62 protein-coding genes, 2 tRNA genes and 1 pseudogene (1 of these 65 cut by a window edge) are annotated in these 50,209 nt (G+C 67.0%); 29 read left to right on the forward strand and 36 right to left on the reverse strand.

The genetic code is table 11. The features are described from left to right. The 3 genes from ABZ801_RS00795 to ABZ801_RS00805 form a co-directional block, all read left to right on the forward strand. On the forward strand, nt 1-123 hold the end of the coding sequence (locus ABZ801_RS00795; protein WP_360690892.1) for a winged helix-turn-helix domain-containing protein. Its footprint begins 444 nt before the window's first position; only the last 123 of its 567 coding nucleotides appear in the window; the start codon falls outside the window, past its left edge; its stop codon occupies nt 121-123. 718 nt (nt 124-841) lie between these two features. Beyond that, the gene (locus tag ABZ801_RS00800; RefSeq protein WP_360690895.1) at nt 842-1,747 is read left to right on the forward strand and encodes an NADP-dependent oxidoreductase; all 906 of its coding nucleotides are present in this window, start codon (nt 842-844) and stop codon (nt 1,745-1,747) included. A gap of 290 nt (nt 1,748-2,037) precedes the next feature. Then, a complete protein-coding gene (locus ABZ801_RS00805; protein WP_360690898.1) occupies nt 2,038-2,325 on the forward strand; it encodes a hypothetical protein in 288 nt (95 codons plus the stop codon). A 506-nt stretch (nt 2,326-2,831) separates the two neighbouring features. Here the strand turns inward: ABZ801_RS00805 and ABZ801_RS00810 are convergent. Further along, nucleotides 2,832-2,904, reverse strand: a tRNA-Arg gene (locus tag ABZ801_RS00810). Between the two features lie 180 nt (nt 2,905-3,084). On the opposite strand from ABZ801_RS00810, the gene ABZ801_RS00815 reads away from it, so the two are divergent. Then, a complete protein-coding gene (locus ABZ801_RS00815) occupies nt 3,085-3,507 on the forward strand; it encodes a hypothetical protein (protein WP_360690901.1) in 423 nt (140 codons plus the stop codon). A gap of 133 nt (nt 3,508-3,640) precedes the next feature. Continuing rightward, nucleotides 3,641-3,730, forward strand: a tRNA-Ser gene (locus ABZ801_RS00820). A 106-nt stretch (nt 3,731-3,836) separates the two neighbouring features. On the opposite strand, the gene ABZ801_RS00825 is transcribed toward ABZ801_RS00820, so the two are convergent. After that, nucleotides 3,837-5,306 (reverse strand): tyrosine-type recombinase/integrase, encoded by a 1,470-nt coding sequence (locus tag ABZ801_RS00825; RefSeq protein ID WP_360690904.1) that lies wholly within the window; start codon nt 5,304-5,306, stop codon nt 3,837-3,839. 36 nt (nt 5,307-5,342) lie between these two features. Continuing rightward, a complete protein-coding gene (locus ABZ801_RS00830; RefSeq protein WP_360690907.1) occupies nt 5,343-6,023 on the reverse strand; it encodes a helix-turn-helix transcriptional regulator in 681 nt (226 codons plus the stop codon). Between the two features lie 113 nt (nt 6,024-6,136). Between ABZ801_RS00830 and ABZ801_RS00835 the strand changes: the two genes are divergently transcribed. Continuing rightward, a complete protein-coding gene (locus ABZ801_RS00835) occupies nt 6,137-6,376 on the forward strand; it encodes a hypothetical protein (RefSeq protein ID WP_360690910.1) in 240 nt (79 codons plus the stop codon). A 294-nt stretch (nt 6,377-6,670) separates the two neighbouring features. Beyond that, on the forward strand, nt 6,671-7,027 hold the full coding sequence (locus ABZ801_RS00840) for an STAS domain-containing protein (RefSeq protein WP_360690913.1): 357 nt from the start codon (nt 6,671-6,673) through the stop codon (nt 7,025-7,027). On the opposite strand, the gene ABZ801_RS00845 is transcribed toward ABZ801_RS00840, so the two are convergent. Beyond that, nucleotides 7,024-7,980, reverse strand: a complete 957-nt coding sequence (locus ABZ801_RS00845; protein ID WP_360690916.1) for a hypothetical protein — start codon at nt 7,978-7,980, stop codon at nt 7,024-7,026. The two genes, ABZ801_RS00840 and ABZ801_RS00845, sit on opposite strands and share 4 nt — an antisense overlap. 203 nt (nt 7,981-8,183) lie before the next feature. On the opposite strand from ABZ801_RS00845, the gene ABZ801_RS00850 reads away from it, so the two are divergent. The 3 genes from ABZ801_RS00850 to ABZ801_RS00860 all read left to right on the forward strand — a co-directional run bounded on the left by ABZ801_RS00850 (nt 8,184) and on the right by ABZ801_RS00860 (nt 9,781). Further along, on the forward strand, nt 8,184-8,510 hold the full coding sequence (locus tag ABZ801_RS00850; protein ID WP_360690919.1) for a hypothetical protein: 327 nt from the start codon (nt 8,184-8,186) through the stop codon (nt 8,508-8,510). A 64-nt stretch (nt 8,511-8,574) separates the two neighbouring features. After that, nucleotides 8,575-9,096 (forward strand): hypothetical protein, encoded by a 522-nt coding sequence (locus tag ABZ801_RS00855; protein ID WP_360690922.1) that lies wholly within the window; start codon nt 8,575-8,577, stop codon nt 9,094-9,096. A gap of 151 nt (nt 9,097-9,247) precedes the next feature. After that, nucleotides 9,248-9,781, forward strand: a complete 534-nt coding sequence (locus ABZ801_RS00860; RefSeq protein WP_360690925.1) for a hypothetical protein — start codon at nt 9,248-9,250, stop codon at nt 9,779-9,781. A gap of 204 nt (nt 9,782-9,985) precedes the next feature. Here the strand turns inward: ABZ801_RS00860 and ABZ801_RS00865 are convergent, their stop codons facing one another. Next, a complete protein-coding gene (locus ABZ801_RS00865; RefSeq protein ID WP_360690928.1) occupies nt 9,986-10,180 on the reverse strand; it encodes a DUF397 domain-containing protein in 195 nt (64 codons plus the stop codon). Next, nucleotides 10,177-10,992, reverse strand: a complete 816-nt coding sequence (locus ABZ801_RS00870; RefSeq protein ID WP_360690931.1) for a helix-turn-helix transcriptional regulator — start codon at nt 10,990-10,992, stop codon at nt 10,177-10,179. The genes ABZ801_RS00865 and ABZ801_RS00870 overlap by 4 nt, the downstream gene beginning before the upstream one ends. A 122-nt stretch (nt 10,993-11,114) precedes the next feature. On the opposite strand from ABZ801_RS00870, the gene ABZ801_RS00875 reads away from it, so the two are divergent. Further along, a complete protein-coding gene (locus ABZ801_RS00875; RefSeq protein ID WP_360690933.1) occupies nt 11,115-11,606 on the forward strand; it encodes an ATP-binding protein in 492 nt (163 codons plus the stop codon). A gap of 171 nt (nt 11,607-11,777) precedes the next feature. Here the strand turns inward: ABZ801_RS00875 and ABZ801_RS00880 are convergent, their stop codons facing one another. Next, complete coding sequence (locus ABZ801_RS00880; RefSeq protein WP_360690936.1) at nt 11,778-12,341, reverse strand: HNH endonuclease family protein; 564 nt, start codon at nt 12,339-12,341, stop codon at nt 11,778-11,780. A 394-nt stretch (nt 12,342-12,735) separates the two neighbouring features. On the opposite strand from ABZ801_RS00880, the gene ABZ801_RS00885 reads away from it, so the two are divergent. The 10 genes from ABZ801_RS00885 to ABZ801_RS00930 all read left to right on the forward strand — a co-directional run bounded on the left by ABZ801_RS00885 (nt 12,736) and on the right by ABZ801_RS00930 (nt 20,828). Continuing rightward, nucleotides 12,736-13,962: a helix-turn-helix domain-containing protein gene (locus tag ABZ801_RS00885; protein WP_360690939.1), complete on the forward strand. Its 1,227-nt coding sequence runs from the start codon at nt 12,736-12,738 to the stop codon at nt 13,960-13,962. A 263-nt stretch (nt 13,963-14,225) separates the two neighbouring features. Further along, nucleotides 14,226-14,465 (forward strand): hypothetical protein, encoded by a 240-nt coding sequence (locus ABZ801_RS00890; protein ID WP_360690942.1) that lies wholly within the window; start codon nt 14,226-14,228, stop codon nt 14,463-14,465. Beyond that, the gene (locus ABZ801_RS00895) at nt 14,465-14,902 is read left to right on the forward strand and encodes a hypothetical protein (RefSeq protein ID WP_360690945.1); all 438 of its coding nucleotides are present in this window, start codon (nt 14,465-14,467) and stop codon (nt 14,900-14,902) included. The genes ABZ801_RS00890 and ABZ801_RS00895 overlap by 1 nt, the downstream gene beginning before the upstream one ends. Then, a complete protein-coding gene (locus tag ABZ801_RS00900; protein ID WP_360690948.1) occupies nt 14,899-15,690 on the forward strand; it encodes an SAM-dependent methyltransferase in 792 nt (263 codons plus the stop codon). The genes ABZ801_RS00895 and ABZ801_RS00900 overlap by 4 nt, the downstream gene beginning before the upstream one ends. Nucleotides 15,691-16,183: 493 nt before the next feature. Then, nucleotides 16,184-16,918 carry a CPBP family intramembrane glutamic endopeptidase gene (locus ABZ801_RS00905; protein ID WP_360692665.1) on the forward strand — a complete coding sequence of 245 codons (735 nt, stop codon included), beginning with the start codon at nt 16,184-16,186 and terminating at the stop codon, nt 16,916-16,918. A gap of 374 nt (nt 16,919-17,292) precedes the next feature. Further along, nucleotides 17,293-17,487 (forward strand): hypothetical protein, encoded by a 195-nt coding sequence (locus tag ABZ801_RS00910; protein ID WP_360690951.1) that lies wholly within the window; start codon nt 17,293-17,295, stop codon nt 17,485-17,487. Nucleotides 17,488-17,489: 2 nt separating this feature from the next. Beyond that, complete coding sequence (locus ABZ801_RS00915) at nt 17,490-18,035, forward strand: HAD family hydrolase (protein ID WP_360690954.1); 546 nt, start codon at nt 17,490-17,492, stop codon at nt 18,033-18,035. Next, nucleotides 18,032-18,838: an endonuclease/exonuclease/phosphatase family protein gene (locus ABZ801_RS00920; protein ID WP_360690957.1), complete on the forward strand. Its 807-nt coding sequence runs from the start codon at nt 18,032-18,034 to the stop codon at nt 18,836-18,838. Before ABZ801_RS00915 ends, ABZ801_RS00920 begins: the two co-directional genes overlap by 4 nt. Nucleotides 18,839-18,842: 4 nt before the next feature. After that, nucleotides 18,843-19,055: a hypothetical protein gene (locus tag ABZ801_RS00925; RefSeq protein WP_360690960.1), complete on the forward strand. Its 213-nt coding sequence runs from the start codon at nt 18,843-18,845 to the stop codon at nt 19,053-19,055. Between the two features lie 228 nt (nt 19,056-19,283). Then, nucleotides 19,284-20,828: a tetratricopeptide repeat protein gene (locus ABZ801_RS00930; RefSeq protein WP_360690963.1), complete on the forward strand. Its 1,545-nt coding sequence runs from the start codon at nt 19,284-19,286 to the stop codon at nt 20,826-20,828. 23 nt (nt 20,829-20,851) lie between these two features. On the opposite strand, the gene ABZ801_RS00935 is transcribed toward ABZ801_RS00930, so the two are convergent. Beyond that, on the reverse strand, nt 20,852-21,388 hold the full coding sequence (locus ABZ801_RS00935) for a hypothetical protein (RefSeq protein ID WP_360690966.1): 537 nt from the start codon (nt 21,386-21,388) through the stop codon (nt 20,852-20,854). Nucleotides 21,389-22,862: 1,474 nt separating this feature from the next. On the opposite strand from ABZ801_RS00935, the gene ABZ801_RS00940 reads away from it, so the two are divergent. After that, nucleotides 22,863-23,201: a hypothetical protein gene (locus ABZ801_RS00940; RefSeq protein ID WP_360690969.1), complete on the forward strand. Its 339-nt coding sequence runs from the start codon at nt 22,863-22,865 to the stop codon at nt 23,199-23,201. Nucleotides 23,202-23,288: 87 nt separating this feature from the next. Here ABZ801_RS00940 and ABZ801_RS00945 read toward each other — a convergent pair whose 3' ends face one another. After that, complete coding sequence (locus ABZ801_RS00945) at nt 23,289-23,654, reverse strand: hypothetical protein (protein ID WP_360690971.1); 366 nt, start codon at nt 23,652-23,654, stop codon at nt 23,289-23,291. 144 nt (nt 23,655-23,798) lie between these two features. Here ABZ801_RS00945 and ABZ801_RS00950 point away from each other — a divergent pair, with 144 nt between their 5' ends. From ABZ801_RS00950 to ABZ801_RS00975, 6 genes are all read left to right on the forward strand, one after another. After that, complete coding sequence (locus ABZ801_RS00950) at nt 23,799-24,206, forward strand: hypothetical protein (RefSeq protein ID WP_360690974.1); 408 nt, start codon at nt 23,799-23,801, stop codon at nt 24,204-24,206. A gap of 20 nt (nt 24,207-24,226) precedes the next feature. Then, the gene (locus ABZ801_RS00955) at nt 24,227-24,436 is read left to right on the forward strand and encodes a hypothetical protein (protein ID WP_360690977.1); all 210 of its coding nucleotides are present in this window, start codon (nt 24,227-24,229) and stop codon (nt 24,434-24,436) included. A gap of 328 nt (nt 24,437-24,764) precedes the next feature. Next, nucleotides 24,765-24,995: a hypothetical protein gene (locus ABZ801_RS00960; protein WP_360690980.1), complete on the forward strand. Its 231-nt coding sequence runs from the start codon at nt 24,765-24,767 to the stop codon at nt 24,993-24,995. A gap of 247 nt (nt 24,996-25,242) precedes the next feature. After that, nucleotides 25,243-25,926, forward strand: a complete 684-nt coding sequence (locus tag ABZ801_RS00965; RefSeq protein WP_360690983.1) for a hypothetical protein — start codon at nt 25,243-25,245, stop codon at nt 25,924-25,926. Nucleotides 25,927-26,052: 126 nt separating this feature from the next. Continuing rightward, a complete protein-coding gene (locus ABZ801_RS00970; protein WP_360690986.1) occupies nt 26,053-26,523 on the forward strand; it encodes a hypothetical protein in 471 nt (156 codons plus the stop codon). Between the two features lie 40 nt (nt 26,524-26,563). Next, nucleotides 26,564-27,106 (forward strand): hypothetical protein, encoded by a 543-nt coding sequence (locus tag ABZ801_RS00975; protein ID WP_360690989.1) that lies wholly within the window; start codon nt 26,564-26,566, stop codon nt 27,104-27,106. Between the two features lie 105 nt (nt 27,107-27,211). On the opposite strand, the gene ABZ801_RS00980 is transcribed toward ABZ801_RS00975, so the two are convergent. From ABZ801_RS00980 to ABZ801_RS01110, 27 genes and pseudogenes are all read right to left on the reverse strand, one after another. Next, on the reverse strand, nt 27,212-27,487 hold the full coding sequence (locus ABZ801_RS00980) for a hypothetical protein (protein ID WP_360690992.1): 276 nt from the start codon (nt 27,485-27,487) through the stop codon (nt 27,212-27,214). Between the two features lie 103 nt (nt 27,488-27,590). After that, complete coding sequence (locus ABZ801_RS00985) at nt 27,591-29,078, reverse strand: hypothetical protein (RefSeq protein ID WP_360690995.1); 1,488 nt, start codon at nt 29,076-29,078, stop codon at nt 27,591-27,593. Nucleotides 29,079-29,111: 33 nt separating this feature from the next. Further along, nucleotides 29,112-29,858, reverse strand: coding sequence for a CHAP domain-containing protein (locus ABZ801_RS00990; protein WP_360690998.1), 747 nt, complete (start codon nt 29,856-29,858; stop codon nt 29,112-29,114). Next, the gene (locus tag ABZ801_RS00995) at nt 29,845-30,030 is read right to left on the reverse strand and encodes a hypothetical protein (protein WP_360691001.1); all 186 of its coding nucleotides are present in this window, start codon (nt 30,028-30,030) and stop codon (nt 29,845-29,847) included. Before ABZ801_RS00995 ends, ABZ801_RS00990 begins: the two co-directional genes overlap by 14 nt. 65 nt (nt 30,031-30,095) lie before the next feature. Further along, a complete protein-coding gene (locus ABZ801_RS01000; protein WP_360691004.1) occupies nt 30,096-30,422 on the reverse strand; it encodes a hypothetical protein in 327 nt (108 codons plus the stop codon). 70 nt (nt 30,423-30,492) lie between these two features. Further along, nucleotides 30,493-31,416 (reverse strand): hypothetical protein, encoded by a 924-nt coding sequence (locus ABZ801_RS01005; protein WP_360691007.1) that lies wholly within the window; start codon nt 31,414-31,416, stop codon nt 30,493-30,495. A gap of 65 nt (nt 31,417-31,481) precedes the next feature. Next, a complete protein-coding gene (locus ABZ801_RS01010; RefSeq protein WP_360691010.1) occupies nt 31,482-32,693 on the reverse strand; it encodes a hypothetical protein in 1,212 nt (403 codons plus the stop codon). An 8-nt stretch (nt 32,694-32,701) separates the two neighbouring features. After that, on the reverse strand, nt 32,702-33,658 hold the full coding sequence (locus ABZ801_RS01015) for a hypothetical protein (protein WP_360691013.1): 957 nt from the start codon (nt 33,656-33,658) through the stop codon (nt 32,702-32,704). 267 nt (nt 33,659-33,925) lie between these two features. Continuing rightward, nucleotides 33,926-34,153 (reverse strand): annotated as a pseudogene (locus ABZ801_RS01020) (transglycosylase SLT domain-containing protein); the annotation flags it as partial. Between the two features lie 3,993 nt (nt 34,154-38,146). Continuing rightward, nucleotides 38,147-38,524, reverse strand: coding sequence for a hypothetical protein (locus ABZ801_RS01025; RefSeq protein WP_360691016.1), 378 nt, complete (start codon nt 38,522-38,524; stop codon nt 38,147-38,149). A gap of 68 nt (nt 38,525-38,592) precedes the next feature. Then, on the reverse strand, nt 38,593-38,865 hold the full coding sequence (locus ABZ801_RS01030; protein ID WP_360691019.1) for a hypothetical protein: 273 nt from the start codon (nt 38,863-38,865) through the stop codon (nt 38,593-38,595). 26 nt (nt 38,866-38,891) lie between these two features. Next, on the reverse strand, nt 38,892-39,134 hold the full coding sequence (locus ABZ801_RS01035) for a hypothetical protein (protein WP_360691022.1): 243 nt from the start codon (nt 39,132-39,134) through the stop codon (nt 38,892-38,894). After that, the gene (locus tag ABZ801_RS01040) at nt 39,134-39,787 is read right to left on the reverse strand and encodes a hypothetical protein (protein WP_360691025.1); all 654 of its coding nucleotides are present in this window, start codon (nt 39,785-39,787) and stop codon (nt 39,134-39,136) included. The genes ABZ801_RS01035 and ABZ801_RS01040 overlap by 1 nt, the downstream gene beginning before the upstream one ends. 20 nt (nt 39,788-39,807) lie before the next feature. Next, nucleotides 39,808-40,194 (reverse strand): hypothetical protein, encoded by a 387-nt coding sequence (locus tag ABZ801_RS01045; protein ID WP_360691028.1) that lies wholly within the window; start codon nt 40,192-40,194, stop codon nt 39,808-39,810. 79 nt (nt 40,195-40,273) lie between these two features. Next, nucleotides 40,274-40,561, reverse strand: a complete 288-nt coding sequence (locus tag ABZ801_RS01050) for a hypothetical protein (RefSeq protein ID WP_360691031.1) — start codon at nt 40,559-40,561, stop codon at nt 40,274-40,276. Between the two features lie 15 nt (nt 40,562-40,576). After that, nucleotides 40,577-40,912, reverse strand: a complete 336-nt coding sequence (locus ABZ801_RS01055) for a hypothetical protein (RefSeq protein WP_360691033.1) — start codon at nt 40,910-40,912, stop codon at nt 40,577-40,579. Next, on the reverse strand, nt 40,912-41,328 hold the full coding sequence (locus ABZ801_RS01060) for a hypothetical protein (protein WP_360691036.1): 417 nt from the start codon (nt 41,326-41,328) through the stop codon (nt 40,912-40,914). Before ABZ801_RS01060 ends, ABZ801_RS01055 begins: the two co-directional genes overlap by 1 nt. 7 nt (nt 41,329-41,335) lie before the next feature. Continuing rightward, entirely contained in the window at nt 41,336-41,731 is a 396-nt protein-coding gene (locus tag ABZ801_RS01065; protein ID WP_360691040.1) for a hypothetical protein, read from the reverse strand. Continuing rightward, nucleotides 41,728-42,102, reverse strand: coding sequence for a hypothetical protein (locus tag ABZ801_RS01070; protein WP_360691043.1), 375 nt, complete (start codon nt 42,100-42,102; stop codon nt 41,728-41,730). Before ABZ801_RS01070 ends, ABZ801_RS01065 begins: the two co-directional genes overlap by 4 nt. A 28-nt stretch (nt 42,103-42,130) precedes the next feature. Further along, on the reverse strand, nt 42,131-42,967 hold the full coding sequence (locus tag ABZ801_RS01075) for a P22 phage major capsid protein family protein (RefSeq protein WP_360691046.1): 837 nt from the start codon (nt 42,965-42,967) through the stop codon (nt 42,131-42,133). A 79-nt stretch (nt 42,968-43,046) separates the two neighbouring features. After that, nucleotides 43,047-43,838 (reverse strand): hypothetical protein, encoded by a 792-nt coding sequence (locus tag ABZ801_RS01080; protein WP_360691049.1) that lies wholly within the window; start codon nt 43,836-43,838, stop codon nt 43,047-43,049. Nucleotides 43,839-43,842: 4 nt separating this feature from the next. Next, nucleotides 43,843-45,339: a hypothetical protein gene (locus ABZ801_RS01085; RefSeq protein ID WP_360691052.1), complete on the reverse strand. Its 1,497-nt coding sequence runs from the start codon at nt 45,337-45,339 to the stop codon at nt 43,843-43,845. A 37-nt stretch (nt 45,340-45,376) separates the two neighbouring features. After that, the gene (locus ABZ801_RS01090) at nt 45,377-46,624 is read right to left on the reverse strand and encodes a PBSX family phage terminase large subunit (protein WP_360691055.1); all 1,248 of its coding nucleotides are present in this window, start codon (nt 46,622-46,624) and stop codon (nt 45,377-45,379) included. Then, nucleotides 46,621-47,193 (reverse strand): hypothetical protein, encoded by a 573-nt coding sequence (locus tag ABZ801_RS01095; protein WP_360691058.1) that lies wholly within the window; start codon nt 47,191-47,193, stop codon nt 46,621-46,623. Before ABZ801_RS01095 ends, ABZ801_RS01090 begins: the two co-directional genes overlap by 4 nt. 30 nt (nt 47,194-47,223) lie before the next feature. Then, nucleotides 47,224-47,607, reverse strand: coding sequence for a P27 family phage terminase small subunit (locus tag ABZ801_RS01100; RefSeq protein ID WP_360691061.1), 384 nt, complete (start codon nt 47,605-47,607; stop codon nt 47,224-47,226). Nucleotides 47,608-47,727: 120 nt separating this feature from the next. Then, nucleotides 47,728-48,408: a hypothetical protein gene (locus tag ABZ801_RS01105; RefSeq protein WP_360691064.1), complete on the reverse strand. Its 681-nt coding sequence runs from the start codon at nt 48,406-48,408 to the stop codon at nt 47,728-47,730. Next, nucleotides 48,395-49,096, reverse strand: a complete 702-nt coding sequence (locus ABZ801_RS01110) for a hypothetical protein (protein ID WP_360691067.1) — start codon at nt 49,094-49,096, stop codon at nt 48,395-48,397. Before ABZ801_RS01110 ends, ABZ801_RS01105 begins: the two co-directional genes overlap by 14 nt. Nucleotides 49,097-49,404: 308 nt before the next feature. Here ABZ801_RS01110 and ABZ801_RS01115 point away from each other — a divergent pair, with 308 nt between their 5' ends. Further along, nucleotides 49,405-50,145, forward strand: coding sequence for a DUF2786 domain-containing protein (locus tag ABZ801_RS01115; protein WP_360691070.1), 741 nt, complete (start codon nt 49,405-49,407; stop codon nt 50,143-50,145). The last annotated feature ends 64 nt before the right edge of the window (nt 50,146-50,209 follow it).

The raw sequence follows: 50,209 nt of genomic DNA on the forward strand, positions 1-50,209 counted from the left end.
GCCGCCTTCTTCGAGGACTACATCCGCCTCCTGCACCAGTACTGCCGCCGCGGCGAAGACGCACCCCCAGACGCCCGTCCGGTCCACATCCGCCTCTTCACACTCCCCGCCGACGAAGACTGACCCGCCAATACAGCTTCCCGACACCAACGCCCCCGAACGCGCCGACGCACGTCCTCACCGAAACCCGGGTGGCCACCGCGCCCAGTCCGGCAACCGCCATCCACCCCTGCTGACCAAACTCACTGCCCAGCGACGCCACGTCACCCCCGGCGTCCCCTAGCCGGCACCACCGGTCGACCAGCCCGCTACGTGAACAAGTGCGCACCACAACACGCCAGCAAGCCGCGCCACCTTCAAGCCGCGCCGGCTCCACTGGACTCGCCCCACCCCTGGACCGCCTTTCGTCCACGACCGGCGCCACAGGGCCACTCGCCCCCGGGCGCTGGTCGAGGTGCTGTTGCCGGTCCGCCACATGACCCACGAACACAACGTCGCCGGCATCGCTTCTGCCCTGCGGGCCGGGACGCTGACCGCTGATGCGGCCGCGCTGGAGGCCCGCAAAGCGGCTGAGGCCGATCACTCCCGGCCGCGCCCGAAGACGACTCCGAGTCTTCGGCACCGGCGGGCAGGACTCCACCAGCAAGGAAGAGATGCGATGACGACCAACCGCCACCGCGGCTGACCGGACAAGCCGCCGACACGGCGGTGGACACCGCCTGCCGGATGCTGCGCCTGCCGACCATCCGAGCCAAAGAGGCGGCACCTTCGGCGCGGGGAATTACGTGAGCATCGCAGTCGTTGCAGCGCGGGTCAGCAGCAGCCGTGTGAAGGGCTCTTTGTGCGCACTATTCAGATCGATCGGTTCGGCACACCCGACGTTCTCAACCTCGTCGAGGCGCCCCAGCCTGAACCGGGTCCTGGGGATGTACTGATCCGGACCGTTGCGACCAGCATCAATCCCGTCGACGACAAGACGCGGGAAGGAGCCATCGGCGAGGGAACGCCACCGCTGCCGATGACGCTCGGCTGGGACCTGGCCGGCATCGTGGTCGACGGCGGCGGCAGCGGCCTGCGCGCCGGGGAACGCGTCATCGCGATGTCGCATCAACTCAGCACCGCCCGGGGCACCTGGGCCGATCTGGTCGCGCTTCCGGCCCAGGCAGTAGCCGCCGCGCCGCAGGCGGTCAGCCTGATCGAGGCCGCCACCTTGCCACTTCCCGGACTGACGGCCTGGCAGACACTGGACTGGCTTGAGGTATCCGCCGGAGAACACCTGCTGATCGCCGGCGCCGCGGGCGCGGTCGGAGGGTTGGCACTGCAGATCGCCCGAGCACGAGGCGTCAAAGTCGACGCTCTGGTCTCCCGGGACGCGCAGGTCGCCTTCGCCTACGACCACGGCGCCGACCTCGTCACCACTGACCGCCACACTCTTCAAGACCGCAGCTATGACGCGGTCTTCGACACCTTCGGGGCCTTCGTGACCGAGGCGGTGGCCGACGGTGGCCGGTATGCGTCGATCGCCACCCAGGCCGGTCCGGTCCCCGACCTGTCCTCACGCGGTGTCCGTACCACCGTCAACCAAGTGCGTGAGGACGGCGCGGGACTGAACGAGCTCACCAAACTCGTTGACCGCGGCTCACTGCGGCTGCGTGTGGATTCCACCTTCGGCCTTCACGAAATACAAGCCGCACACGAACGCTTCCTCCAAGGCGGCTTGACCGGAAAGATCACCGTGGCCTTCTGAGGCATACCCCTGATCCTCTGGCGCCGGCACTGGGCCGGAGGATCAGGGCTCATTCCGGGATGAGGCGGCTTCCGTCGGAGACCGTCGACCTACAGACCATGGTCGGCACCCAGGCGGGCACGGACGGCCACAAGCGCCCGGTAGATCCCCGCGGCTCCGCCCTGCCTTCAGCGTCGCCCCAACAGGGACGCAAAGACTCGTCCTCCCAGGCGGCCCACGACAACCCGGCGGCGTTCTCCGACCCCAGAGCCAAAGTACCTATGTCTAGGTCACTCTTCGTCCTCGCATAAATGGCTGGCCCGGAGTCGGTTCCGCGATGGGTGGCCGCCAAGAACGCCGCCCTGGACGACTCCGAGTTCGTCCGGCTCTACCTGACCTGCGACCAGGCGCTGGACTGGGCTCCGGACGACCCGCGGCTCCCCGGCCTCGCCGACGCGATCGTCTCCTGGAACGCCCGCCATCCCCGCGACGACCAACCGTCCGAGGGGACGGCCGCGCTGATGAGTTCCAACGCCGTCGCGTCCTCCCCTGCCTGGGCGCGCCTGCTGACTCTGGTGACCACCCGGTCCACCCGTTGACGCACGTGGCGTGAGCGGCGCGGATGCTGGCGCGCCGGAACCGCTTGGGGTTCAGCGTCGACGTGGGCCGTAAACCGCGTCGAGCAGGCCGCGGAGGAACCGCTCAAGGTCGCGCGACCCCATGCGAAGAGGGCGTCCAAGATCGTCTTGTGGAGAACAGCCTGGACACCCTCGTGATCGCACTGTAAGTCAAGATCGACGACGATGCGGGCGGCAACACCCGGTCGCCCGGACGACCGCCCAAACTCAGCCACGCCGCGCTCAACGTCCATCCAGGGGCGCGATGCAGATCCTTCGGCACTGCCAGATCAGCATGACCATGGAGATCTACACGGAGGTTCCGTGAGAGACCACGAGGGCGGCGCTCCAGCGGCCGGAGACCACCTCCGGCGGCCTGCCGATTGGGCGACAGACGGTCCCGGTTCGGCAGCGTAGCCGTACTTCGCTGCTGTACCCGATAGCACAGAGCCCCCTGGCGGTGATCGCTAGGGGGCTCTGACCTGGAGCGCAGCCGGAGGGATTCGAACCCCCAACCTTCTGATCCGTAGTCAGATGCTCTATCCATTGAGCTACGGCTGCCTGGCCGGAGACAACTGTACCGGTTGAGGGGACCAGTCCGCGAATCGGTTACCGAAGTCGCGTGTGGGCGAGGTCGTGGAACCGTTCGGGACGGCGGCGCGCCAAAGGGGGAGTCGAGACACATGAGGCTCACGAGGTCTACGGGCCCGTGGGTCAACCCCCTCTGAAGGAGTACCTCCCATGCGCATGTCAGCCGCCAAGTTCGCCGGCGTCCTGGTCGTCGGTGGCGCGCTGCTCTCCACCACCGCGTGCGGCCTGGTGGGCGGGGAAAAGAAGGCCGCCTGCGACAACATCGAGAGCGAGCTGAAGTCGCTGACGTCCGGCGGAGCGCCGGCCACCTCGGGTTCGGCGGCCGCGAGCAGTGCCCAGAAGTGGAGCGACGCCGCGGCCAAGATCCGGGCCGAGGGGCAGAAGGCGGGCGGCGACGTGGAGTCGGCGGCGACCCGCTTCGCCGGTGACCTGGACAGCACCGCGACCATGCTGCGCAACCTCAGCTCGGGCAACCTGTCGGGCGCCCGGCCGAACACCAGCTCGATGATGCAGAACGCGCAGGACCTCGGTAAGGCGTGCGGGTTCGCCAACACCGGCTTCCGGTTCGGCTGACCACAGGCGCGCCCGTCTCCCGGCGAGGCCGCGGGAGACGGGCGCCGTCCCATGGCCGGATCCGGCTATGCTGTGGAGGGGCTCAGGGCTCTTTGCCGGTTGGTGCGCCAGCCGGTAACCTGTGCTCCGGCTTGGAGGATTCGCCTAGTCCGGTCTATGGCGCCGCACTGCTAATGCGGTTTGGGCTTACCGCCCATCCGGGGTTCAAATCCCCGATCCTCCGCCTCTGACCTGCGGGGTTGCGTCAAGCTACGCGACCCCGCAGGTCCGTTTCTGGGCCCGTCAGCGGCCGTGTTGGCACATTGTTGGCACAAGCGGCAGCAGCCGCGTCAGGCCTGCTTCCGGCGCGGCACGAACGCCGCGATCGTGGCCGCCGCGTCCTCCGCTAGATTCTCAGCGACGACCGCGTACACGTCGCCGGTGAACGCCATGGTGGCGTGTCCGAGGATCTCGCTAACGACCTTGAGGTCCACACCGGCCGCCAGCAGCATCGTGGCGGCCCCGTGCCTGAGGTCGTGGAAGCGGATCGGCGGCAGCGGCGGTCCTTCCAGCGCGATCCGCACCGCGTCGATCGGGGTACGGTGGCGCCGCGCGATCCGTTCGGCGGACCAGCCCTCATCGAAGCGGCTCCGGAAGGTGTTGTAGCGCTCGATGAGCAGGTCGAACCTCTGGGAGACGTAGGCGGGTCGCAGCGCCCGGCCGTCCTCATAGGTGAAGAAGCGGCCCGAGTCGGTGTACGCCTCTCCCCACGCCAGGCGCTCCTTGCGCTGCTGTTGCTGCCATGCCGTGAGGACTCTCGCGGTGTCCTCGTCGAACACGATGATGCGATTGGACTCTTCGGACTTCACGTCGTCCAGTTCGTCATCACGTTGCGCCTGGCGGACGTGGCAGCGCCGCCGGTTGAGGCTGATGTCCTTCTTGTCGAGCCCAACGAGTTCCCCGCGACGCAGCCCCCAGTAGGCGCCGAAGTGCCACAAGGCGTACAGCCGATCGTGTTCGGCGAAGTCGAGGAAGGCGCCGCACTGTGTGCTGGTCCAGACCATGACCTTGCCGGGGACCTCGCCCGTCTTCAGCCAGTGCTCGACGCGTTCTTCCGTCCAGAGCAGAGGCTTGAGGCGTCCCTTTCGCCTGCTGGCGCCCTTGCCGCGAAAGACTCCTTCGGCGGGGTTGCTTGGGATGATCTTTGAGACCTTCACGGCGTCGTTGAGGGCGCCGGTGAGTACTGCGTGCACGCGCCTGATCCGTGCTTCGGACAAGGGACGAGTCGAGTAGCGGCGCCCGTCACGCTTGGCTCGTGCGGCCAGCAGTCGGCGCAGCATCTCGGTGTGTTCGCTGTCGGCGACATCGCGGTTGATCAACCGCATGGCCGCGTAGAGGTCTCTGATCTGGTCCTGGCCGAGCTGATCGGCCATCTTCAGATGGCCGAGGCCCGGCTTGAGGTACAGGTCGATGGCTTCGCGGTCGGCTTCCAGCGTTGAGGGCTTAAGGTCACCCGTCTCGGCCGCGGCGGTGCGCCAGGCGTGCCGCTTCTCCAGGTACTCACCAAGGGTGATCTTCCGGTCGTACTCCTTGCCGGTCTTCCCGGCCTCGCCGAGGACCTTGACGAGTGCCTGCTTGCACTCGGTCTCGGTGTCGAACGGGCCGATGCGAGGCTGACGGCGCTTGCCGTCCGGCGTGCGCGGCGCTTCGTACCGCGCATACCACTTGCCATGTCCTCGCTTCCTCAGGTTGGGGCACTTCTTGCCAAGGAACTTGCCGGTCTGAGGGTCCCGGCAGGTGCACGCCTTGAACGGCTTCACTTGGATTCTCCGAGGTCATCGGGATAGACGACAGGGTTAGTGATCGTTTCGAGCGGGTGTGACGTTCTCGTCTGGCAGCAGGTGGGCGTCGAGGTGCCTCAGTCCGGCCGGAAGCGGCGGCGGCATGAGGTCAAGGCGCCGCATCTCCTGACGGGTCTCGGCGATGATTTCCTCGGCGATGCGCGCGGCGCGGCCGGCGGTCTCGGCGGTCTCGTCTCGCCAGGCGCGTTCCTCGGGTGTGGCCGCCTCGTCGCGCATGGACCTGGCTCCGCGTGCCTTGCGGGTGGCGAATGCCCATTCGTCGATGTAGCGGTCATGGCGGCGGAACAGCGTGAGGACGTCGGTGGCCGGGGGGCGGTCGATCGTTTGCTGTGGAGCCGCGGGGAACGGCGCCGCGCCGCCGAACCACTTGGCGGCGTCCCAGGCTGGCGCCTCGGTGCCGGGCGCCGGTTCGACCGTGTCGAGACGACCGACGGGGAAGACGAGCAAGACCGGCGGGACGTTCAGCGCGCGTGCCAGGATGAGCAGCTCGGCCACGGCGATAGTGGGGCGGCGTCCGCTCTCAAGGTTCGCCAGCGCCGAGCGGGTGAGGGGGTAGCCGAGGACGGTGCAGGCGTCGGCGAGTTGCTGGGCGCTCCAGCCTCGGCGGTTGCGGAAGTAGCGGACCTGGGACGCCACCGTGGAGCTCAGATTCCTAGCCCAGGACGATTGTGTCATGTGCGCACAGTAGATCTTGAGATTGACAGATTTCAACACAGCTCGAACAATGCGGTCCGTCTGGGCGGCAGGTGCCGTCGTCCCGCAGGCATCTCACATGGAGTAGGCGTCCTATGAGCGAGGCGAAGGGCAGCACGACGGTCTGGACGCGCGAGCGCATCGAGGCGCTCGGACCGCTGACCGACGTTCCCACTGCGGCATCGGTGCTGAACGTCGGTTCCTGGACCGTCTACGAACTCATCCGGCGGAACCGGTGGGACAGTACCCGCGTGTTGCGGCTGGGCCGCAAGATCCAGATACCGACCAGCGACCTAATCTCACTGCTGTATGGGACGTCCCCGGGTGGGAATTAATGGCTGGCCAAGGTGGCGCGGGCTGGCGGAGGCGTGGGGCAGACACCAGGTCGGTGAAAGTGGCGACCTGAGGGGCGTTCAGCGTCGCGGAGTGGTGCCGGGCGCTCAAGATGGTGAGGAGCGAGTAACCCATCGTGGTGATGTGGGAGCGTTAGGAAGGCCCCGTCGAGCGGTGCCGGCGGGCCTTGGCGTGCAGGTTGCGGCGTGCTGGTCATGGTGTCGGCTCAGGGTGCGGCTGCGCAGGTGCTGGGCATACGGAGGGCATCTGCCAGTGACTGAGGGAGGTGGGGGCCGATGGTCGTGGCGCCGGAGGAGTCGCCTGATTCGAAGTTGAGTGTGGGGTTTGGAGCTGCTGGGCCTTGGTTGACGGCCGAGGTGTGCGGGGAGCTGGACTTGGGGACCGCTCCGGTGCTGCTTAACCGGGTCGGCTTGCTGATCGGGCTGCATGCGGCGCCGCATGTTGCGTTGGATGTGTCGCGGGTAGCCTTCTGCGACTCCTCGGGGATCAATGCGTTCGTGCGGCTGGTCAGACGGGCTCGTGCCGCTGGCGGACAGCTGGTGCTGCTCCGTCCGCCGCCCCGGCTGGCTGAGCTGCTGGCCAGGACCGGTGTGGATCGTCATGTGCGCATTGTGGACACGCTCCCCGGTTAGGGTGCCCTCTCCGCAGAGACCGCGGCAGGGGCCTCCGGGGAAGGCGCCTCGGTGCCCCTCGGCTTCCGCCAGAACGGCAGTTCGTGCACTACATCACCTGCGGTGATGGGCATGGCGAGGCGCTTTCTGGTCTTGGCGTACTTGAGCGGGCGTGGCGAGGGGGGTTGCTGACGAGCGACAGCCGGTTCGTTGAGGCGGTGCAGCGTCCATGTCTCGGAGCCCTGGCAGATGTAGTAGGTCTTGCGGTCGCCCCGACCATGTGCGTACACGCGTTGTACCTGGTTACGGCCTTCGCGTGACCAGATCACCAGATCCTCGGTTGCCATCTGCCCGACGAGGGTTTCTGTGTCGGTCACCACCTTCACCCAGTCGCCGGGACCGAATGCCTTGGGTTCGTACAGCGCAGGGGCGTTCGATGGTTTCCACGGCTTGGTCATCGCTCGTTGGAAGCGCTCGCCGTGGGCGAGTTGCTGTTCCCGCCAGTCAGGGCCTTGGGGTTTCACCCGGTCGGCGTAGTTTCCGTCGCGCTCGAGCAGGTCGGCGGGCCATCCTGGATAGTCCTCATCCGGCATGAGGATCAGCGTCCACCGGGAAGGACCTGACGCGATCTTAAGGTGGGGACCGTCTGTGGTGAGCGTGACGGTTTCTCCTGGCAGGTTCCGCGCGATCCGCGCAAGGAGCCGTCCGTCGGGCAGTGCTCGCCCGGGTTCTGCCGTACTGGTTCGCACGTTGGCGTATGCGGCGTGCTCGGGATTGGCCGCCCAAATGTGGAGTTCGCCCCGCTCGACGATGAGCAGCATGCCTGCCAGGGCAGGGCACGAGGGGCGCTTGTCGAGCACCTGGGCGGCTCGGGTGATGGCGTCCATGAACTGCTCACTGTCCGCTGTGACCTTCATGGCACCCGCTGTTCTTGAGCTGGTGCCGCAATCCGGGCAGTGCCGCACCTGAGGCATAGGTGGGGTTGGCGGGGTATCTGGTCTTGCATGCTCGGAAACCTTCGGCTTGCTGTGCTGACATAGATATATATAGACAATCCGGCAGGGATTGTCAATCCATCAGACAATGTTGCGCCAACTTCGTCCCGATAGTTGACAAACTCTATGCCTGTCCATATAGTTGGTTCTGTCAGCACAACAAGCCGATAGGAACGACTCCGGTGATCGAAACCGAGCAGACCTCAACCTGCATCCGGTGCTTCCGGAAGCTCCGCATCCGCACCACCCGCGGCCGCCGTAGCTGCCTGCCCTGCGCACTCAAGGCGGTGTTCCTCAACCCCCGCCCGTGCTACTCCAAGGCGCAGCTCGAAGCCGCCATGGAACTCATCGAGGACGGCGGGATCGTCCAGGTCGGGCGGCGTGAGTTCCGCACCGTCTCCACCGACGGAACCAAGATCTACGCGACCACCTGCACCTCATGCACCTGCACCGCCGGGACGAAGGGCCGCCGCTGCTACCACACCGCAGCGGCACGGATGGTCGCCTAACCCGCCTCCTTCTCGCCGGGGCGGCACCACCGCCCCGGTTCCCCCCTGAGCACGAAGGGCAGTCATGACTCCGCCTGACACCACATACCACGACCACACCTGCCCGCTGCCGGGCTACACCGACCCCGACGAGCCGGTCCACGCCAACCTGGCCAAGGGCGACCTCGTTCTGGGCTGCTTCCCAGGGTGGCCATGGCACGACGGCCGGATCTACCGGATCCACAACTGCACCGACACGCCCGAAGGTCGCCGCTACGACCTGGTCGACCCGGACAACGGCGCGACGCTCATTCACAAGGCCGGGGCGAAGAACATCACGGCGGTCACACTCTCATGGAGGCCGTTCGCCGAGGTCCCGCCATGGCCAGCCGACTACGAGATCGCGGAACTACGCGGCCTGCGAGCCCATGTCGGCCTCAACCGGGACGGGAAGACGTGGCACTACGTGGTCGCCCCCATGACGGCCGTGCATCCCGTCGTCCACGGCGCGTTCCCTGACGCAGAGACCGCCAAAGAACACGCGGCCCGCGAATTGTTCGCCGAGGAGAAGGCCAACGCCCGGCGCGCCGTCGCCGCCCTGATCTGACCTTCCCGGAGGGGTGCCCCTACAGACCAGGGGCGCCCCTTCCAGCCAGGCTGATGACCGCCGTGACTTCACCCTGCCAGGCCATGTCCGGTACACCGTCAGCCCTGGCCTCATACAGGAACCACTACCACGACGAAGCCAAGGGCTCCCGATGAGCAACACCGCCACATTCAGAAGCCACAAGATCATCATTTCCTTCGACTCCCCCGAAGAGGCGCTGGAGTGGTTCGACACCGCTCGCGCGCTCGGGGCCGTCCCGGACAACACCGACCTGTATCGCGCCGACGCCCTAGATCTGGGCGGTCGCACGGACCCGCGGACCTATCTCATCCGCCGCTTCGGCGACCGGCCCTCCTGGTACAGGCTGCGCAAGGCCACTGCCGACACCGCCGCCGATCCTGCCGTGACGTTGAGGGAGGGCGATCGTGTCTTCGTCAGGCACCCTCAGGACCTGGAAGGCGCTCACGCCAATGTCGTCGAGCCCAACCACCTGCGAGACGGCCGTGACGGGCCTGTCCGGTTCGTGATCGTGCGATTCGGCCCTGGAGGCGTCACCTACGACGCGGATCCGTCGATCGTGTGGCCGGACCCGAGCGGCGTATGCCCTCGTGAGTACTCCTGCTGGATGTGCCGCCGCCGTCCCAACGCGGGTCGCGTGACGGAACAGGGACAGTCTGGCCGCTGAGCGACGCGCCGGGCGCGGCCGGCCGTCACGCCCAGGCAGGGCCCGGCGGCTCGGCCGCGATCCGGCCGGATCAGCGGGCTCGGCCATGCGTGCAGGCCAGGGCCCGCTCCCCCTGCTCCTAGCGGGGAGCGGGCCCTGAGTCGATGGACATACAGCGCCAGCGCATCCAGCGAAGAAGCACCCTGGCCGAACTCGCGCAGGTGCCTACCTGCTCAGGTTCAGCTCGTCTCGCTTGGCACGGGCGACAAGCTCGGCGAAGCTCTCAACCGAGAGTGCGAGGTGCCCGCGCTCTGGGGCTTTGCTGTCTCGCACACCAACCTCGGGACCAAGGTTGGCCAGCTCAACACAGTCGGTCGTGCCGCTGGTCTGGCTGTAGCTGCTCTTACGCCAGACGATCATGTGTCCTCACCCATCCTTGCCAGGAGGTCGCGCGACTGGTCCTCACTCAAAGACCGTGCCGCAAGTCGTTGGAAGCGTAGCGCCACGGTAGCGGCCTCCTTCTGGTCGTCGATCACCCTCCCGGAACCGAGCGAGTTGCCCGAGTAGGCCGCCCGCCGGTTACCCGGCAGGGTGAAGACGTGGAATGAGCCGTCGAGGCCGATGTGGGGTGTGGTCGACTGCGGAAGTACACGGACGGAGACGTTCGGGTGCTCGCCCATCTCTAGCAGATGGTCTCGTTGCTCGGCCATGAGACGCGGCGAACCCATGGGCCGGAGGGCCACCTCGTCGATGATCACCCAGACCTCCGGACGGCCGTCCAGGATGACGTCTTGAAGCTCCATCCTTTTCGCCAGGGCGGCGTCCACGTCGTCGAGGAAGCCGGCGGCGTGGCCAGCCTGCAGTAGGCTCCGCGCGTACTGCTCTGTCTGGAGCGGCACAGGAATCACGTTCTCGGCGAAGACGTAGTGTTCCGTGGCCGTGCGTTGGTACTTGGCCAGGCGGTGCGGCCAGCTCGTGTCGGTGCCGAGCTTGGCGAAGAACAGCATGATCGAGAACAGTCGTCCGGTATCCCACGCTCCGTCCAGACGCTCGCAGTCTTCCCCATCGAGCAGCTTCTCTCCAGTCTCGTACTTGGAAATTTGGCTGTCGGAGCAGTTCAGGATCTCGGCGACCTGAAGCTGCGTCAGCTTGCGCTTCTTCCGAAGGAAGCGCAGGTAATAGGCCATGAAGTGATAGATCGAGAGAGTGGGATCGGGAGACTGCCTGACCATGTGTTGCGACCCTTCGACAGGTAGTGAACTTTCCGAACTTGCCGTCAAGAGTGACACAGTACGTCTCGGAGGCCAGTCTGTGTCATAGAACACAAACATCCGCCCCGAGGGATGTGGTCGCCATGCAGACGCTCGATCATCAGGAAGGCATAAGAGTCAGCGACAGAATGCTTGAGCTGACCACCCTCCCTGCCCCCGACGTTCCCGCGACCGTGCGGGCGATGCTGGACCAACGCCTTCACCTGTGGGGCCTCGCCGCTCTGCGGCACGGCGACCTCGCACACGACCTGAGGCTTTGCGCCGACGAACTGACGGCCAACGCGATGGAAGCAGCTCCACGAGAGATGATCACCTTTAGGGCGAGCTATGCGCCAAACCACCGCATGATCACTCTCTCCACCTGGGACGCCAGCAACGACCAACCCACGGTGAAACAGATCGTGGAGCTGGAACCCGAGGACATCATCCCGGATGCTTACGCGCTCGACCCCGGTCGCAACAACCACCAGATCGGCGGTTGGGGCCTCCCCCTGGTCGTGGAGCTCTCCTCGGCACAAGGCGTGGAGCACACCCCGCCACGAGGAAAGTGGGTCTGGGCCAGTTTCCAGCTCTGACCGTCGTGCGGCTACGTCCAGCTGGTTTGTCCTGTCCAGCGGCAACGTTCTCGATGAGTTCCGTCGACGACTCTTCCCACGGACATGCCGTGGCGATGGGATCGGGCAACACGGACGGCTACGCGACTGAAGCCGTGCTGCTGCTCCGCCTGGCGTTTTACGGCAGATGGATCAAAGGGCGGGAATGATCAGGATCAGGTCGTTGCGGCAGGAACGGCCCAGCTCGGTGAGCGTGTCCTTTTCGGCCGGGTCGGCCGACAGTCGCCAGCGGTGTTTGACCGCGACCCATTCGCCCAAATAGCGGCACCGCGCGGGGGGGTAGGGGGGAAGCCAGTCGGCCGGGTCCTGGTCGGCCTTGGACCGGTTGGCGCGCGCGGTCACCGCGGCCAGCGCCCTCGGGTCGCCCAGATCGTTGGCGTAGCGCTGGCGGCGGCCCGCGTCCCAGGTGTAGGCGCCGGAGTCCCAGGCTTCGGCGAGCGGGACCATGTGGTCGATGTCGAGCCGGGCGGCCTCGTCGACGTCGACATCGTCGTAGTAGGAGGACCAGCGTCCGCCCGACAGGCGGCAGCCCGGCCCGATCTCCGGCGTCCAGGTGGCCTCGTCCAGCAAGACCTCGTTTCGGGTGTTGCAGCCGTCGCGGTCTTCGTCGACCCAGTGCCGGAACTTGTCCCGGGTGTAGCCGTCGCGGCGCTCAGCGGCCACCGGCAACTGCGCGATCGCCTCCCGCAGCCCCATCTCCTGGCGAGCGTTGCGCGCCGTAGGACCGACAGCGGAAGCGGCGACAGCCGCAGCATGCTGAGTCCCGGTCACGCCGACCAGGCTGGCGGCCACGACCACCCCACGGCCCCGCTAACTGCCCAGCCCATCCATTCACGCACACCAGGCACGGCTCACACTCCTTGATCAGCGACACCACCAACGTCAAGCAATGATTACCGTCCGCAACTTCTTGTGTGAGCTATCGCCTGAGAGAAGCTTGGAACGCTCGGAAGACGCAGCCTCCTCACCTGGCGTGCCGCGCTGCAAGGGCCGAGGCCGGCCCTGCCTCCTTGGTGTGGCCGCCCGCATCTCGGCCTCAACCGCTTAGGCTGGGTCATGAGTACGGCTGACACTCGAAGGAAGTCGCCTCATGGCCCCGACGATCCTGGTCCTGGAGCAAGAAGGCATCGGACCGCGTGTCGCTGAAGCACGCAGGCGCCGAGGGCTGACCCAGGAGGGCTTGGCGCACCGCATCCCCTGCTCCAAGAGCCTGATCTCTCAGGTCGAGCGCGGGGCCAAACCGGCCACGCCGTGGTTCCTGGCAGCGGTGGCCAGGACACTGCGCATCGACGTGACGGAACTGACCGGGCAGCCTTACCGGGGCGACACCGAGCCGACTGACCGGATCCACGCAGCGATTCCGCAGATCCGGATCGCGATGAACTACTGGGACGTCCCGCCGGATCTAGATGCCGCTCCGCGACCACTCACGGCCCTGCAAGACGACATCCGCATCGTCGGCCGACTGCTCGACAAGGTCGACTACCTGGAACTCGGCAAGCGCCTACCAGGGTTGATCGAGGAACTGTCAGCGATCCTCCACGAGGCGACAGGGACCGCGCGGCGTGAGGCTGCTGAACTGCTGATGTACGCCTACGTCGCTGCCAAGTCGGTCGCTTATCGGCTGGGCTATATCGACCTGGTGTCCGTGGCGGTGGAGCGCGCCACGTGGGCGGCGCAGATCACCGACAACCCGGAACTGAACGCCTTCGCCGCCGAGGAGCGCTGCCAGGTCTTCTTCGCCTCCTCTGCCTACAGCGTCGGGCTCAAGTTCATCGGACGGGCTCATCGCGAGTTCGACGAACTGCTGGCCGAGACAGAGTCAGGCTTGGCGATCGCGGGATCCATGCATCTGCGGTCGGCCATCATGGCGGCACGCGACCACAAACGGAAGAACGAAGCCTGGGACTACCTGGCCCAGGCGCAGGAGTATGCCGAACGCACCGGCGACACCAACCACTACGGCCTCATCTTCGGGCCGTCCAACGTCCGGATCCACGAGGTCGCCACAGCCATCGAGCTCGATGACCCCGATGAGGCCCTGCGGCGCAGCGAAGGGTTCGAGCCGGCCCCGGACCTACCGCCCGAACGCGGGTCCCACCATTACATCGACCTGGCCCGTGCTCAACTGAATGCGCGTCAGCACCGGCAGGCGTTCGAGTCCTTGGAAGAAGCCGAGAGGCTTTCCGCACAACACACCCTCAACCACCCGATGGCGCGGGAGACCGCCGCGGCACTGTACCGCGCACACACGCGCCCTCCGGAGAAGCTCCGTGCCATGGCCCGACGTATGAAGCTTCACACAATCCTCTCGTAACCCTGATCGTTCCCGGCCGCACCTGTCCACCGAAAAGCCGCACACCAAGTCGCACAACTTGTGCGACTCCGAGCGCCCGATCCGGCCGTAGCCTGACTGACGCCTGACGACACATCTAGTCAGTCGTCAGCCACTTGCAACGACGCAGGCAACGGTTGGAACTCATGGATTTCGGTGCAGTAGGACGTGGAGCCAGTCCATTCGGCCCACGGCGTTTCCACCTGGCAGAGCTCGACGAGACGCTCAGGTCCGAGTACGAGCTGATGGGCGAGATCGTGGTCAGGGACGGCTTGCTCATCCTCAAGGTCACCAGCGAGGCCAACCCGACCACCAGCGTGGAGATCGACTCCGTCTCCGAAGACGACCGCTGGTGGTACACGCGCCTGGACACCGGTGAGCGTCTGGGGCGGGTCGGCGGCCTCGAACAGCTGCGTGAGGTCGCCAGACGCATCGCTGCTCTGCTCTCGCTTCAGGAGAGCACGCTGGGGAGCGGGGCCGCGTGATGGCCGGCTTGGACAACTCCCGCGGCCTCGCATCAGGAGCCGAGACCGCGCAGGACCTGGTGAAGCGGTTCTCTGCCTGGTCGATCGCCCCGACATTGGAAGGACAGTGGCGGGCCACACGCAGCATGCCGCACATCGGCGGAGTCACCGCCGTGGAAGCGCCGGACGCCGAGCACCTTCGCGCACGACTCGGCGAGCTGGAGGAGCTGAACACCCGAGTCGCGCTTCAGACAGTGGCCTCCGCCCTACGCCAGCGTGGCGTCCCCGCTACCGCTTACGAACACATGGTGGTGCTCACGCGCCCCGGCGGCATGGACCGGATCGTCGACTGCGCGCACGCGGCGATCCGCATGAGCGGTGTCGAGGTCGGCAGCGTCCACGATCCCGAGAGCGCGGCCGAGCGGATCGCGCAGCGCCTGAACGGCGGGTCATCATGACCGCCGAGCAGGCGCCAGCCGGCATCAACCCATCCGAGCCCAGTATCGCCCGGATCTACGACTTCTGGCTCGGAGGCAAAGACAACTACGAGGCTGACCGCGATGAAGCAACCCGGCTCGAAAGGCTGATGCCGGAGCTACCGCTTATCGCCCGTCAGAACCGCTCGTTTTTGATCCGAGCAGTGCGGCTCCTTTCCACGGAAGGCGTCGACCAGTTCTTGGACTTGGGCGCTGGCCTGCCCACCGCTGAGAACACCCACGAGGTCGCCCAGGGCATCAACCCGTCGTCTCGGTGCGTGTACGTCGACAACGACCCAATGGCCATCGTCCACGGGCGGGCTCTTCTCGCCAACGACGGCGAGACCGCCATGGTGGCCGCCGACCTCCGCAATCCTCAGGCGATCCTCGACCGCCCAGACGTGACCGCGTTGATCGACTTCGACCGGCCGGTCGCCGTTCTGATCGTGTCGGTACTGCACTTCATCCCGGGGGACACCGCGTACAAGATCGTGCGACAGGTAGTCGATCGCCTGGCGCCTGGCAGCTACCTGGTGCTCTCCCACGCGCTGAAAACCTCGCGCACCGAAGCGGCAGCCAACGAATACCGCGCCGCCAAAGCAGAGGTACGCACACGCCGGGAGATCGAAGCATTCTTCGAGGGGCTGGAGCTGGTGGAGCCAGGTCTGGTGTCGCTGACCGAGTGGCGTCCCGGCCCCTCAGAGAAAGCCCCCTCTGAGCAGCCCCCCTCGGAGACGCTGCCGTTCCTGTGCGGAGTGGGGCGCACGTGACCACAAACGTCGTACAGCCTGCCCGTCCACTGGTGAACCGCGGCACGCACGGCTGGGGGCTGCACGACCCGGCCCGGGGGTGTCCACGACCCCGGGTCTGCTACCGCCGCACAGTCCCGCACCCATTCCGGGCGCCCGTGTGGCCACCCCGCTGGGTGCGGTGGCGCCGCCCGCAGGGGCTGCGCCACCGCACCCAGACCTCGTGCACACGCTCGTTTCTTTCGCTGCTCAGGGACTCCTCTTGGCCAACGGTTGATCGGCTGGCACACGGTGACGGCCTGCCCCGCCTGAGGCCGAGACCCGCACGGCAAATCCCCGCGTTCATGACCGCACCCCAATCTAGAAAGACCCATCGATGCCCCAACGCCACCCGGACACCGCGGTGCACACTCCTCCGAGCACCGGCCCAACCACGCCTTCACAGCTACGCCAGGACATCAAACCGTGGTCCCTGCGGCACGCCGTGGCTCTGCCTGTCGCCCTGGTGAGCTCGATGGTGGCCGTCGCCGTCCTGGGGACAGGGGCACTGGCGTTGGCGGGCGCCGCTCCCCGCACCGATGACCATGTCGCCTCGGTGCTGGTGAACTCTTCATGCGCCGCTGTCGCCGGGCTGCTCACCGCCTGGGTCCTGTGCTGGTGGAAGAACCGGCGAGTGCGGCCGCGCGCAGCCGACTTCGCTCTGGTCCCGTCCTTGAGGTCACCGGTCGCCGTGTTCGGCTGGACGGCTGGGCCGTTCATGGCGCTGATGATGATCGACACGGCTTACTCGGCGCTGGTGCACCCGGCCCCTCAGGACACGATGAGGGCGTTGAGCGATGCCCAGGGGCCGCAACTGATCACGCTCGCCGTTCTCGCGATCTGTATCGCCCCCGTCGCCGAGGAATTGGTGTGCCGTGGAGTGCTCTACCAGGCATTGCGTGCCCGCTGGCGTCCAGCCGTCGCGGCCCCGGTCAGCGCTGTGGTCTTCGCGCTCCCTCACCAGGACGACCTGAAGACGATGCCCATGCTCATCACGGCTGGCGTGGTGCTGTGCGTCGTAGTGGAGCGCACCGGCTCCCTCGTTCCTGCGATCGCACTGCACAGCGTCCTGAACGCCCCGGCCATCATGGCGCAGGACGGCCTCCTCGGAGGGGCCTTGCTCGCGGTGATGCTGGCCGCCTGCGCCTTTCTCCTCACCAAGTCGCGCCGCGCGGTCCCCGAACACGCCAGTGGTGAACAGCCGGCGTAGCCGGCGCCCTGAGCACCAGGGCTTTCCCAACACGACATGAGGGTCTGACGGCATGGTTCACGACCCCGTTCGACGGCCTAGCTGAGTTAACGAGCAGGAAGGGACCAATGGCAAGGTGGTTGCCCTACGACGTTTGGCTCTCCGGAACGGAGCAAAGGGCCGATCAGACGCCAGGCGATCCATCCTCCTCTGCGACGCACCCAACGCCGTCTAAGGCTCCCTCCGGCCCCGCTGGCGCACGGCCAGTTCGGGTTTCCTCATCGCCGTCGATGCGGGGCCGGAGGGTTCCAACCTCGAAGGACAAGACTTCGCCCGGATCTCGGAGCAACTGGTACACCGAAGGCCGCATTATTCACATCAATAATGCTGCTCACATGCTGCGCGTTCGGTCCGACACTGTCCGGGACTGGGCGCATGCCGGCGCGATTCGGTACGAGGTCGTCGACAGGCGCTTCGTCTTCAATGTTGATGACGTCAAGCGATTGGTGGACGCACTGAAGGATTTCGAGAAACCGTCTCTGCGAGTGATCCGTGATCTCGGCCTTCTGCTCTACCGAGAGGAACATTGACCATGGCCGAGAGGTACGAGTTCTTCGCCGCCTCTTACGGTGGGCCGATCACGCACGTCGGTCTGGACGTGGGCGGCACTCTGACTTCCCGCACGGCTCCCATATCCAGTGACCTGGCCCAGCGAGCACTGACCGACGAGGCCGTCGAGGTCATCAAGCAGCTCGATGAAGAGCTGGACTTGACCTTGATGATCCTCTCCAACACCGTGGGACCCAGCCAGGACCGCAATCGGGCGCTAGCCGCCGCAGGGGTAGCACATCGGTTCATCGCGGAAGGCGTCCTCCAGAGCCACGAGCTCAATGTGAGCAAGCCGGATCCAGCGTTCTTCGAACGTGCCCTAAAAGTCGCTCGATGCGATTCCCCCGCCAGCTATCTGGTTGTGGGAAACAATCTACGCAATGACGTGCTCCCGGCGGTCTCTCTGGGCATGCGCGCTGTCCTGGTGGGACCACAGCCCCGCAGGGGAATTCCTTCCGGGGCAACCTACATCAACAGCATCATCGAACTCCCCTACCTCATGGGAATGCCTCGAAGGAGGGACGCATGAAACCTCTCCAGAAAGAACCGCTGACACTCATCACCTACAACCTCAAAGGCTCCCCCAAGGAACGGGAACGCGAACTTGCCGACCTGGCGCACTTGGGCAAATATCAGCCGGATGTGGTCGGCATCCAGGAAGCAAAGTACTGGGAGCGGGACCACGACGGACATGTGACCTATGAGCAGCTGCACGCCGCGGAACACGCGCTCGGCATGCGCGGGTTTCTGGTGGAATCCCAGTACTACGGCTGTCACCTTGCAACGTTCATTCGAGAGCCGCGCATCGAAGTCATCGAGCGGCATGACGTGCACAATCTTCGATTCCACGTAGAGGCCGGGCTACGTTGCATCATCGATGGCCACACCATCGACCTGGTGAACGTACACTTCGCACCCTCGTCTCCCAAACAGCGTGTCATCGAGGCCGAGCTGTTGAAGCTGAGACTCGGCAGGCGTCGCTACGTCATTGTGTTTGGGGACTTCAACGCCATGGGAGACAACGACCCCAAGCCAGATCCCGAAGGCATAGATCCGGGCCATTATCGACAGAAGACCGACACCAGCCCGGCAGCCACGCTCCGGAGAAACGGACTGATCGACGTCGGCGGACGTCTGGGGGATAGCACACCTACCGTCGGCCACGACAGGGCCGATCGTCTCAAGGTCCGCATCGATCGTTTCCACACCGATCTACCGGAACAGTGCTTCGACCACCACGAAGTGCTGCAGATCGGCGGATCCGACCACAAGCCCGTGCTGGTGAGGATCGCACTCGACCAAGCCCCGCGCCGCTGGGGTGAGAAGGAGTAGCGCCGTGGGAGTCTCGCCCGAGTGGGGTCCTGAACAGGCCCGCCGCGCGGTGATGAACCTCGCGATTCAGGTCGTACATGGAGCATACGAAGAGGCCATGCGCAAACGCGGCGTGATGCCTGGCGTGCGCAAGCTGGTGCACGCCGACGCCGAAAAGAACCTGGAAGCGCTGGAACAAACAGAGACCTCTCCGGAGGCATCGGACCCGGAGTCTTGAACGTGACCACCGAGCGTCAAAGTCACCCGCACGCTGCCTCCGTATTCCCGGCCCATGGCCGACACCGCGCTGCGGGAACCAAGGTCAGAGAGGTGTCTGGTGGCCCCAAAGACCTGGCCTGCGCTCGGTGGTCACCTAAGCCGGGTTGCCTGACGTTGCCCTCTGGACCAACACGTCTGAACACCCGGCCAATTCACCGTCGACTCGTCTAGTAGAGCGGATCACATCGTGCTCGGCGTGATTGGTATCAGCCTGCTCGCATGGGGCCTAGCGACCGCCACCATGGTGATCGTCACGTCCAGAACCACGTCAAGGTCATCCGCTGCATTCAACGCGGCCTTGCCGACCATTTCGGATCTGCTTGCCAAGGCCGTCTGCTCAGTCCCAAGGAATTCTGACGTTTCCATCGCCCAAGCGATGAATGAACTCGACGACCAGACGTGCAGCCTCTCCCGGCTGCACGCTGGGAAGGGAGACCATTCCGTGACTGCGGCTCTCAATGCTTCCTACGAGGCCCTGCCCGCCGACCAAGCTCGCGCCTACCGCCTGCTCGGCATCCACCCCGGCCTCAGCTTCGACGTCGAGGCCGCCGCCGCGCTGCTGGATGACGAGCAGGACCACGCCGAAGAACTGCTCGACTCCCTGGTCGACGCCCACCTGCTGGAACAAGAGCTACCCGGACGGTATCGCTTCCACGATCTGGCGCGACTCCACGCCAGAGCCAAGTCCGAGGAGGAGCACACAGCGGCCGAGCGAACCTCGGTGTTCCTGCGCATGGCCGAGTGGTATCTGCGCACCGCTGCGGCGGCCGACCTGCGGCTCCTGCCAGGCCGCTGGCGCCTCGGCGCCGCCTACGCCGAACCCCGCAGCTGGGAGTTCCCCGTCCGGGAAACGGCCCTGACCTGGCTGGAGCGCGAACAACCCACCCTCATGGCCATCGCCCAGCAGGCACACCGCCTGGAAAGGCACAACCTGACCTGGCAGATCATCGAGGCGATGTGGGCCCTGTTCCTGCACCGCAAGCACTACCAGCAGTGGATCGCGGCCCACGAACTCGGTCTTGCCGCAGCCAAGCGCGAGGCCAACCTGGCGGCACAGGCCCGCATGCTGGAGGGCCTGGGGATGGCCTACTTGAATGTCCAGGACTTCTCCGCTGCCCGGCAGCGCTTCGGGATCGCGATGCTCCTGGAGGATCAGGCCAACCATCCGATCGGGGAGGCAACCTGCCTCGAAGGGCTAGGGCTGGTCGAGCACGCCACCGGCAACCTCCCTCGCGCCCTAGACCTGTTTACGCGAGCCCGAGACCTGAACGTCAGGCTAGATCACCAGCGCGGCGCCGCGCTGATGCGCCGCCACATCGGCGAAGTCATGGCGGACCTGGGCCGCTACGACGAAGCGATCGACAACCTCACCCAGGCGTTGGACTACTTCACACACGTGGACGAGCCCTACCACCAGGCTCGCTCCCTCGCCTGTCTGGGACGCGCCATGCTGCTGGCGGGCCGTGGCGCCGACGCGGCCACGGCGCTTCACGATGCCCTCAGCACCGCCCGGCAGGCCGGCGCCCGGCACGAGGAAGCCAACATTCTGCGTGCCCTGGCCGCCGTGGCGGCGCACGCCCACGATCCCGCAGCCGAGCGCGCCTACTTGGAGGACGCGCATACGATCTACACCGCTCTCTCAGCACCTCAAGCGGATGAGGTCAAGGCGCGACTCGACGAGCTTGTCTCCGCCCCCGCTGCGCCGAAGCGTCCTACTGATCCACCAGAATGACGAGGCCCGGCGCCAATGCAGTTTCAGCTGGACTCATCCTCGCCTACGCGAGGCCCGCGGAATCGCGCACGGGGCCGTCCGGGTCTGCGATCCCACGTCTCGGCCCAGGCCCTGACCTCGTTGAGGTTCCAGATCCTTCCCGCTGAGAGGTAGGCGAGGGGGCGGGGAAAGTCCGGTCGCTCGATGAGTTGAGCTGTGCGCGCCTTCCCGACGTTGAGCATCTCGCTGATCTCGCGGGTTCCGGCGAGGCTGAGCGCTGTGTCGTCGATCTCAGTGGTGAAGTCCTCGTCGGGCATGGTGTCCATGCGCACCAGCTCGGCTGGTTGTCCTACCTCGGCGAGCGCGGTCGTTACCGCTGACGTTGCGGCGGCCTGGGCGTCGGTGATGGTGGGAGCGCTGAGGGTGAGCTGGATAGAGGTCCGGTCAGGGGCGGGTTTGCCCGCGACATAGGCTGCGGCGATCACAGCCTCGTAGTCGGCGAGACGGGCTCGTAGGTCGAGATCGATTCGCTCGGTGTATTCCAGCGAGACATCTATCCGAATGTTCCAAGTGGTGTTCATGTTGGCCAACGTCGGGTTGCTCAGCTGAGTGCTAAACGCTGCTTTCTATCGGGCTTTGAACCCTGCCCGTTTCAGTGTGGCGATTCCGGTGAGGAACCCTCGTCCCTCACCGAGAGTGGCAGGCAGGGTAGTCAAGAGCTTTCCATCTGGGGTGTAGATCTTCCAGTGTCCTCGACCTCCGAGCTTGACGCCGAAGCCCTGACTCTCGAGGTCTTTGATGAGCTGCTTGACGTCCTTCTTGCCAGCCACCTTAACGCCCAATCCTAGACTATTGGCAAGTGTTTGTCCCTACTATAGAAAAATGGTGTACGCCTGGTCACCTTTACTGACCCTTTGGTCGATGATTCGATAAACCATAGACCTTCGTATAGGGTTGCGTTCATGGAGTGGCCGCGACGAGGGCAGGCGATACTCGGCAAGCCATGGGCGTCGAGAAGACCCCTGGAGCGACGCCATCAGCCCTCGACGCAGGTCTCGTCCGCGAACAGCGCGCTCCCGCCGCGGCCTCCTCATCAAGAGTTGCGCGAGTTACGGCCACGAACCCCCTACAAGGAGGGAGTCAGCGCCTTGAGCACGCGGCACGATGGAGAGTTGCACCATCGCGACACCTGGAGGAGCCCCATGCCGACGACCTATCTCGGTACCGATGAAGTCGCCAGTTGGTTCAACGTGCCCAAGGCCACGGTCTCCCAGTGGCGGAGGCGTTACTCGGGCACTGACAACCCCTGCCCCGAACCGGATGCGTTGATCGGGAGAACCGCAGGGTGGCTGCCCGAACGCTCAGCCGACTGGAAGGCGTGGGACGAACGTCGCGGCAGGGATGAGGCACGCCCGGAAGAAGAGAGGATCTCCACCACGGAGTACAAGGGGACCGATGACGTGGGCGCGTGGTTCGGCGTTCCAGGGGCCACGGTGGCCCGGTGGCGTTCCCGCTATGCCGGAACCGACAACCCTTGCCCCGAGCCCGACGCTCTGATCGGAAGGGTCGCCGGATGGCTGCCCCAGCGCGAAGCCGACTGGAGGGCCTGGGACAAGCGCCGAGCAGGCCAGGGTGCGGGTGGCGGGCGGAAGAAGTCGCCCGAGGGGGCAACCAGCTGCACAGTCGCACCGACCTCACGAAGCGGAAGCCGGACCAGGGACTGACCAACGCCACATGGCACGGCCGCTGTTGAGTGTCAGCACAACAAACCGAGAGCCCCTGGTCCGGCGTCACCATGGTAGCTCAGGAGAGGCGCCGGCCCCGATGAACCGCAGAGCCCCCGAGTATCCTGGCCGGTGCCCCGCCTAGACCTCATCGGCGGCCAGCCTGACGACTGCGCCTCCCAAAGTGGCGCCACATCAAGCAAGAGCGACGTGGCTCTGCGCCTGCGGGCCCATGCACCTGGCGAGCCCCGTCTCCCGGGGGGTCATGCGCAGCCCTCCCTTACTTCGAGGCCAGTAGGCATTAAACAGGCGGAGACCTAAAATCGTCAGCGTGATTGATTCCTTGGTAGTGGATCGCGTCGAGCTGGTGACCAGGCGGGAGCTAGGTGACGGCATGTCGGATGCGGTACGAATCGCCAATCTTGGCGATTTGACCGATGGCGACTTTGCGTTGCTTTACTGCACCGTGGACGGAAGGCGCCTTGCCGGCCTGTGTCTGGATATTGAGTACGCGAAGCTCATCAGGGACGTGCATGCCGCGGGTCTTCTAGAGACGCCACTTGAAATAGAGTCGGGAAAGTTCATCGCATGGCGCAAGGGTTGGGCCTCTGACTGGGCAGATGGTACCGACCCCGGACCATGGGTACCTACCGTCACGATCCTTGGCTAGCGACTAGCGTCTCCCTGGACGAAAGAAGATCTCCGACGAATCGAACACCGCGAGCAACGATCCAGAGGGCCCATCAAGGGCGACCGGTCAAGAGCGTGGCGAGCCGCCAGCGTAGACGGCGAGTTGGCGCCGCAGAGCGTTGAGCTGATCCGGCGCCAGCCCCATCGGGTTGCCGTTCTGATCAGTTGTGGCGAAGACGACCGTGCCCCAATACGGCCGCCAGCTGTAACCGTAGCGGTGAGCGAGATGAACGGCGGCGTGGTTGATGGGTGCGCGATCACGCCCGTCGAGGTCCACCCACATGTCCCACCGGGTGGTCAGTCGGACAACGTCCAGCTGTTGACAGCCGATCGCGTCAGCGAGGACCTTGCTGGTGACATCAGCATCCTCCAACCGGAGATCGAGTTCGGCGATTGCGCCTGTGGCACTCAAGATGAGCGCGGCCCTCTCCATACACTTCCCTCTCGGCTTGTTGTGCTGACATAGCTATTTATATGCAGCCCACCCAGAGACTGTCAACCATGAAGACAAAGACACATCCCTAGTAGTCCTTGTCCGACTAGTTGACACAGCATGGGTGGTTGTCTAGACTTAGCCATGTCAGCACAACAAGCCGATATCGGCACAGGCGCACTTCTGTGGGCTTCACTGCCGGACGGCACCGCCGGAAGGAAGACACAACACATGGCACCCAAAGACCTGAAGGAACACATCGGCGACAGGTCGCATGGAACCGAACACCCCAGCGCCGGTAACGGCAACTGGGAGGCGATCCGCGAGAACTCGCATCGGGTTCAGGTGCTTTCGTCCGGACACAGCTCGCCCGAAGGCGCCGCCGAATGGCTCGGAGGCCACTTCGACACGCAGGCCGAGAACACCGACTGGCCCCCTACCCGGGCGCAGTGGAAGCGTGCCGCTGCGCAGATCAGAAGGCGTCACCAGACCCGCGCATTCGGTTCCAACTACCGGATCCGCCGCACCCGGACCGACGGCGAGGCCGAGTGATGGCGCCCACCGAAAGCTGGATGGACGTCTTCCGTAACACCGAGAACCTCCTCGCCCGCGCCGAGGAGTTCAGGGACTTGACGCGAGCCCTCGGAGATCCCGAAAGTCCACAGGCGAGCATAATGCCGGAACTCGCCGCCGAACGCGCTGCTCATCTGGTCTACAAGGAGATCAAACGGCACTACGCCGCGATCCGCACGATCATGGCATCCATGCCGATCCCCCAGTGAGCTGCGGAGCCCACACCATCACTCCCCCTTGCTGATGGGCTCCGCTTGGCCGGGCCGAGAGATGGCGAGTGACGCTCCCTCGGCCCGGCCATTTCGCGCGAACTCGACCTCGACAGCAACGGCCGAGGCTACGGCCTGCCTCTCCCCTGATAGGCGTTCAGCTACGTGGGGAGTGCTCGACCAGTGCCCGCCGCTCAACACCCTCGTTCAAAGAAGGCGACTCTTTATGGCTACGAATGGCCGCGATAGTGGCACGGAACCGAACCGCGTCCCTCTCGATAACGGGCAAGACGAGTCCGCCATCAGGGCGTTCTACATCCTGCCTCCCGTGGGTCCACCACGGGCAGTCGTCGGCGCCGAACTCTACCTCCTGGCCCAGTCCGCCATCTTGTATGGGCTTGGGCTGGACCGACAGGCGCAAGCAACCTTGATCGCCTGGGTCATCTTCACCGTGCTCGTAATCACGATCGTCCTGTGGAACATCCGTCAGAACCGGGTAATGCGTGCCAGATATGACGCCCTGGGGATGATCGAGCGGCGAGACGAGGACGAGACCTGATGCCACGGCGATGGAGGCCCGAGAGCGACCAGGCTTACTGGGCGCGTCGCGCCCGGGAGGACATGGCCGCCTGCGCCAGCGGCCACCACAAGTTCGGAGGTCGGAGGACCAACAGGCACGAAAGCGGTTACTGGGATTGCCTGCGAGGCTGCGGCTATCGCCACCGTTCCGGTCCATCACCCCTTGAAGCAATCACCGCAGAAAGGGGCGCCGCATCACACCCGGAGAGACGGTGGCAACCGCAACGATGATGTCCGAGACCGAGGCTGCGTGGGTGCGCGAGCAGGTCTGGACCAGCGCCATGCGCAGGGCGCACGCTGAGGTGCCCGGATATCTGGGGGAGTGCCCGTGCGAATACCAGGCACGGTGCCCGCACGGCGAGCAGTGCACCCGCAGGGAACCCTTAGCCCGGCCAATCGGGGTCATCCTGCGGCCTGGTGGCGAGCAAGCCGCGTGCTTCCCTGAGCCATTCGCTCACCCCACGCCCACGGCTGTCGGCCCGCAGCGCACGGCCGAGGCGCAGATCTGGTACGCCGACCACACCTGCCGGTGGGTGTGCACGTGCGAGTGCCATTCCGAGCCTGACCCCGAGCAGGTCCTGGCGTTCGTCGTCCGGCTCGGCCTCGTCCCGCCGGAAACCACGATGGACGAGCTGCCACCGCCGGCCTTTCGCGCCTACCGCGTCGAGATTGTGCACCAGGCGCGTCTGCGTGACCTTCGCGCCCGCAGGGAGCGCCAGTTCGCTGCCGAGCAGCAGCGCGCCGCCGAGCGTGATCGGGCCTACCGGGCCGCGCGTGCTCGGAGCGATCGGATTAGGGACTGGGCCCGCGAGCGGGGATGGCCCATCCGTCATGGCCGGGTCCCGCGTGCCGCGATCGAGGCGTACCAGGTCGCCGTCGAGGGTCAGGCGGGCCAGGGCTCACTGTTCTGATTCCCCTGGCTCCAGTAACCCCACGGCCAGACCCGACACGACATTCCTTGTCCATGACATTGACAAACCATGGACTGCCTCATATAGTAATCAATGTCAGCACAACAACCAGAGAAAGGGGGTCCTGTGCCCAGCAAGCGCATGTCGGCGCGTGCAGCCAAGGACACCATTGACTTCCTGCGCCTGGGGTTCTCCGGCCATGTCGACACCCTGAACTTCCTGGTCAAGGTGCGGCAGTTCGACACCTTCAAGGAGGCTCTGACCATTCCGGAGATCCACAGGCCCGGCCTCGTGGAGGAGTTTCAGCAGCTGTGGGATGACATCGGCGCAGTCGAACTGGGCCGCGAGTCGTCCTTCGTGATGTACGTGCACATCCCCGGCACTCAGCAGCACCGCAACGGCGGCGACAACGCCAAGGCCATCAAGATCCCCAACGAGGAGCGCAGCGAACTGACCCAGCGCGTCCTCGACGCGGGCAAGCGCGCGGGGGCCGACGAGCGGACAGTACAGCAGAGCTGTGTCGGCCACCTCGGAGAGTCCTGGATGGTCGACCATCCAGGCTGCCATCCCACTCGGGTGCGGCTGTGGTGGGACTGACCATGTCTCACCGACTCACAACAAGGGAGGTCGTTCACTGATGCAGGCGTACACCCCCCTGATGATCTGCGTGCGGTGCCGGACACCGCTGAAGACCTTTGAGGAGTACGACAGCGTCGCCTCTCTCCGGCGCAGCGCCACCCCGCGCGGCGACCTCCTTGAGGTGCGCTACCTTCATCCACCCCGCCCAGAGCCGTGGGATCACGAGCCCGAGCCCGGCGTAGCGAACGTGGACAGCGAAATCGCGATGATTTGCGACTTCTGTTCATCTCCGGGCCCGCGGTTCTTGTGGCTCACCGGCGGCAAGGCGCGGCTCCTCCGGGCCATGGACGGGGGCGGGCAGGTGCACGACTTCGGGTCCAGTCCCTGGGCTGCTTGTAACACCTGCTCGGCGATCGTCCGTGCGGGCAATCTCCACATGTTGTTGGACCGGTGGAGGAAGTGCAGCTTCTCACTCCGGGGGGCCAACAGGCATCAACGCAGGGAGGAAGAGGCCCTGATCCGCAGGATGTTCTCCGCCTTCCTCAACACTCGACCGCAGGGCCCGTTCCCTATCCCGCCGTCCGGCATGGCAGGTTCGTGAGCCGCCAGGTGCGCTCGCCCGGAAGGTGGAGGAGGGGCTGAACAGGAAAGGCCGCCCCGTCTCCCGGCCAGCAGGCCAAGGGGACGGGGCGGCGTCATGTAGACATCAGTCTCTCGGCTCGGGCTTGGTGAGGCGCTGTGCCGTGACGGCGGGTACGTACACCGGTGCCTTTCCGGTGAGCCCGGCCGCCAGCAGCCAGCGGCCGACGGCGGGCCAGTGGGTCTCGGCCCACCGCGCCACCGCGTAGTAGGCGAAGGTGAGCACTACTGTGACGATCTCCGTCACGGCACCCGCAGGCAGTTCCAGGCCGACGCGTGCGGCCTGACCCAGCAGCGCGCCGACGATGAGCGGCACGAGGGTACGGATGAGGGACATAGGCATGCAGGGGGATCCTTTTCGTCTCTGCGGTGAAGTGACCGGCCTCAGCCACGGGCGGGCACGCGCGGCCTGTAGGCCGGGGGCTCAGGTGTTGATTGGGCTGCTGTCAGGGCGCGGTGGTGATCGTCCAGCTGGGGTTGTCGCACGCCAGTGCCCCGGCTGCGGCCTGCTGGAGGATCTTCTCTCCGCTGTTGGGTGCCAGTGGCGCGTGGACTTGCACGTCGGTGACGCCGGCTTCGCAGTAGATCGCTGGCGTCCCTGTGGGGGTGTAGGTGGTCTGCTTGACACCGCCCGACCACTGGCATCCGATGAAGGCGATTTCCTTGGCGGCCGCCTTGATGTATACGTGGCCTCTTTCGCCAGCACGCCCTGTGGCGGCTGGGTTCGTCGCCGTGTTGAAGAACCACAGGTTGCGGAAGACGTGGCCTTGGCCGGAGTGAATGTAGATCGCCGAGCCCTGACAGGCGGTGTTCGCGTCCCTACCGGTGCAGTCGAGCAGGGTCCCGTCGAAGCTGAGTCCGCCCAACCCGCCTTCGATGCGGAAGCCGGTCGCGTATTGGGGGGTGAGATACAGAGGCCCGACGCGAGTGCGGGACATGGACGTGAAGTACACGTAGGCGGGCGCCGTTGGCGGCAAGCTGCCCGATAGGTAGCTTCCGCCGTCCAGCCAATAGCTGTTGTCGGATCCGCCCAACTTGAACTGCACGTCCGTGCCGTTGTTCGCGTACATCCTCTGAATCGAGACCCGTAGATGACGGGTGTGCATGATGGAGGAGAACCCGACCCAACCCACGTCGTAGAAGACCGCGTCGCTCATGATGGGGCCGTTGGCGAAGTCTGTTTCCCTCACCATCCAATCCACCGACCCGGAGGCGCGGTACTGGATGTTCTGCATCGAGATGCTGCGGACACTGGTCGGCATTGCGAACAGCGGTGCTTTGGAGACCGTGACCACGCACTGGGGCCCGCGGGTGGCGAACTCCCGTTCGGGGGCACCGAGAGGACCCGTGAGCCTGAGCCCGTCGAAGAGGGTGTAAGGACCGCGGGACAGTTCGATGCCCCCGTTGGGGAGCGCGATGACTGGCCGATAAGTCTGCGCTGCCGCGTAGGACAGGGCGGCGGAGAACTTGTCGTCCCAGGTCGCTCCGGAGAAGGATTCCAAGGCCACGACACCGGGGACGCCGGTGCCGCCGCCGGGCGGCGGCAACCGGGCGATGGCGTCGTCGGTGTAGGCACGTGCGGCGGCCAGAGTTCCGTGGGGGTCATCCGCGCCCAGGTGGGCGTCCAGAGCGTCACCGAAGTTGGTCGCGGGCATCCAGAACCGCTCGCCGGCTCCGGCGTCGGCCCACATTCCGGTCACGTCCGGTGGGCCTTGGAAGCGGGGAATGGTGCCCTTGGGCGCGGTAAGCCCGTCTCCGGAGATGACGGAGGTGATCGGTTGGCCGCTGTCGTCCAGCAGATCCGTGTGCTGAACGCCACCGACCTGGTCAGTCCAGAACGTGACGATCACCCCGCCGGTAAGCAGTGGCGTATCCGAGCCGGGCGCAACGCTGAAGGTCCAGTCAGCCGGAGTGCCGCCGAACCAATACCGCACGCATACCTCCTTTCACCGGCTGGTGGGCAGAGGTCAGGTGACCGGAGCGGTCCAGGCCGCACGCCAGGTCGCGGGCCCGACGATGCCGTCGCGAACCAGTCGCTTTTCCGACTGGAAGGCGCGGCAGACTTCGGCCGAGCGCGGCCCGTAGATGCCGTCGACGTCGATAGACCAGCCGCGGGTGCGCATGCGCTGTTGCCAGGTCTTCACGTCGTTGCCGCGCATCATCGGCTTGCCGGGCGTGTACTTCAGGTACCGGCCGGGCCAGGCAGGCACGGAGGTACCGGGCTTACTCGGCGAAGGCTTGCCAGCCGAAGGCTTTCCGCTTCCGCTGCTGTAGGCGGGGTAGCCGTAGCCGGCGATCCCGGAGCGGCGCACGCGGCGGCGGACGGCGTTGGCGGTGTTGCCTTCGATGGTGACGATCGATCCGTCGCTACGGACGGCTTCGACGATGCCGACGTGGTCGATGGCCGGGATGTTGCGGGAACCGGCCCAGTCGAAGAACACGATGGCGCCCTTGCGTGGCTTGGAGCCCCATCGGTCGTGGTTGCGGAACCAGGTGGCGTGGCTGGGCGTGTAGGCGAAGTCACCGACGATGGCGAGGGCATCGATCTGGTCGGCGCACCAGCCGACGAACATGTCGCACCAGGCGGCACGGGCGTAGCCGCGGACCTTCTTGCGGGTTTCGTAGGCCGCGCCGTACTTGGTCCAGCCGTCGGAGCGCTCGGCGGTGCCGAGCTGGGATCGTGCTACCCGCAGCAGGTCGTCAGCGGTCGGCATCGGCGGCCTCCTCGCTCTCCGCGTCGGTGGCCTCCTCGCTCTCCGCGTCGGTGGCCTGGTCCTCGACGACCGAGCTGGGGTCCTGCGGAACGTCCTGGGGGCCGTCATCGGGGTGCACGTCGGCACGGGCGAACGGTGCGGGCGGGATCGGTTCGGCGGGATTGCCGGTCATGGATCTCCTTCGTTGAGGCAGGGGGTGTCGCCCCGTGCCCAGCACGGGGTGGCGGTGGGCGTGGACTACTTGAGGCCGAGGGCGGCGGTGATCACGGCGCCGAGGAGGGACACGACCAGGGAGAGGGCGGCGGCGATGGCGGCGCCCGTGAGGACCCGCCGGTCTGCGGCACGGCGCTCGTCGTCGGCTCGGCGCTGTTGGTGCAGCTCGCCGATCTGATTGGACAGGTCGTCCAGGCGCGCTCCGGTGGCGGCGCGGTGGGCTTCGTAGACCTCGATCGAGATGTAGCGGTCGAGTCGGCCCGCGATGTCGTCCAGGCGCCGGCCGAGCTCGGCCTCGATGCGGCTGAGGGTGCGGGCGACCTCTGCAAGGGTTGGTTCAGGCAGTGTCACGGCGCTTCTCTCAGTGGGTGATGAGACCGCTTGGCAGGGCCAGCGGCAGCGTCCTCGCACGGCGTCACTGTCAGTCGACAATCCAGGTCGCGCTGCCGGATACCGTGCGACCTGCTGGAAGATCGGATGTCAGCGGGTACAGGCGCACCGCGCCTCCGGCTTCGACTCGCACCGCGACTGGGGAGCGGGAGTGATAGCCGAACCCGAAGTGATCCCATCCGGGTCGGAATCCCACAGGCACAACCAGAGGCGCGGAGCCGTCCTCGTCGCTGGTGGACACCCCGCTGCGCGTCCAACGGCGCACCGAGAACCGCATGTGCACGACTCCGTTACGTCTGCGGATTCGGTTGATCGTGTTCGCCGTCCACGCGGCCCTGTCCGGCCCGTTGATCGGCAGGTCGATCCAGCCGGTGTCATCGGCCACCACTCGCCAGGTGGTTCCGTTCCAGTGGGTGACCCTGCCGGTGTCGGTTTCGATACCGAGTGTGGGGCGGTTGGGTGTGGGCCGTGCCTGCGAGTTGTAGACGGCGGGCGCGGTTCCGAGGAAGACCCGCTCGTCGAGCAAGCCGGTCAGGGCACCAGAGGATTGGCTGATCCAGCGTGCGATAGGCAGGTCGTACATGCCGCGGCTGCCGGTGGCCTGCTGAATCGCCGGGGGAAGCGGGTTTGCCGCGGGTGTCCCGGTGACCACCACGAACTTGACGAAGTCCTCGGGCTTGGTGGAGTCACGATCCAGCCTGAGCACCAACCGGTCCACGCGGTTTTGCGTTGCCGGGGCGGGGATCGTCACCGAGGTCACGGCCGTGACCGGCTTGTAGATTCCCCGGATCATGGCGCCACCAACTTGGACGGTGGCCGTGCGGGCTTGGGAGTTCAGCCCGGGGTCGAGGCCGGCCACGACACCAGTGGCCGTGACGGCAGTGAAGTAGGACTCCCATTCGGCCAGCGTGCTCATAGTCGTCTGGCCGGGCATGGGATAGGCGTTGTCGGGCACCAGCGACTCCGTGATGACGACGCGGAGTGGGCAAAGGAAGCGAGGGAGCGCAGTGGGGCCGGGGTTCAGGGGCCGGTGGCACGTAGTTGCTTTTCGACAGCTCGTAGCCGGGCGGTGAGTTGCGCGGTGAGTGTCTGGTCCTCGGCAGGATCGGTGCCGATGCTGGGTGTGACTGATTCGGCGTAGTGCTCACCGGTCGTGTCCGCAGTGAGTTGCACCTTGGTGACGATGTCGGTGAAGGTCACACCGTCACGCAGGTCCACGGCGACGATGTCGCCGAGTAGGTACCCGGTGACTCCGGGGCTGTCGGCGCCGAATCTCAACCGTGGAAGGTCGACGGCGTTGACGGCGAGTTGCACCTTCCCGGCGCCTTGCGCCAGGGCCTCGGTGGCGGCTTGAGCAGCATCGGTGTCGGTGTGCGTCTGGTCGAGGAACTGCTCGACCCGCCGCCAGGGGTCGCCGCTACCGGTCGCGGTCTTCTCTAAGAAGCTGGACGCGGCTTGGGTGAGCACCGTGGTGACAGTGGGATCCGCGACGGTCAAGTTCGCTTCGGCCAGGTTGCCCAGGCCAGCTGCGAACACCGCGCGGCTGGACAAGTCGCGGGGAAGGAAGGTGTCGAAGCGTAGCCGGGTCCCCTCCAGGGTGAGACGCACCCCGATCTGTGACTGGATGGCGACAGAGCGGACCATGTCCATCAGTGACGCCGCGATGGTCGGTGCGTCCCCGACCGGTGTGGTGGTGGCGGGCCGGACGGATGCGACCTTGTACGTGACCGTGCCCCCGCGTCCGAGGTCTGGAGCGATGTCCAGGAACGGGATTCTGCGTGCGGGGTCGGCGGCCTGGACGAGGTTCTGTGTGATGATCTGTTTGATGACGGTCTCGGCGGGGCCGCTGTAGGTGCGGGTGGCCGTGGGTTGCGACGCCCACGGCTTGGCCGGGTCGGGGTAGGCGATCCGGTTCGCCAACAGGGACAGCAGGTCCGAGCCGGACAGTGTGATGACCTCGGTGATCTGCCCGGTCTGTTGGTCGATGGTTCTCTGGTAGCCCCATTGCTCGGCCAGCAGCGTGAATTCCGCGACGCCGTTCCAATCCACCGTCAGCCCGACCGGGCTGAGGTTGCCGTCCGTGTCCAGGCGGATCAGCTGCCAGGACCGTGGCGTAGCAGGCAGCTCGGCGGTGAACGATCCGGCGGCGTTGAACGCAACGTTGATCTCTAGCTTCCGGAACGGGACCGGGGCGCGGCGCGTGAGCGTCCCGAGGTCCAGTTCCTCGATCATCACCGTCATCAGGCACGCAGCCAGCGGGGCAGGAACGACAGTTCGATCTTTGAGGAGGCTCCGGCTCCGTCCATGCGAACCGTCACCTCCGTGTCTCCGGCCGGGAGGGACCACAGGTCACGTGGAGTGGTCTTCACCAGATCGCTCCATCTGTCGCGGCCCTGGGAGTCGATGACTTGTTGTTGTCCTGGGCGAGTGTCGATGGTGACCCTTTCTCCTTCCACTAGAGGGGTTGCCAGGCTCAGCGTTCTCCCCGTGGTCTGGTTGGTGAGGACGGGGCGGCCGGGGCCGTCGATCACCCAGACCGGGTAGGCGTCTCCGCTGCCTGGATTGGTGATGGTCTGGGTCTCGAAGCCGCGCAGGGCTCGCAGCCTGACCGGGGGCAGCGGAGGGACACCGCTGTTGTCGACGTTGGTTTGGAACAGCAGGCGTGTGGGGGTCTGGTCGGTGAACATCGGGTCGGTGGTCGACACGAACGTCAGCGCGTACACCGTCGATGTGGTGTAGGCGTTCCGAGCGGCGTCGGTGTCGGTCTGTTCCGGGCCCGAGGTGCACAACACGCTCAGGGTTCGTGCGGTGCCGTCCGGGCGGGCCACGGTGATCTTTCCTGGTGCGGGTTGCCCGTACCGTTCGGTCCACAAGGCGCGATGCAGCTGGTCCAGCAGCTCCAGGAACCGGTCCTGTGGTTCGAGTGCGACGTCCAGGCCGATGACGAGTTGTCGTTGGGCTGGCATGTAGTCACTGGGCAGCGCTCCGCCGCCGGGCAGGGAGGTGGAGGTGACCGTGGCCGGTGGTGATCCGAGGCCGCTGACGTGGGTGATCACGCAGCCCGTCGTGGGATCGGACCAGTCCCACACGTTTCCGTCGGGATCGGTGTAAGTGATCTTCAGCGGCTGGGGGCCAGGGTCGGGGGCGGGGACAGACCCCGGTGGCTGGGGCTCCCACGCCCCCGACAGCAGCGGCACGACCTCACCTCACTTCCGGCGGCCAGGACGCTCCCGCTGCGCGGCCACAACCATCTCCGCCTGGAGCGCGGCGCGTACCCGCGTTTCGTAGGCGGCGGCGGTCAGCCCGTCGAAGTGCGCGTGATAGTGGACGCCTCCCCCGTCAACGGGTTCTCGTGTGGCGGCCGCCAGCAGCACGTCCCATTGGCTGCGGGTCAGTACCGGTTCGGGCTTGCCGGTCGCGTTAGCAACCAACGTCAGCCCCGGTTCCAGCCAGCCGCCGGCGTCGTACCAGCCGGTGCGCTGAGAGTGCGCCCAAGCTCGGGCGGGTGTGCCGTATCGACCGGCGATGTAGCCCAGGCCCCAGCGGATCTGGGTTGCGGGATTGGTTCGCCAGTCGGCTCCGGCGGAGGCCATCTTGGATGCCGGAAGTGCCTGGGGGATTCCATACGCGCCGCTTGACGGGTTCCTGGCGCGGTGGTTCCATCCGGATTCGCGCTTCCAGAGCTTGTCCAGTGAGCTCCAGTAGGCGTTCCATCCGGCGGCGGCGTTCATCCGCCGCCCGAGGGCCCGGTTCTTCGACGGTGTTCCGCCCCCAGTCCAGACGCCTCCACCGAGCGGCCCTCCGATACCGCCGAGTCCGTTGCCGGGTCCGGGGACGAGCGCGAAGTTCGGCCGCAGCACACCGTCGGCGTCGCTGCGCACCGACGCCTTCACCCGCGGGCCTTCATTGCCCCCGATGGTGGACAGGCGACCGCCGCCGAGATTGGCCACCACCAGGTTGATGTGCTGGTTACCGCCGTAGACCGCGAGGTCTCCGGGGCGGGCTTGGCGGACGGGCAGGACTCGTCCGGCGGCGGCCTTCCACTGCGCGACTGCTGGCCAGCGGCGCTGCGGGGTGCCGGTGGGCGAGTTCCAGTACGCGCGGTTTGCGTGCGCCTTGTCGACTACCCAGCTGATGAAGTCGGCGCACCACGCCTCGCCGTTGTAGAGGTTGTACCGGTTTCGGTTGTTGTCGCCTCCGCCCACGTCGCCGGTGCCGATCAGGGACTTGGCGACGGCGATGACCCGGCCAGCGGATCCGGCGCCGCCCCCGAACGCGGACGCGAACGTCGCGATGATCTTTTCGGCGGCGAGCCAAGCCTTGTCCAGGATGTTGGTCGGCAATGCGGCGGCAGCGTGCCCGAACGGTGAGGTCGCCACCGTGCGGGCCTGCGCGTACAGCGGGTCGGTGAGCCGTGCCCAGACCTTCTTTGGGTTGGTCAACAGGGCAAGGGCGTCCTTGCCGAGGTCGAACACCTTGCTGGCGGCTCGTTTCACCCCGTCGAGAACACCGTTGAATGCGCCGCCCAGGATGCCGCCCTTGGCCAGCATCTGAAGGTCGCTGCCCGCGCTAGCCCACAGGGCTTGCGCGCGGGCCCGGTAGGCCGGATCCGTAGGAATGACGTATTCCGGGTACCTCTTGCGGCCTTCACCGACGATGGCCATCGGCCCGCGGGTGACCATGGGCCGGGCCTGGGCGGGGTCGTCGAGCGTGCCGCCGGACGCGAGCGCCGGCAGCGTGCCCAGCCGGAGCGATTTGGGCAGGTGAAGCCAGCCCATGACCTTGTTCCAGGTCCCGACGACGCCCTTGTTGTAGACGGTCTGGATGACAAAGTTGATCGGGTCGCGGGTGTAGCCCTTGATCTTGTTCCAGGCCGTTCGGATCGCCTTGGCTCCCGCATCGAACGCGCGCCCCACCTGCCCGATCGCGTCCTTGACCGCCTGGAACGCCGGGCGAATCACCTTGCTCCAGGTCGTGGAGATGGTGCTGCCGACTGCGCGCCACAGCGGCCGGATGATGGTGTCGGCGATCCACCGGAACACCGGCGCGGTAACGGTCCGGAAGTGGAGGGTCAGCGCGTTCAGTACGGGCCGGATCACCGAGTTGAACACGCCGCGGAACACATCGCCCACACGGCGCCACTGGCCGGACATACCGTCCAGCAGCGGCCTGACCTTGCCGTAGGCCCACTGCGTGACCGCCGCCAGTCCGAGGAACACGGGCCGGACGACGTTGTTGAAGACCCACTGCAACACCGCTGCCAGCACGCGGACGGCAGTGGCCAGCACAACGCCGAGGATCACGCTCAGCTGGGTCATCAGGACCAGCGCGAACCGGATGATGGGCAGCAACGCGGTCAGCACCAGCGCCACGAACTGCGCCACGAGGGGGATGAGCGGGGTGAACGCCAGGACCAGCTGAACGATCACCGGCACCAGGGGCATCATCGTCGGCAGCAGCGACGCCACCGCGAGCACCACCTGCTGAAGAGACGGCAGGCTCTGCCGAAGAGCGTTCAGCAGGGCCCCGGCGATCTGCCCTGCGGCCTGGGCGATCAGCTGCACGATCGGCGTGAGGATCGGCAGCAGCCCGGAGACCAGCGCCGCGATGAACTGGCCGAGGACCGCCAGGATCGGCGCCAGTGCGCCCAGGATGCTCGCTATCGCTCCGGCCAGCACCCCCGCGACGGGCACGAGCGCCGAGATCGCCGGTTGCAACCCGCTGATCAACGCCGACACCACGGGCGCCAGCGCAGCCAGGAGCTGCCCCAGGATCGGGGCTAGCCCCGCCAGGATCGGAGCGAGCCCGTTGACCAGCTGCACCAGGACTGGAGCCAGCGCGACACCCAGGCGGGCGAGCGCGGGGCCCAACGCGCTGATCACCTGGCCGAGGGCTGGGCCCAGAGCACCAAAGACCTGCTGGAGGGATGGACCGATCTGCCGCACCAGCTGGGCCAGCGTGGCAGCCAGGGTATGGATCAGCCCCAGCGCCGGGGCAACTGCGGGGGCCAGCGCCGCGAAGACGTTGGCGACCAGAGACCCGACAGCGCTGAAGGCGTCCACCATCAGCGGGGCCAAGCCCGTCATCTGGGCAACGAACGCCTGGAACCCCGGCGCGTTCACCAGGCTCGTCGCGAACGCAGCCCACTTGGCGGCCAGCTGGTTGAGCACGCCCAGCAGGACCATGCCGAGCGGCGCGAACGCCTGGACCAGCCCAGCGACACCGGTCGCGACCCGGCCCAGAAACGTTCCCAAGGCGGTGATCGCAGGCCCAGCCATCTGGCCGATGAACGCCGCGAACTGCCTCCAGAAAGGGGACTGAGACGCCGCGGCGGCCTGGTCCACGAGACCGGCGATCGCCTGCCCGGCGCTACGGACCAGTGGTGTAGCCAGCGGTAGCGAGGACCGAAGCAGGTCGATCCCCTTGACCACCGCCGGGAGCACCGCTGGCTGTAGCGACTTACCCCACGAGGTGAACGCCGACGTGAAGCCCTGCCACGCGGTGAGGACCTGCCGCTCGAGCGGTGTCAAACTGGCAAGCGCGGCAGCGGCCCTGTCGGTTGACGCGGCTACCTGGAGCTGGGCTTGGGCCAGTGACCGGCGGGCGGCGGCGACCTGTTCGGCCGAGTCGCGGTCGACCCGGGCGACGTCGGCGCGGGCCTGCGCCAGCGAACGCTCGGCCTCGGTGAAGCGGCGATTGGAATCCGCAAGCCGTTCCCGCGCGGCGCGAACGGCGTCGCTGCCTTCGACCCCGGCATTACGGGCGGCCTTCTCATCGGCGATCGCGCGCTGGGCCGCAAGCCGCCGTTCCTTGAGCTCCTGCCGCGCCTGGTCCCGGCGCAGCTCAGCCCGAGCGATGTCGGCCTTGGTCGCGGACGGATCCGCGAGGACCTTGTTGTAGGCGGCCTCAGCGTCGGCCAAGTCCAGGACAGCGGCGCGCTCGGCCAGCCGGGCGGACGCGGCGTTGTTCGCCAGGTCCTGGAGCTGACGGGCGGCGTCCTGCCGGGCCGCAAGAAGGGCGCGCTGCGCCTCGGTCGAAGACCGCTGCGCAGCGGCGAGGGACTGCTCAGCCTGCCGAACCTGTTCGAGCGCCTGTGCATGCGCGGCCGCCGCAGCCCGCATCGTGGATGCGAGCTGCTGTTGCGCCGATGCCAGCGCGAAGGCCCGCGCCTGCGCCTGAACCGCGGCCTGTCCCGCGTTCTCGGCCGCCTGCTTCTGAGCGGCCAGCGCCTCGCGGACACGGGTGATCGCAGGGACCGCGACCGCGGCCAGGACACCGAACCCGGCAGCGGCCGCCGTGAGCGGACCGGCGAGTCCAGCGATTCCGGCGCCGATGCCGACCAGCGCGGGGGCGCTCGCCGCTCCCAGCGTGACCAGCGCGGTCTTGACGCTGGCGATCGAGGACAGCGCGGATCGCGTGTCAGCGGTGATCCGCACCGTCGCGCGCCGTCCCGCGACCTGCGAGACCTCGCGGCTGAGCTGCTGGACTTGGGTGGCGGCCCGCGCCGTATCGGCGTGCACCCGGATGGTGATCGGGCTCGGGACGCGAGCGATCTCCGCCGAGATTTGGGAGTGGAATCCCGTGAAATCTGGGCGGATGAGGATGTGCGCAGTCCCGGCGAGCTGCGACACCCCCACCACCCCGCTTTCTGGGCTGTGGTCGGGGCGCCGCGCTCAACATCCGGTTCAGCGGCGCAGGACTCGCGCGACCAGCGCTTTGTGCTGCTCGTAACGGGCGCGGAACGCGGCTTGCCGCGCCGCCCGCTGCGCTGCGGTGTCAGGTCGCGGATACGGCGGAATGTCGGGAGGCTTGCGCTTGGAATGCTGCGCGATCTGGATACGGATCAGCGTGCCGATCCGGTCCACCAGGTCGGCTAGCACCCGAACCTCAGGGGTCCATTCGGTCAGCCGCGGACCCCGCGTGTCCTTGCCCTCAGGGGGCGGCGGCACGTCGGGGTCGTCCGCGACAGCCGCGATGAAGTGGGAAGTGGATGGGAGGTGGTCGATGAGGTTAAGGACCTTGCGGACGCTGAGGGTGCCGCGCCACAGATCGAGCAGGTCCACGCCGTAGTGCGCGTGCAGATCGGCTTCGATCGCCTCGCCGTAGCGTTCGAGCAGGTAGGCGAGGCGTTCTACCCCCCCAGGCCGAAGTGCACCTGCATGTCACGCAGCACGGCGACCAGCACGGAGGCGTCATCGTCGGCCAGCGCGTCGACGAGCGCCTGATAGGAGTCGCCGGCCAGCAGCCGCAGCACTTCGCGGGTGGACTTGGAAGGGTCGAGCTGGAGCACCGACCCACCGGACGGCGGGTTGACGGTGATGCACGTGCCGTCATCCAGTTCCAGCGTGAAGGGCTCGCGCTTGGCTTCGCGGCGGTACTGAGCGAGGCGGTAGGTCTTGCTCACGTGCAACGGTCTTTCTAAACGAGCGGTCAGGATGTGGTCTTGCGGCGACGCCGCGCGGTGGTCGATTCCATGGAATCGGCGTTCTCGGACGTGGTATCGGAGAGGGCTGGCGCAACAGGTGTGGAAGAGGCGGGCGCACGGTCGGCGGGCAGGGCGTCGATGGCCGGGGCGGTGTGGCGTGTCCACCCGGCATGTTCGAGCCTCACGCGATCCCCAGGCGTGAGGGCGATGCGTTCCAGGTTGCCCTTGCGGTAGATCACGCGTTCCATCAGAAACCCATGTCAGCGGTCAGGGCCGCCCAACCAGGGCCACCGAACAGGTCGTCTTGGGAATAGCCGAGGGCCGCGTCGTTGAAGGCGGTGAAGGTCATCCCGTAGGTGATGGGGTCGTCGTCGCTGGACTGGAACGCCTGCTCCTCGAAGTCGGTGACTCGCATGCGCGGGAAGAACCTCGCGACGTAGATCTCGCCTGCCTCCGTCTCGTCGACGGCCAGGGCCAGCACGCGGTAGTGCAGCGTGCTGGGCCGCGCCGGCTTCCGGATCGACACCTCGCCGCTGGCGGAGTCTGGGGAGACGTTGCGCATGTCCTTGCCCAGGTACAGGCCGATAGTCAGACGCTTGGTCTCCAGCGCGGTGACCTGCAAGGTGGTCACGTCAGAATTGATGTCCGACCGGACAGGCTCCGAGGAGCCCCATGCGTTGACGTTCGAGGTGTCGACGTCGCGGCCGAACTGGCTGCCGCCGTCTCCGGCCCAGCCCAGGTCCTCATACTCCTCGGGGAGTTGCGCCAAGAGCTTGTCCGTGGGGTCGGTCAGCTTCGTGATCGGCGGCGCGGTGATGGGGGCGATGAACACGCTGCCGTTCAGGGCCTTGCGGATGAGCTGGTTTTTCTTCTCGGCGAGCGCTTCGTAGGTGAGGCCCACGAAGGCTCCTCCCTTCGTGGTCAGGCGAGGGACTTGCGGGATGAGCGGCGCGTGGTGGCCCGGTAGGTCGCCGTGACTACCCGCGTTCCGGGGTCGGGGTGGGTGAGGCTGTGCGGGGCGACCTCGGTGACGATTCGGTCGATCACTCCGCCATGCGCGGTGTGCGGCCCATCGAGGAGAAACTGTCGGACCTGCTCGGCCAAGGTGTGTGCCTCGGTGCGACTGGACGCGTGGACGTCCACGTCCACGCGCGAGGTGTCGGTGATCCCGTCGTCGGCCCCGCCGATGCGTCGGACGCGGATGATCGGCATGCGGTCTTGGAGATCAGGTGGTGTGACGGAGACCGTGGTCGCGAGGGGGCTAAGGAGGTGGACAAGCAGCGATTCGACATCGGGGAAGGCGTCCATCGGCCTCCGTCCCGGTCCAAGCTCCCGGTGTATGCCGTTCGGCATGGGCGTCCGCGACGTAGGGACCCCGCCATGCTCGTTACGTGCCGCGTTCGAGGTAATCGACGGTCTTGCCGAGGACGCGGTCGCCGTTGTGCCACTCCACGTACTCGGCGTAGGGGGCGGTGTTCTCCAAGACGCCTTCCATGCCGCCGGGGCCGGGGCGAGCTGTGGCTTGGAAGGAAGCGGCGTAGCGGCCGGACTGGCGAGGTGCGATGCCGGCGGCGAAACGAGCGCCCTGGGCGGCGATCTCGGTGAGCGCGTTGGCCATGTCGGAGGTGGAGGCGAGGTTGCGGAGGGCCTGAGGGTCTGGGGTGTAGCGGGCCATGCGGGCGGGTGATGTCTATCCAGTGGTGCGGGTGATGAGGAATTCGAGGTGGTGTGGTGTTCCGGCGGGGTCGCTCCAGCTGCCTGGGGAGCCCTCGACGTGCCAGGTTTGCTGGTTCCACTCCACGCGGCTGGTCGCGGTCACCGGTGCCCAGCTGGGAGCGAAGACCCTCATGCGGGTGGTGACGGTGTCGCGTCCGTCGAGGACTTCGTTGGATCCGGCGGGCTGCACGTTGCATCCCGGCACGATGGTTCGATCGTCCTGCCCGGTGGGGTCACCGTGCGGGTCGCTGGGGCCGGGGTTCACGATGATGAGCGTTTCGCGGCCCAGGATGTACGCGAGCACGCCCATCACCGCCGCCCCTGCGTTTCCCAGGCGAGCCACCATGCAGGCCGGGCGGGAACGTGCGGGTGGATGGGGATGAGGCCGCCCGCGCGCAGCACGAGTAGAGCTTGCGGTGCCCAGCGCGGCGCGGCCTCGGCGCGGGAGACGGAGACCCCGCCAATGGAGCGCGTCCCTGCCTGGGTCGTCGCGCCGGTGTCGTCTCCGAGCGCGGCCAGGTAGGCGGCTTGCGCGCAGGTCGCTTCTCGCAGCCGATTCGCAACTTCCGGATCGGTGGGAGCGCCATCGTCAGTGGTCTCGTAGATAGCGCCGATTAGCATGTCGTCGACGATCTGCGAGGCGACCCGTAGCAGCCGGGCGGCACCATGCGGCGCAGGCGCGTCGAGCCATGCGGCGAGATCATCTGGTGTCGCGTACACCGCCACGTCGACCTCACTCCTCGTCGTCGAGCGCGCCTTGCCGTGCCGTCCCCTTGTCGGGCTGGTCAACGGCGGGCGGGGAGGTGGGACGGGCCTGTCCGTAGGTATCGATGAGGTCGTGCTTGGTGACGGCAGCGGCCTCTTCGGGGTCGGCGCCGCAGGCCACCGCCCATTCCACCCAGGCGCGCTTGCCCGCCTTCGCCGAAGGCGGCGCCGTCATCGGCGGCACAGTGGAGGGCCCGGTGTAGGGGGTGCCATCGGGGTTGACGCGGACGAGCTGTCCGGCGGCGTGTGCGGCGGCCAGATCTGGGGCGAGCGGCAGCGCCATGCGCCAGATCGCGCCGCCCGTGCCGCGGAACCAGCCCTCCCCCGGCTCGTTGATTTCGTTCGTCGTCACGGTGTCGCTCACGTGGCTGCCGGGACGCGCAGCGCGGTGATGGTGCCGGTGTGCGCCGTGTCGGGGATCTCGACGATGAGGCTGCCGTCGTTCTGTAGGAACCGGCCGGACTCCAGCGGCCCCACGAAGACCTCGCCGCTCGCAGGGACCGAGACGGTCAGGTCGGACTGTCCGGCGGCGATGGCGGGCGGGTAGGCGCCTGCCTTCACCGTGACCGGATGTGCGGCGGTGTGGGTGTTGGTGACCCGCAGGATGGTGTGCTCGGGGAGGGCGCGGGTGATGACGTGCCCGTTGCCGGCGCCGGGATTGACCGGGCTTCCGGCCGGGGCCGTGATGCCCTGATTGGCCAGGAGCGGAGTGTAGGTCAGGGTGTTACGCGGCATGGCGGTGTTCCGTGTCGGTCGTCGCCGGTCAGGGTCGGGTCGCGGTGAGCACCGCGAGTGCGTCGGGGCGGATTACCTTGGCGCCGAAGACGTAGAGGCCACGGACGCGGTCGGCGAACCGCAGTTCGCTGCGGGTGGCCTCAGTGCGGTTGATCTGCTCGGCGAAGGTGATCGCGGCCCTGGTACCGGCCATCACGACGTAGTCCTTACCTGCGGGGTTGGGCGCGTTGTTGCTCTTGTAGATGTCGAACCCGGCCGCGCGGCCGATGAAACCGTTGCGCAGGGCGGCGCCGCCGTCGGCGGCCTTCTCGGCGTTGATGAAGTTGGGGTTCTTCAGCAGCTGGCCGTGGTACCACTCGGGGATCACGACCCAGCGTCCCGCGTTGGGGACGTTGGCCTCGCCGAGCTTGACGCCCAAGTCGACCAGGGCCTCATAGGCAGCGTCGCCGGTGGTGATGTCGCGGGCGGGGATGACGTTGGCGGCCTGCGCCTGGGTGTAGAGGCTGGCGATGTAGGTGTCGGCGACGTCGGCCAGTCCGTAGGCGGCCTCGTTCATCGCTTCGGGGATGACGTTCCCGCGGGCCTGCGCGGCGTCCACGTCGTCGATCGAGAAGGCCCAGTAGCGCTCCTGGTCGACCACGAGGGTGCGCTGGGCGTCCGTCAGTTCCTCGTAGTTGATGTCCGCGTTCCGGCCGTAGGTGCGGATGGTGGGCCGGGAGATCGAGGTGATGCGGACGGTGTCACCCGCCTGACGGATCTCGCCTTCGTAGTCGGTGTTGCACAGCGAGGCGTAGACGTGGGCCTTCTTGAGACTGGTGGCTAGCAGCGCCGACCAGATCTGTGGCCGGAAGCGAGTGATCGCCACAGGCGACAGTTCCTTTCACGCAGAACAACAGGGGATGCGCGAGGGGACGACCGCCGAGTGACGAGACAGCAGGCGGTGGTTAGAGGAGGTGGTTGAGACGACCCGCCTGGAACGCCTCGGCGATCTGGTCAGGGGTCATCTGGGCTAGGGCGGCTTCGGAGATGGCCGCTGCGGGCGCGGGTGCGCCAGGGAATTCGCCGCCTGCCGCCCGCGGCGCCGGCGCGGGTGCCGGGGGCGGAGTCGGAGGCGTCGCACGCAGCCTCGGGTTGGTCTCCAGGGCTGCGGCGATGTGCTCGGTGAGCCGGGCGGAGAACGCCTCGTCCTCCGGGTCGAGGTCCGCGACGGCCTCGGCGAAGGATCGCGAATCCAAGATCGCGTCCGGATCCGCGCCCAGGCGTCCGGCAGCCTGATACACCGCCAGTTCGACCCTGTGGCGGCGGGCATCGTTTTGCGCCTGGACGAGCTGTTCGGTCAGCTGCGCAGGATCCGGGGCGTCGTCCTCGTCGGTGATGAGCCCGAGGGCCTTGCCGATCTGCGTGGTCAGCTCGGCGCGAGCCTGCTCGGCCGCTGCCTGCTTCGCGGTGGTGCGGGCCTTGGCGGCCTCGCTGCGGGCATCGCTGACGAGCTTGCGTGCCCACTCCGGTAGCGATGCGATGTCTCCCGGTTCGGGCTGCTTGGCGGCCTTTCCGGTGGGCGCGGGCGGGGTGGGGACGGGTTCGGCCGGTGCCGGAGGCGCGGGAGTCGGCGCCGGGGTCGGCGGAGCCGCTGGGGTGGGCGCCTGGGAAGGAACGGGTTCAGGGGCGGGAGCCTGCGGCGCGGCGGGGGCCGGGTCTACCGGCTGGGCCGGGCTCGGCGTGGGCTCGTTGTCCATCGAGCTAGCCCTCCTGGGGCTGTGGGTCGGGTTCCGCGCCTGGCGGAACAGGGGTGGGCGATTGCTGGTCGATTAGGGCGGCTTCGGCCGCGATCGCGGCGTCGTCCCAGTCCGGGTGCAAGGTCGCGACGAGCGTCCGAGTGGACGCGGCCCGCGCGGAGCGCAGCAGGTTGAGGGACTGGGCGACGGTGAGCGCGTCGGGGTCGGCCACCGGCGGAAACTCCACCCGCGGCCTTTGGGGGGTGACTCTCGCGCCGAAGACGTGCTGGTCGATGGCCAGCAGGGATTCGGCGATGGCGGCGAGTCCAGGCGCCCAGTAGGTGAGCTTCTTGCGGCGTGTCAACGCGGACCGCGAGTCGCGGGCGAGGACTTCGGTAGCGGTCAGCTCCGAGCCATCCGACCCGCCGAAGGATTGCGCCGAGTAACCGGCGCTCCTGACGATCTGGGCCAAGAGCGCTTCGGTGGTCGCGGACAGCTCGGCGACGCGGATCTGCGGCTGGATGAGTTGGAGCGCGCCGGCGTCGGGCGCGGGCCCCATGTTCATCGCGGTCAGCAGCTCGGCGTCGGCGTCAAAGCGTGCGCCCTTTCCGGGCCCTGCCGACTCAAGGAAGCTGTGCGGGACCAGCAGCCGCGCCTTGGCGAGCCGGACTTCCCTCATCCAGTCCGACCAGCGCTCATCCAGCGCGTCGAGGAACGGCTCTAGGCCATCGATGTCGGGACGGCCGAGCATCGCGGCGGCGGGGTTGTGTCGCCAGATCCGGCTGGGCCGGATGTTGGGGATGTAGGCGGCGGTGATCTGCTTGATCCCCGTGGCGATGCTGTCGCCGTCGGTCAGGTGCTGGACGAGCGGGGCGGTCGCTTGATGTTCCTCCAGCGGCACCCTCACGCCGAGGGTTTGAGCGTCACCGACGTACAAGCCATGAGAGATACGGCCAGGTGCGTGTTCCTCCAGGTGCCGAATCAGGGTCGTGCCGTCAGTAGACACCGTGCGGAAGAACGTGACGCTCATCAGGTGGCCATGCCGCCATTCCCCCACGGCGGCGTCTGGGTGAACCGTCGATATCCACGGCCGGTCGGCAAGCGCGGTGTCCCAGATGACGCGCAGCCACACGCCTCCCAAGGCAGCGCAAACCTCGGCGGCCTCACGCAGGGTGGCGTGCGCGGCCTCGTCGAGATGTTCGGCGAGCCGGTCGGTCGTAGCGTTATCGGACGCCAGCAACCGCGGCGGTTGGGACAGCAGCAGGTCAGCCGACAGGGCCGCGATGTCGGCGGCCGCCGGAACGTGGAGCTTCGTGATCGGCTGGCCGGGGGTGGGACGGGTGCCCCAGAACCAGCGAGCCAGCCGCTGGACCCACCCTGTAGACGGCGGCGGCGCGCCGGTGTAGGTGGCGGCGAGCGCGTCGGTGTCGCCGGAGTACCACGCCGACCACTCGTCGAACTTGGCGAATACGTTCTTCAACGGCTCAGGGGGCCATGGCACGTTCCCGCCGTCGGGCAGCATCGACCCCCCTCACAGCGTCGGAAATCCGTGGCGCCGGTCAGGCGGCAAGCGCTCCGCGCCAGAGCCCTTCGGTGGTGGCCAGCGCGTACCGGCCGGCGTCGAGCGAGTGATCGGCTGCTTTCACCGGGGCGTCGATGCCGCGTTCAGCAGCCGCCGGATCCCAGGAGTAGGACCCGATCTCGTCGATCCATCCCTGGCACGAGGCGTGGACGCGCAGCGTGTCGGTGGCGAGCAGGGACGACACCAGGCGGATGCCGTCAGCGACCGCGTTGTTGGCCGGGTAAGGATTGAGTCCGTCGCGGTGTGCCTGGGCGATGAAGGATGCCGCCGACGGGTCGACGGCGAGGTATCGGTGGCGTCCGGGGCCGTCCTCGCTGTCCATCCAGGCCGTCAGCCGTCCGGAGTACTCGACGTCGGTTAGCTGCCGCCGTGCGTGCTTGCTGTCGTAGCGCCATTCGTGCGTGAGGTAGAGCCGCCCATCGCGGCCCAGTCCCAACGCCAGCGCGGCGAACGGGTTGGTGGTGCCGTAGTCACAGCCGATCGCGAGACGGTCGACCAGTTCAGGCAGTTCCGTGACGACGTGGGTGTCCGGATCCCACATGTCATAGACGGCGCCTTCGGCCAGACACCATTCGCCCAGCACGAACCGGCGATAGAAGAGACCGACGTACTCCTTCTTGAGCGAGGCGATGTAGTCGGCGGTGAGCCAAGGATTGTCGTCAAGGACGAAGTGCCACGACCTCAAGTTGAGGTCACGGCGAGAGAGAAAGTTCCGCCGCAGCCAATGCCCAGGCCCATCCGGGTTCGTCGTGGCCAGTAGCCGAGCTCCGGGCACACGGAGGCGACTCAGGCACATCGTGAAGAAGGCTTCGGGCACCAGGGTCGCCTCGTCGACGTAGATGAGCGAGGCGGTCGCACCGCGAATCCGGCCCTCGGCACGAACATCGTTGGCGCCGACAAGGTGGACGGTCCGGCCGAAGATCGTGCAGATCGAGGAGCCGCGGGTGTGCGCCACATAGACCGACAGCGGGCCGAACGGTCCCGCTGGCTGCATCAGGACATCGATCAGGTTCCGCTCGATGGTCTGTAGCGTCCGGCCGACGATGAAGATCAGGCCGTTGTCGGGGGCCCGTGCGACGGCGATGAGGAAGGCGAGCAAGGACGCGATGGTCTTGCCGCTGGATACTGCGCCCGACCATAGGGAGATTCGGGCACCTTCGGACTCGATCACCGAGCGGAGTTGCTTGGGCGACAAGATCCGAGTGACCCGATCGAGGTCGATCACACCGTGTCCTCCGGCGGATCAGTCTCAGATTCCTCGCCTGGTGTTTCGGTGGCCACGCCGGTGGTCGGGTTCTCGCCTGTGAGCGCGGTGTAGGCCAGACCGAGCGCGGCGCGCAGTTCACCGACCATCGTCCTGCCGGCCTCGGCGCCGTTGTCGGCGTCGACGCTTTCCAGCTTGAGTGCCTTGTCCAGGCAGATCGCCAGCGCCGTGTATCCGGCCTGCTGGTCTCGCAGCGGCGGGAGCTTGGTCGTCACCAGTTCAGGACCGTCCGGGCCGCTGATGACTTGGGTGTAGGGCTCCCAGGATCGGGCGCGGAATCGCTGCGCGTCGGCGTACAGATCCGCGATCAGCGAGGCCCGCAATGCCTTGGCGTCCATCTGGGCGGCCTCTGTGGCCTTGGCCGTGTTGGTCCGGTCGAACGCCTTGGGGTTCCCGGCTTGGCGGGCCAGCTTAGTCACCACCGAGGGGGCGACACCGTGCTTGCGGGCGATGGCGTTGCGGGACAGTTGCCCGCTGTCGATGTCCGCGATGATCGCGGCGCGAACGTCGTCCGACAGGCGAGGCGGCACTCGGGCACCACCCCCAGCAAGCGTCGACGATCAGGTTTCGCGCAGGTGACGTAGCTTGCGCGGAGCCGTCTCGGAGGGGGGCTGGGAGTCGGGCGTCAGCCCGAACAGCCGCGCCCATCGAGCGATCATCCCGTCGGCCTGGTTGCGAATGGCCAGCGCCGGGTTAGGGACGAGGGCCTGGCCCTCGGCGATCAGCATCCCCGCTTCCTGAACGAGTTGGTCGGACTCGGCGTAGGTGGCGACCGATGTACAGAGCAGGGCGAATGAGTGCGCGGTTGCTGCGGTGAGGGTGCCCGGCGCGGTAACGGGTGCGAGCTGGGCCCACACGTTGCGGGCGTCGGGGGCGAGCCAGGCGGGCGGCTCGACGGCGGCGGGGCCCTTGCCGCCGTCGAGCGGTTCCGTTTCGTCAGCCATCAGGACCCGGAGGTACGGCCCCCGCTACGGGACGCGGCCGTCCGCTCCCGGTTGGCGCTGGCGCCGCGGCCACGGCGGCGAAGACCACCGAACATGGCGGCGACCCTGTTACGCATGTCGTCACTCCTTCATCTGTAGGTTCAGGATCTCTGCGGCGCGGTGGCCGTCGAGGTACTTGTCGCCCAGCACGTCCAAGCCCGTGTCCGCCAGGAACTGTTCCTTGTGGTCACGGGACGGGAAGTGCACGACGACCCAGTGAGGGGAGTCCAGGATGTAGGGCGGATCGGGGTCCGGCGGGGCGATCAGTGCGGTGAACAGAGCGTCCAGTTCGGCGGCCGCGTCCGTCACCAGGTCACCGGTGGGCGTCAGCCCTGCGAGTGGGTCGGGGCGAGAGGCCGTGTTCATCCGGTCGGCGGCTGCGTCGTTGATCGCCCGCGAGTTCAGCAGGGCCTTGGCACGGTCGCGAGCGGAGCGGGCCGGGCGCGGGCCGAGCTTGGCCGCCAGCGCGGGACCGTCGACGTACCGGCGTTCGTCGGCCGGCACGCCGGTTGCCTCGCAGAACGCGGCGGGGTGTTCGGGCTTGCGGAAGCAGAACGCCAGCCAGAACTCCGAGTCGGTTGCCAGCTCGAACCTTTCGGCTTCCCGTCGCGCCCGTTCGCGGAACCCTTGGCGGCGTTCGGCCTCCTCAGCGTCCAGGTCCGGTTCGGGGTCCGGTTCCGGTTCTGGCGTCGGCTCGGGCTCGCCCTTGGCACGAGCGGAGCGTGCGGCGAGTAGGGCCTTGGCGGCGTCAGATAGTGGCACGGGTGAAGTCCAGGTCTGCGAGGGGGAACCACTGAAGAACGCGTTCGTAGTCGTCCGGCGCGTAGGTGCGCAGCTGCGCGACGAACCGGCGGTCCAGTCCGTCGAAGCTGCGCCCGAACCAGAGGTAGTCGGGAGGTAGGCGCACGCCCGCGCGTTCGATCGCGTTCATCACATCGGCCTTACGCCAGTCCCAGACCACCTTCTGGGTCCGGGCCCGTTCGTTGACCGGGCCGTAGGTCTTGATGGCCATACGGCGGTTGGGTGAGTCGGTGGCCCTCACTCCGTCGCACACCCAGGTGTCCGGCGGCAGTCCGAGCTCGTCGCGGACGATGGCGTTCAGTTCGTCGTAGGTGATCATCGGCAGGTTGGCCGCTTCGATCACGCCGCATCGCTCGGGAGGCTGGAACACCAGGTTGTTCAGCCATCGGTAGAGCGTGGGGTGCGGCAGGTCGAGGATCGGGCGGTCGCATTGGAAGTACTCGGCGAAGTACTCCAGCGATTCCGTGACGAACCGCAGGCCGGGGATGAGGTGCAGGTGGTAGGGGATGACGTTGGCGCCTGCGTCTCGGAGGGCCAACCATGCCGCGATGCTGTCCTTTCCGCGGCTGAACGACAGGAGCACCGTGGTGCCTGCCAGGTTGGCGCGCAACTCGGCGGACGGGGTGACGCCGGAGATGATGACTGGCATGTATTCACTCCCTAATGACTAGGGATACTGAGTCTAGAACCGGCTGCCTGACCCCTTAGACACCCCTGTGCCCTTGCCCCTTCTGCCTGCCCAAGCACAGTAGGCGGGTAGCCCATCAGACCTTGCCAGATCTACCGGGGCCGTTGCCGATGGGAGCGGATTGGCCCCTCTTACCGGACGGTCAACCTGTGCATGAGCTGGCCGGATGCCCAGTTCATGAATTCATACCCCATGAGACTTGACATGATTTTTCCGGATGGCTTAATCTAGCCCTGTCAGCACAACAGACCGGGACACCGGAGGTATGCATGGCCGGTCGGAACTACAAGAAGATGATCAAGGCCCTGCTCGACAAGGCCGAGCACCCCAACACCAACCCGGAGGAGGCCGCAGCCTGCGCTGCCAAGGCGGCAGAGCTGATGATGCGGTTCGGCATCGACGCGGCCCAGCTCCGGAAGGAGTCCGGGCGCAAGCCCGAGGACATCGAGATGTTCACGCTCGAACTGCCGGGTGACCACGGGACTGTCCTGATCGAGGCGCTGTACCCAATTGCCCAGGCGATGGGTGCCAAGTGCGTGGTGATCGATGGCGACCTGGTGATGGTCGGAACCGTCTCCATGCTGGAGAACCTGGAGATACTTCTCGCCAGCCTCCAGCTCCAGATGATCGGGTCTTCCAACGCGGCCGGTGACGCTCACGAGGCCAAGCTCCGCAAGCAGCACCCGGACTGGGACGACGAGCTGATCGCGGACATGACCGACCGCTGGGTGTGGGACTACATCCGTGGCTTTGGCCGGGGTGTGGCCGAGAAGATCGCGAAGAAGCGACAGATCATCATCGACGAGTCCCCGGGCAACGAACTGGTGCTCCAGACCGAACAGGACCGAATCCGGGCCCAGTTCCACAAGATGTTCCCCCACCTGAGGCCGATGCGTCAGCAGGGCTACTCCAGCGCGGCGGCGCAGCGAGAAGGATTCGCAGCCGGGAAGATGGCCGATGTAGGGGACGGCTACGTGGGTGGCCAGGCCACCCGGGCTCTGACCCGGTGATCCGGTGACCGAAGCGACCCCCGGCGGGATACCTGCCGGGGGTCGTCCCTGTGAGCAGGGTCCG

This window comes from Actinomadura sp. NPDC047616 (genome assembly GCF_040642915.1).
Lineage (GTDB): Bacteria > Actinomycetota > Actinomycetes > Streptosporangiales > Streptosporangiaceae > Spirillospora > Spirillospora miaoliensis.

Bases quoted from the DNA above. Each gene is read 5' to 3' on its own strand.
- ABZ801_RS00840 (WP_360690913.1), top strand. From the start codon at position 6,671: ATGGTCGTGGCGCCGGAGGAGTCGCCTGATTCGAAGTTGAGTGTGGGG.
- ABZ801_RS00910 (WP_360690951.1), top strand. From the start codon at position 17,293: ATGCTGCGCGTTCGGTCCGACACTGTCCGGGACTGGGCGCATGCCGGC.
- ABZ801_RS00950 (WP_360690974.1), top strand. From the start codon at position 23,799: ATGTCAGCACAACAAGCCGATATCGGCACAGGCGCACTTCTGTGGGCT.
- ABZ801_RS01055 (WP_360691033.1), bottom strand. From the start codon at position 40,912: ATGGGCGTGCTCGCGTACATCCTGGGCCGCGAAACGCTCATCATCGTG.
- ABZ801_RS00830 (WP_360690907.1), bottom strand. From the start codon at position 6,023: ATGACACAATCGTCCTGGGCTAGGAATCTGAGCTCCACGGTGGCGTCC.
- ABZ801_RS00860 (WP_360690925.1), top strand. From the start codon at position 9,248: ATGAGCAACACCGCCACATTCAGAAGCCACAAGATCATCATTTCCTTC.
- ABZ801_RS00835 (WP_360690910.1), top strand. From the start codon at position 6,137: ATGAGCGAGGCGAAGGGCAGCACGACGGTCTGGACGCGCGAGCGCATC.
- ABZ801_RS01035 (WP_360691022.1), bottom strand. From the start codon at position 39,134: ATGGAACGCGTGATCTACCGCAAGGGCAACCTGGAACGCATCGCCCTC.
- ABZ801_RS01050 (WP_360691031.1), bottom strand. From the start codon at position 40,561: ATGGCCCGCTACACCCCAGACCCTCAGGCCCTCCGCAACCTCGCCTCC.
- ABZ801_RS00890 (WP_360690942.1), top strand. From the start codon at position 14,226: ATGGGCGAGATCGTGGTCAGGGACGGCTTGCTCATCCTCAAGGTCACC.
- ABZ801_RS00905 (WP_360692665.1), top strand. From the start codon at position 16,184: ATGGTGGCCGTCGCCGTCCTGGGGACAGGGGCACTGGCGTTGGCGGGC.
- ABZ801_RS00920 (WP_360690957.1), top strand. From the start codon at position 18,032: ATGAAACCTCTCCAGAAAGAACCGCTGACACTCATCACCTACAACCTC.
- ABZ801_RS00895 (WP_360690945.1), top strand. From the start codon at position 14,465: ATGGCCGGCTTGGACAACTCCCGCGGCCTCGCATCAGGAGCCGAGACC.
- ABZ801_RS01010 (WP_360691010.1), bottom strand. From the start codon at position 32,693: ATGATCGAGGAACTGGACCTCGGGACGCTCACGCGCCGCGCCCCGGTC.
- ABZ801_RS00995 (WP_360691001.1), bottom strand. From the start codon at position 30,030: ATGACCGGCAATCCCGCCGAACCGATCCCGCCCGCACCGTTCGCCCGT.
- ABZ801_RS01045 (WP_360691028.1), bottom strand. From the start codon at position 40,194: ATGGACGCCTTCCCCGATGTCGAATCGCTGCTTGTCCACCTCCTTAGC.
- ABZ801_RS00815 (WP_360690901.1), top strand. From the start codon at position 3,085: ATGCGCATGTCAGCCGCCAAGTTCGCCGGCGTCCTGGTCGTCGGTGGC.
- ABZ801_RS01115 (WP_360691070.1), top strand. From the start codon at position 49,405: ATGGCCGGTCGGAACTACAAGAAGATGATCAAGGCCCTGCTCGACAAG.
- ABZ801_RS00955 (WP_360690977.1), top strand. From the start codon at position 24,227: ATGGACGTCTTCCGTAACACCGAGAACCTCCTCGCCCGCGCCGAGGAG.
- ABZ801_RS00915 (WP_360690954.1), top strand. From the start codon at position 17,490: ATGGCCGAGAGGTACGAGTTCTTCGCCGCCTCTTACGGTGGGCCGATC.
- ABZ801_RS00875 (WP_360690933.1), top strand. From the start codon at position 11,115: ATGCAGACGCTCGATCATCAGGAAGGCATAAGAGTCAGCGACAGAATG.
- ABZ801_RS00980 (WP_360690992.1), bottom strand. From the start codon at position 27,487: ATGCCTATGTCCCTCATCCGTACCCTCGTGCCGCTCATCGTCGGCGCG.
- ABZ801_RS00945 (WP_360690971.1), bottom strand. From the start codon at position 23,654: ATGGAGAGGGCCGCGCTCATCTTGAGTGCCACAGGCGCAATCGCCGAA.
- ABZ801_RS00845 (WP_360690916.1), bottom strand. From the start codon at position 7,980: ATGCCTCAGGTGCGGCACTGCCCGGATTGCGGCACCAGCTCAAGAACA.
- ABZ801_RS00870 (WP_360690931.1), bottom strand. From the start codon at position 10,992: ATGGTCAGGCAGTCTCCCGATCCCACTCTCTCGATCTATCACTTCATG.
- ABZ801_RS00880 (WP_360690936.1), bottom strand. From the start codon at position 12,341: ATGGGGCTGCGGGAGGCGATCGCGCAGTTGCCGGTGGCCGCTGAGCGC.
- ABZ801_RS01100 (WP_360691061.1), bottom strand. From the start codon at position 47,607: ATGGCTGACGAAACGGAACCGCTCGACGGCGGCAAGGGCCCCGCCGCC.
- ABZ801_RS01085 (WP_360691052.1), bottom strand. From the start codon at position 45,339: ATGCTGCCCGACGGCGGGAACGTGCCATGGCCCCCTGAGCCGTTGAAG.
- ABZ801_RS00865 (WP_360690928.1), bottom strand. From the start codon at position 10,180: ATGATCGTCTGGCGTAAGAGCAGCTACAGCCAGACCAGCGGCACGACC.
- ABZ801_RS01110 (WP_360691067.1), bottom strand. From the start codon at position 49,096: ATGCCAGTCATCATCTCCGGCGTCACCCCGTCCGCCGAGTTGCGCGCC.
- ABZ801_RS01070 (WP_360691043.1), bottom strand. From the start codon at position 42,102: ATGCCGCGTAACACCCTGACCTACACTCCGCTCCTGGCCAATCAGGGC.
- ABZ801_RS00935 (WP_360690966.1), bottom strand. From the start codon at position 21,388: ATGAACACCACTTGGAACATTCGGATAGATGTCTCGCTGGAATACACC.
- ABZ801_RS00990 (WP_360690998.1), bottom strand. From the start codon at position 29,858: ATGCCGACCGCTGACGACCTGCTGCGGGTAGCACGATCCCAGCTCGGC.
- ABZ801_RS00975 (WP_360690989.1), top strand. From the start codon at position 26,564: ATGCAGGCGTACACCCCCCTGATGATCTGCGTGCGGTGCCGGACACCG.
- ABZ801_RS01080 (WP_360691049.1), bottom strand. From the start codon at position 43,838: ATGGACAACGAGCCCACGCCGAGCCCGGCCCAGCCGGTAGACCCGGCC.
- ABZ801_RS00805 (WP_360690898.1), top strand. From the start codon at position 2,038: ATGGCTGGCCCGGAGTCGGTTCCGCGATGGGTGGCCGCCAAGAACGCC.
- ABZ801_RS00885 (WP_360690939.1), top strand. From the start codon at position 12,736: ATGGCCCCGACGATCCTGGTCCTGGAGCAAGAAGGCATCGGACCGCGT.
- ABZ801_RS00965 (WP_360690983.1), top strand. From the start codon at position 25,243: ATGATGTCCGAGACCGAGGCTGCGTGGGTGCGCGAGCAGGTCTGGACC.
- ABZ801_RS00900 (WP_360690948.1), top strand. From the start codon at position 14,899: ATGACCGCCGAGCAGGCGCCAGCCGGCATCAACCCATCCGAGCCCAGT.
- ABZ801_RS00855 (WP_360690922.1), top strand. From the start codon at position 8,575: ATGACTCCGCCTGACACCACATACCACGACCACACCTGCCCGCTGCCG.